The 57,083-nt window shown below is 70.8% G+C and carries 49 protein-coding genes and 2 tRNA genes (2 of these 51 cut by a window edge); 28 read left to right on the top strand and 23 right to left on the bottom strand.

Annotated elements, in window-relative coordinates; translation table 11 throughout:
- The 5 genes from RF645_RS04650 to RF645_RS04630 all read right to left on the bottom strand — a co-directional run.
- Positions 1–1,178: the 5' portion of an NAD(P)/FAD-dependent oxidoreductase gene (locus RF645_RS04650; RefSeq protein WP_058871466.1), read on the bottom strand. 301 nt of this gene lie to the left of the window's left edge; the window shows 1,178 of its 1,479 coding nt (coding positions 1–1,178); it begins with the start codon at positions 1,176–1,178; its stop codon lies off the left edge, out of view.
- A gap of 247 nt (positions 1,179–1,425) precedes the next feature.
- Entirely contained in the window at positions 1,426–2,376 is a 951-nt protein-coding gene (locus RF645_RS04645) for an aldo/keto reductase (RefSeq protein WP_058871465.1), read from the bottom strand.
- A gap of 205 nt (positions 2,377–2,581) precedes the next feature.
- The gene (locus RF645_RS04640) at positions 2,582–4,309 is read right to left on the bottom strand and encodes an FAD-binding oxidoreductase (RefSeq protein WP_058871464.1); all 1,728 of its coding nucleotides are present in this window, start codon (positions 4,307–4,309) and stop codon (positions 2,582–2,584) included.
- A 97-nt stretch (positions 4,310–4,406) separates the two neighbouring features.
- Positions 4,407–5,366, bottom strand: a complete 960-nt coding sequence (locus RF645_RS04635) for a 1-acyl-sn-glycerol-3-phosphate acyltransferase (RefSeq protein ID WP_082676942.1) — start codon at positions 5,364–5,366, stop codon at positions 4,407–4,409.
- Complete coding sequence (locus tag RF645_RS04630) at positions 5,363–6,205, bottom strand: SDR family oxidoreductase (RefSeq protein ID WP_006215609.1); 843 nt, start codon at positions 6,203–6,205, stop codon at positions 5,363–5,365. Before RF645_RS04630 ends, RF645_RS04635 begins: the two co-directional genes overlap by 4 nt.
- A gap of 57 nt (positions 6,206–6,262) precedes the next feature.
- Here RF645_RS04630 and RF645_RS04625 point away from each other — a divergent pair, with 57 nt between their 5' ends.
- The 4 genes from RF645_RS04625 to RF645_RS04610 all read left to right on the top strand — a co-directional run bounded on the left by RF645_RS04625 (position 6,263) and on the right by RF645_RS04610 (position 11,027).
- The gene (locus tag RF645_RS04625; RefSeq protein ID WP_058871463.1) at positions 6,263–7,156 is read left to right on the top strand and encodes a hypothetical protein; all 894 of its coding nucleotides are present in this window, start codon (positions 6,263–6,265) and stop codon (positions 7,154–7,156) included.
- Between the two features lie 175 nt (positions 7,157–7,331).
- Positions 7,332–9,572: an HAD-IB family hydrolase gene (locus RF645_RS04620; RefSeq protein ID WP_058871462.1), complete on the top strand. Its 2,241-nt coding sequence runs from the start codon at positions 7,332–7,334 to the stop codon at positions 9,570–9,572.
- Positions 9,573–9,576: 4 nt separating this feature from the next.
- Positions 9,577–10,422, top strand: a complete 846-nt coding sequence (locus RF645_RS04615; protein ID WP_058871461.1) for a ferritin-like domain-containing protein — start codon at positions 9,577–9,579, stop codon at positions 10,420–10,422.
- Positions 10,419–11,027: a TetR/AcrR family transcriptional regulator gene (locus RF645_RS04610; RefSeq protein ID WP_006215605.1), complete on the top strand. Its 609-nt coding sequence runs from the start codon at positions 10,419–10,421 to the stop codon at positions 11,025–11,027. Before RF645_RS04615 ends, RF645_RS04610 begins: the two co-directional genes overlap by 4 nt.
- A 22-nt stretch (positions 11,028–11,049) precedes the next feature.
- Here RF645_RS04610 and RF645_RS04605 read toward each other — a convergent pair whose 3' ends face one another.
- A complete protein-coding gene (locus RF645_RS04605; RefSeq protein ID WP_368818660.1) occupies positions 11,050–12,435 on the bottom strand; it encodes a DUF4032 domain-containing protein in 1,386 nt (461 codons plus the stop codon).
- 168 nt (positions 12,436–12,603) lie between these two features.
- On the opposite strand from RF645_RS04605, the gene RF645_RS04600 reads away from it, so the two are divergent.
- From RF645_RS04600 to RF645_RS04590, 3 genes are read left to right on the top strand one after another with little or no spacing between them, the layout of a single operon-like run.
- Positions 12,604–13,890, top strand: coding sequence for an extracellular solute-binding protein (locus RF645_RS04600; protein WP_058871459.1), 1,287 nt, complete (start codon positions 12,604–12,606; stop codon positions 13,888–13,890).
- Complete coding sequence (locus RF645_RS04595) at positions 13,890–15,494, top strand: ABC transporter permease subunit (RefSeq protein WP_058871458.1); 1,605 nt, start codon at positions 13,890–13,892, stop codon at positions 15,492–15,494. The genes RF645_RS04600 and RF645_RS04595 overlap by 1 nt, the downstream gene beginning before the upstream one ends.
- 1 nt (position 15,495) lies before the next feature.
- On the top strand, positions 15,496–16,389 hold the full coding sequence (locus tag RF645_RS04590) for a sugar ABC transporter permease (protein WP_006215601.1): 894 nt from the start codon (positions 15,496–15,498) through the stop codon (positions 16,387–16,389).
- A 17-nt stretch (positions 16,390–16,406) separates the two neighbouring features.
- Here RF645_RS04590 and otsB read toward each other — a convergent pair whose 3' ends face one another.
- On the bottom strand, positions 16,407–17,216 hold the full coding sequence (gene otsB, locus RF645_RS04585; RefSeq protein ID WP_024289107.1) for a trehalose-phosphatase: 810 nt from the start codon (positions 17,214–17,216) through the stop codon (positions 16,407–16,409).
- 4 nt (positions 17,217–17,220) lie between these two features.
- Complete coding sequence (locus tag RF645_RS04580; RefSeq protein ID WP_058871457.1) at positions 17,221–18,741, bottom strand: trehalose-6-phosphate synthase; 1,521 nt, start codon at positions 18,739–18,741, stop codon at positions 17,221–17,223.
- Between the two features lie 205 nt (positions 18,742–18,946).
- Between RF645_RS04580 and RF645_RS04575 the strand changes: the two genes are divergently transcribed.
- The 3 genes from RF645_RS04575 (at position 18,947) to RF645_RS04565 (ending at position 21,492) form a co-directional block, all read left to right on the top strand.
- Entirely contained in the window at positions 18,947–19,909 is a 963-nt protein-coding gene (locus RF645_RS04575; protein ID WP_058871456.1) for a thioredoxin domain-containing protein, read from the top strand.
- 113 nt (positions 19,910–20,022) lie between these two features.
- Positions 20,023–20,095 (top strand) — tRNA-Thr (locus RF645_RS04570).
- A gap of 23 nt (positions 20,096–20,118) precedes the next feature.
- Positions 20,119–21,492, top strand: a complete 1,374-nt coding sequence (locus RF645_RS04565; protein WP_368818659.1) for an NtaA/DmoA family FMN-dependent monooxygenase — start codon at positions 20,119–20,121, stop codon at positions 21,490–21,492.
- A gap of 66 nt (positions 21,493–21,558) precedes the next feature.
- Here RF645_RS04565 and RF645_RS04560 read toward each other — a convergent pair whose 3' ends face one another.
- The 6 genes from RF645_RS04560 to RF645_RS04535 all read right to left on the bottom strand — a co-directional run bounded on the left by RF645_RS04560 (position 21,559) and on the right by RF645_RS04535 (position 29,456).
- On the bottom strand, positions 21,559–22,161 hold the full coding sequence (locus RF645_RS04560) for a TIGR03085 family metal-binding protein (protein WP_058871454.1): 603 nt from the start codon (positions 22,159–22,161) through the stop codon (positions 21,559–21,561).
- A gap of 245 nt (positions 22,162–22,406) precedes the next feature.
- Positions 22,407–23,912, bottom strand: coding sequence for a tripartite tricarboxylate transporter permease (locus tag RF645_RS04555; RefSeq protein ID WP_058871453.1), 1,506 nt, complete (start codon positions 23,910–23,912; stop codon positions 22,407–22,409).
- A complete protein-coding gene (locus RF645_RS04550; RefSeq protein WP_058871452.1) occupies positions 23,912–24,490 on the bottom strand; it encodes a tripartite tricarboxylate transporter TctB family protein in 579 nt (192 codons plus the stop codon). Before RF645_RS04550 ends, RF645_RS04555 begins: the two co-directional genes overlap by 1 nt.
- Positions 24,487–25,500, bottom strand: coding sequence for a tripartite tricarboxylate transporter substrate binding protein (locus tag RF645_RS04545; protein ID WP_058871451.1), 1,014 nt, complete (start codon positions 25,498–25,500; stop codon positions 24,487–24,489). Before RF645_RS04545 ends, RF645_RS04550 begins: the two co-directional genes overlap by 4 nt.
- A gap of 138 nt (positions 25,501–25,638) precedes the next feature.
- Positions 25,639–27,615: an ABC transporter ATP-binding protein gene (locus RF645_RS04540; protein WP_235586768.1), complete on the bottom strand. Its 1,977-nt coding sequence runs from the start codon at positions 27,613–27,615 to the stop codon at positions 25,639–25,641.
- 80 nt (positions 27,616–27,695) lie between these two features.
- Positions 27,696–29,456, bottom strand: coding sequence for an ABC transporter ATP-binding protein (locus tag RF645_RS04535; RefSeq protein ID WP_058871449.1), 1,761 nt, complete (start codon positions 29,454–29,456; stop codon positions 27,696–27,698).
- 255 nt (positions 29,457–29,711) lie between these two features.
- On the opposite strand from RF645_RS04535, the gene RF645_RS04530 reads away from it, so the two are divergent.
- The 3 genes from RF645_RS04530 (at position 29,712) to RF645_RS04520 (ending at position 33,853) form a co-directional block, all read left to right on the top strand.
- Positions 29,712–30,500, top strand: a complete 789-nt coding sequence (locus RF645_RS04530; protein ID WP_368818658.1) for a DeoR/GlpR family DNA-binding transcription regulator — start codon at positions 29,712–29,714, stop codon at positions 30,498–30,500.
- A 171-nt stretch (positions 30,501–30,671) separates the two neighbouring features.
- Entirely contained in the window at positions 30,672–31,754 is a 1,083-nt protein-coding gene (locus tag RF645_RS04525; RefSeq protein WP_058871447.1) for a peptidoglycan bridge formation glycyltransferase FemA/FemB family protein, read from the top strand.
- A 110-nt stretch (positions 31,755–31,864) separates the two neighbouring features.
- Positions 31,865–33,853: a threonine/serine exporter ThrE family protein gene (locus tag RF645_RS04520; protein ID WP_235586762.1), complete on the top strand. Its 1,989-nt coding sequence runs from the start codon at positions 31,865–31,867 to the stop codon at positions 33,851–33,853.
- 89 nt (positions 33,854–33,942) lie between these two features.
- Here the strand turns inward: RF645_RS04520 and RF645_RS04515 are convergent, their stop codons facing one another.
- Both RF645_RS04515 and RF645_RS04510 read right to left on the bottom strand, forming a co-directional pair.
- Positions 33,943–34,791 carry a siderophore-interacting protein gene (locus tag RF645_RS04515; protein ID WP_058871512.1) on the bottom strand — a complete coding sequence of 283 codons (849 nt, stop codon included), beginning with the start codon at positions 34,789–34,791 and terminating at the stop codon, positions 33,943–33,945.
- Positions 34,792–34,796: 5 nt separating this feature from the next.
- On the bottom strand, positions 34,797–35,492 hold the full coding sequence (locus tag RF645_RS04510; protein ID WP_368818657.1) for a uracil-DNA glycosylase: 696 nt from the start codon (positions 35,490–35,492) through the stop codon (positions 34,797–34,799).
- An 80-nt stretch (positions 35,493–35,572) separates the two neighbouring features.
- Here RF645_RS04510 and RF645_RS04505 point away from each other — a divergent pair, with 80 nt between their 5' ends.
- The 7 genes from RF645_RS04505 to RF645_RS04475 all read left to right on the top strand — a co-directional run bounded on the left by RF645_RS04505 (position 35,573) and on the right by RF645_RS04475 (position 42,674).
- Positions 35,573–36,280, top strand: coding sequence for an SDR family oxidoreductase (locus tag RF645_RS04505; RefSeq protein ID WP_058871511.1), 708 nt, complete (start codon positions 35,573–35,575; stop codon positions 36,278–36,280).
- On the top strand, positions 36,280–36,504 hold the full coding sequence (locus RF645_RS04500) for a DUF3263 domain-containing protein (RefSeq protein ID WP_058871445.1): 225 nt from the start codon (positions 36,280–36,282) through the stop codon (positions 36,502–36,504). Before RF645_RS04505 ends, RF645_RS04500 begins: the two co-directional genes overlap by 1 nt.
- A gap of 61 nt (positions 36,505–36,565) precedes the next feature.
- On the top strand, positions 36,566–37,273 hold the full coding sequence (locus RF645_RS04495; protein WP_058871444.1) for a LytR C-terminal domain-containing protein: 708 nt from the start codon (positions 36,566–36,568) through the stop codon (positions 37,271–37,273).
- On the top strand, positions 37,270–37,941 hold the full coding sequence (locus RF645_RS04490) for a GNAT family N-acetyltransferase (RefSeq protein ID WP_058871443.1): 672 nt from the start codon (positions 37,270–37,272) through the stop codon (positions 37,939–37,941). Before RF645_RS04495 ends, RF645_RS04490 begins: the two co-directional genes overlap by 4 nt.
- A 242-nt stretch (positions 37,942–38,183) precedes the next feature.
- On the top strand, positions 38,184–39,815 hold the full coding sequence (gene groL / locus RF645_RS04485; protein ID WP_058871442.1) for a chaperonin GroEL: 1,632 nt from the start codon (positions 38,184–38,186) through the stop codon (positions 39,813–39,815).
- Positions 39,816–40,066: 251 nt separating this feature from the next.
- Positions 40,067–41,071 carry a ribonuclease HI gene (locus RF645_RS04480; protein ID WP_058871510.1) on the top strand — a complete coding sequence of 335 codons (1,005 nt, stop codon included), beginning with the start codon at positions 40,067–40,069 and terminating at the stop codon, positions 41,069–41,071.
- A gap of 67 nt (positions 41,072–41,138) precedes the next feature.
- Entirely contained in the window at positions 41,139–42,674 is a 1,536-nt protein-coding gene (locus RF645_RS04475; protein ID WP_058871441.1) for a SulP family inorganic anion transporter, read from the top strand.
- Between the two features lie 123 nt (positions 42,675–42,797).
- On the opposite strand, the gene RF645_RS04470 is transcribed toward RF645_RS04475, so the two are convergent.
- From RF645_RS04470 to RF645_RS04455, 4 genes are all read right to left on the bottom strand, one after another.
- Positions 42,798–44,909, bottom strand: a complete 2,112-nt coding sequence (locus RF645_RS04470) for an ATP-binding protein (RefSeq protein ID WP_368818656.1) — start codon at positions 44,907–44,909, stop codon at positions 42,798–42,800.
- Positions 44,910–45,012: 103 nt separating this feature from the next.
- Entirely contained in the window at positions 45,013–45,726 is a 714-nt protein-coding gene (locus RF645_RS04465) for a response regulator transcription factor (protein ID WP_006215577.1), read from the bottom strand.
- A gap of 84 nt (positions 45,727–45,810) precedes the next feature.
- On the bottom strand, positions 45,811–46,431 hold the full coding sequence (locus tag RF645_RS04460; protein WP_058871440.1) for a thymidine kinase: 621 nt from the start codon (positions 46,429–46,431) through the stop codon (positions 45,811–45,813).
- Between the two features lie 41 nt (positions 46,432–46,472).
- Positions 46,473–46,676: a hypothetical protein gene (locus RF645_RS04455; RefSeq protein WP_006215575.1), complete on the bottom strand. Its 204-nt coding sequence runs from the start codon at positions 46,674–46,676 to the stop codon at positions 46,473–46,475.
- A 325-nt stretch (positions 46,677–47,001) separates the two neighbouring features.
- Here RF645_RS04455 and RF645_RS04450 point away from each other — a divergent pair, with 325 nt between their 5' ends.
- The 3 genes from RF645_RS04450 (at position 47,002) to RF645_RS04440 (ending at position 49,299) form a co-directional block, all read left to right on the top strand.
- Positions 47,002–47,385, top strand: coding sequence for a cold-shock protein (locus RF645_RS04450; RefSeq protein ID WP_053446928.1), 384 nt, complete (start codon positions 47,002–47,004; stop codon positions 47,383–47,385).
- A gap of 82 nt (positions 47,386–47,467) precedes the next feature.
- The gene (locus tag RF645_RS04445; RefSeq protein WP_058871439.1) at positions 47,468–48,073 is read left to right on the top strand and encodes a DUF3027 domain-containing protein; all 606 of its coding nucleotides are present in this window, start codon (positions 47,468–47,470) and stop codon (positions 48,071–48,073) included.
- The gene (locus RF645_RS04440) at positions 48,070–49,299 is read left to right on the top strand and encodes an MFS transporter (protein ID WP_006215572.1); all 1,230 of its coding nucleotides are present in this window, start codon (positions 48,070–48,072) and stop codon (positions 49,297–49,299) included. Before RF645_RS04445 ends, RF645_RS04440 begins: the two co-directional genes overlap by 4 nt.
- 8 nt (positions 49,300–49,307) lie before the next feature.
- Here RF645_RS04440 and serC read toward each other — a convergent pair whose 3' ends face one another.
- Positions 49,308–50,444 (bottom strand): phosphoserine transaminase, encoded by a 1,137-nt coding sequence (gene serC / locus RF645_RS04435; RefSeq protein WP_058871438.1) that lies wholly within the window; start codon positions 50,442–50,444, stop codon positions 49,308–49,310.
- Positions 50,445–50,630: 186 nt separating this feature from the next.
- Between serC and RF645_RS04430 the strand changes: the two genes are divergently transcribed.
- The 3 genes from RF645_RS04430 (at position 50,631) to RF645_RS04420 (ending at position 53,092) form a co-directional block, all read left to right on the top strand.
- Positions 50,631–51,374, top strand: a complete 744-nt coding sequence (locus RF645_RS04430) for a metal-dependent transcriptional regulator (RefSeq protein ID WP_058871437.1) — start codon at positions 50,631–50,633, stop codon at positions 51,372–51,374.
- A gap of 286 nt (positions 51,375–51,660) precedes the next feature.
- Positions 51,661–52,737, top strand: coding sequence for a C40 family peptidase (locus RF645_RS04425; RefSeq protein WP_368818655.1), 1,077 nt, complete (start codon positions 51,661–51,663; stop codon positions 52,735–52,737).
- A 49-nt stretch (positions 52,738–52,786) separates the two neighbouring features.
- Complete coding sequence (locus tag RF645_RS04420; RefSeq protein ID WP_006215568.1) at positions 52,787–53,092, top strand: hypothetical protein; 306 nt, start codon at positions 52,787–52,789, stop codon at positions 53,090–53,092.
- A 36-nt stretch (positions 53,093–53,128) separates the two neighbouring features.
- On the opposite strand, the gene RF645_RS04415 is transcribed toward RF645_RS04420, so the two are convergent.
- Positions 53,129–54,487: a DUF4031 domain-containing protein gene (locus RF645_RS04415; protein WP_368818654.1), complete on the bottom strand. Its 1,359-nt coding sequence runs from the start codon at positions 54,485–54,487 to the stop codon at positions 53,129–53,131.
- Between the two features lie 97 nt (positions 54,488–54,584).
- On the opposite strand from RF645_RS04415, the gene RF645_RS04410 reads away from it, so the two are divergent.
- Positions 54,585–54,657: transfer RNA gene (locus tag RF645_RS04410), tRNA-Arg, on the top strand.
- Between the two features lie 52 nt (positions 54,658–54,709).
- Here the strand turns inward: RF645_RS04410 and RF645_RS04405 are convergent.
- Positions 54,710–55,432, bottom strand: a complete 723-nt coding sequence (locus RF645_RS04405) for a hypothetical protein (RefSeq protein WP_058871436.1) — start codon at positions 55,430–55,432, stop codon at positions 54,710–54,712.
- Positions 55,433–55,513: 81 nt separating this feature from the next.
- Here RF645_RS04405 and pcrA point away from each other — a divergent pair, with 81 nt between their 5' ends.
- Positions 55,514–57,083, top strand: partial view of a DNA helicase PcrA gene (pcrA, locus tag RF645_RS04400; RefSeq protein ID WP_368818677.1) — the 5' portion only. The gene runs 803 nt beyond the window's last position; only the first 1,570 of its 2,373 coding nucleotides appear in the window; it begins with the start codon at positions 55,514–55,516; its stop codon lies beyond the right edge, outside the window.

The raw sequence follows: 57,083 nt of genomic DNA, 5'->3' as shown, positions 1-57,083 counted from the left end.
TCGGCGGCCTCACCGGGGCGCCGCTCCACGTATCCCGCCGGCACATGGGCATAGGCCCACAGGACCACGCGTCCCTCGGCTGGGCCGTGTGCGCGCGACGGATCGGCCGCCTGCTGCTGGCACACCAATACGAACGGTCGTTCTGGTAGCCGTTCCCGGAAGACCTCGGACTCCGCGCGCACCAGCTCTTGAGCGGTGCCCGCGACGTGGACGGTGGTGGCCTCCGCGACGCGCGGATCGCTCCACGGCACTGGGCCGTCGAGGAGGAAGTCGACCTTGTAGGCGGCTGCCCCGTGGCGCCACCGGCCCAGCTGATTCCGCACACGCGGCGGGATCTCCTCGGCACCCGGCCCGCTCAGGCGCAGCACCTGCGAGGGCGTGAGGTTCAGCAGGACGGCATCGGCCTGCGGCAGCTCGCGCAGATCAGTGACCCAGTGACCGGTATGCACGCGGCCGCCGTGCGCTTCCAGAACGCTGAGCAGCGCCGCGACGATCGAGCCGGTGCCTCCGCGTGCCACTGGCCAGCCGCGCGTCATGCCCAGCGCCCCGAACAGGGTCCCGAACGCACCGGTGAGCGGCTGTCCCAGCGGCGTGATCGCATGAGCGGCCGAGCCCAGGAAGAGGGTGCGCGCGGCGTCGTCGCGGAACAGCGCGCGTGCCATCGCAGCGGCAGGGGGCGCAGATCGCAGCCCGAAGCGCGCCATAGCCAGCGGGTGCTTCGGCCAGCGCAGCATGGGCCCCAGGATGTTCTCCAGGTGGGCGTCGAGGCCCTCGACGACGGGGGCGTGCAGAGCGCGCCAGGCGCGGGCGTCGCGTCCCAGGCCCTCAGCCGTGGAGGCGAGGTCCTGGTGGAGCAGCGCGGCCGGAGCGCCTTCAGCCGGATGCGCCATGGGATAGGCGCTGCGGACCCACTGAAGGCCGTGCTGCTCCAGGCGCAGGTCCCGGAACACCGGGCTGGCGACGCCGAAGGGGTGCCCTGCGGCGCCCAGATCAACGATCGTGCCCTCGCCGAGCAGCGGGGCGGAGGCCGCCGCGCCGCCGGGATGCTCGCCGCCCTCGTAGACGTCTACCTCCCAGCCCTGACGGGCGAGCAGTGCAGCGGCCGTGAGGCCGTTGGGCCCCGAGCCCACGACAACGGCGCGGGGCGCAGCGTTGCTGCTGTGCCGACGGGCGGTCATGCCTCTCACCTCCGGTGGCGATCCGCAGGATGCGCGGGACCTGCTGTCCCTGGACCGCGATGTCCCTCGACTATGGCCCACCGGAATGAAAGCCCGATGAGCGCGCAGCGCGAGGGCGAGATGCCGACGGCCGGGTGCCGATCGCTGCCGGTGAGGGCGCGACCGGCACCCGGCCGTCGGTGCGGGGTGCTGGAGCCCCTGACCTGCTCCGATGCCGCGCGGACGAGGAGCGGGTCAGGGGTGGGGATCAGGCGAAGGGCTGGGAGGCCTCGTTCAGCGCCGTGACCTCCGCATCCGTGAGCTCGAGCTCGGCGGCTGCGATCAGCGCCGGGAGCTGCTCGACCCGGGAGGCCGAGGCGATCGGGGCGGTGATGCCGCGGGCCAGCAGCCAGGCCAGGGCCACGGTGGGCATCTCGACGCCGCGATCAGCGGCGATGCGCTCCACGGCCTCGACCACGCGCAGGCCGTCCTCGGAGAAGTAGCCCTCGGCCATCCCGCCGCGCTGGGCACCCTCGAGATCGGCCTTCGTGCGGTACTTGCCGGTGAGGAAGCCTGCGGCCAGGGAGAAGTACGGGAACACGGCCGCGCCGTACTCGCGGGCGATGGGGGAGTAGTCCTGCTCGTATTCCTTGCGGAACACCAGGCTGTACTGCGGCTGGATCGCCACCGGGGCAGTGAGGCCCTCGCGGCGGGCGGTCTCGAAGAACTCGCGCATCCGCTGCGGCGAGTAGTTGGACAGCCCGTAGGTTCGCACCTTCCCGGACTGGACGAGGTCGTGGAACGTGCGGACCTGCTCGGAGATCGCCACGGACTCGTCGTCGTAGTGCGCGTAGTAGAGATCGATCTGATCGGTCTGCAGGCGCTGCAGCGACGCCTCCAGCGAGGCCTTGACGGTCTGATCGGCCAGGCCCTCGAAATCGGGGTGGGCGCCGGTCTTGGTGGCGATCAGCACGTTCTGGCGATTGCCGCGCGCGGCCAGCCAGCGACCCAGCACGGTCTCGGACTCGCCTCCGGTGTGGCCCTCGGCCCACACCGAGTACATGTCTGCGGTGTCGATGAAGCTGCCGCCGGCCGCGACGAAGGAGTCAAGGACCTCGAACGAGCGCTGCTCGTCCGAGGTCCAGCCGAAGGTGTTGCCGCCGAGGTTCAGCGGTAGGAACTGGGCGTCGATGCCGGGGATGCGTGCGGATGCTGCCATGGGATGCTCCTTGATCGATGCGCCGGGCCGCAGGAACTTCGAGGGCCCGGAAGGGATGTCCTCCGCATAACGCCTCATGGCCCGGGGGTTTATTCCGCTCGCTGTCGGGGCGGACCGTCGTCGGGCAGGAGCTGGGTGCCGCAGGGAGGACGCACGACGGCCCCGTCGGAGATCTCCGACGGGGCCGTGGGCGCTGAAGCGGGGCTCAGCCCTGCTGGTCGCGGTGCTGGGCGAGCACCCCGGTCTGCGTGTCAGGGGAGTCGATGATCTTGCCCGGGTTGAAGTTCTCGCTCGGATCAGCCGAGCGGAACAGTCCGCGCAGAAGCTCGACGCCCTCGGGGGAGACGTCCTGGTCCATCCAGGGGCTGTGCTCGGCGCCCACGCCGTGGTGGTGCGACAGGGTGCCGCCGGCGTCGATGAAGGCCTGCTGGATCCGCGTCTTGACCAGGGCGTACTCGTAGTCGACGTTCTCGTCCGTGAAGGGGAACGCGAACGTGAAGTAGAGGCAGGCGCCCGTGTGGTACGAGTGCGACATGTGGCTCATGATCCAGCCCTTGAGCCCGAGCTCCTCGAACGCGGACTCGGCTGCCCGGTAGGCGGCCTTGTGCACGGCGGTCAGCCGGGACCAGGGGGCGGCCGTCTCGGAGACGTCGCCGATGATCTGCTGCTCGAGCAGGAAGTCGCGCAGGTACGGGGTGTCGAACTTCTTCTGGTCATACAGGGCCCCGGGTCCGGAGCCCAGCACGATCGCGCCGTTCGCCTTGGCGATGCCGGTCACTGCCTTGCGATGGCGGGCGACGTCCGCCTTGGTGCCCTCGAAGCAGACGTAGGCGATGCACATGGCCTGGGTGTCCCAGCCGCGCTTGCGCATGAACGCCCACAGAGCCTCCTGGCCCTTGGCCGCGATCTCCGACTTCCGGGAGGTGGGGGCCTTCTGCGTGGCCAGCGAGAACTCCGTCTCGCGGGCATCGGAGATGCGGGCGAAGGTCGTGGGGATCTCCGCCTCCTTGATCTGCCGGATGCCGTCCAGGCCCTGCTCCCAGGTGGGGAACATGTAGGCGATGACCTGGCGCGACGGGGCGATGCGATGGACCTGGACCCACAGCTCGGTGATGATGCCCAGGCGGCCCTCGGAGCCGATGAACATCTCCCGCAGCGACGGCCCCGTGGAAGTGGAGGGCAGCGGACGCAGCTTCACGGTGCCGCCGGGGCGCACCACGTTCATGCCGCGGATGATCTCGGCGATGTCGCCGTACTTGTCCGACTGCATGCCCGACGAGCGCGTGGCCGCCCAGCCGCCGACGGTGGAGTGCGTGAAGGAGTCCGGGAAGTGGCCCAGGGTCCAGCCGCGGGCGTTGAGCTGGTCCTCCATGTCCGGACCCAGCGTGCCTGCCTGGATGCGGGCGATGCAGGAGGTCTCGTCGATCTCGAGCACCTTGTTCATGCGGCCCAGGTCCACGGAGACCACCGTGCGGGTCTCCTCCGGGCGCGGCTGCAGGCTGCGCGAGATGCTCGTGCCGCCGCCGAACGGGATGAGCACGAGATCGCGCTCGACCGCCAGGCGGGTCACCGCGGCGACCTGCTGCTCATCGGCGGGGTAGACGACGACGTCGGGAAGGCGCTCGAAGCGGTTCTGCAGCGTCTTGACGATGTCCATCACGGCCTTGCCAGCCCAGTGCACCACGCGGTCGTGGTCATCGGTCACCGTGTGCTCGGCGCCGAGGATCGCGGTGAGCTCGGAGCGGATCTCCTCCGGCAGGCGGGTCTCGGGGACCTGGGCGGTGGCGAAGTCGACGGTGTCGATCTCGCGGGGGCGCAGATCGACGCCCACCGCCCGGCGCACGATCGGGGCGAAGGCCGGCTTGTTCTGCCAGTTGAAGAAGACGCCCTCTTCTCCCCAGCCCCACCACTTCATGTGCTTGACGTTCGGCATCGCTGCTCGTGCTCCTTCTGCTCGTGTGGTGCCCATCATCCTCCGGCGGCGCTGCCGCGTTCGTCAGGGCCGGGCGCGGCGGACCTTGCTGCCGGGCTCAGGCGGCGTCGGGGTCGTCGATCAGGGGGCGGTTCTGCGCGTACAGCGAGCGGACCGTTGCCTGGATCCGCTCGTTGAACGACGGAACGGACTCGTTCGGGCGGTGCCGCATGGGTTCACCCAGGGCCACGACGACCGGCGGGCGGCCCCAGCGCGGCCACGAGGAGCCCTTGGGCATGGCCTCGTGGGCGCCGATCAGGGCGACCGGCAGGACGGGGACCTCGAGGGACTGGGACAGCGCGGCCGCGCCCATCTTGAAGTCGCGCATGCGCCCGTCCTTGGAGCGGGTGCCCTCGGGGAAGATCAGCACGGGGATCCCGGCGGCGATCAGCTTCTTGGTCAGCCCGCGGTTGGCCCCGCTGCCCTTGCGGTCGACGGGGAAGGCGTTGAAGACCAGCTGCGTGAACAGCCGCTTGTGCCAGGCGGTGAAGAAGTAGTCGGCTGCCACGCCGGTGGCGACCTCGTGGCGCAGGTTGGGCGGCAGCGAGCTCATGATCATGGGGGCGTCGAGGTGGCTCGAGTGGTTGCACACCACCACGCACCCGCCGGAGAGCTGCTCCGCTCCCGGGGCCCGGACGACCCGGCGACGGACCGCGCGGTCGACCAGACCCCGGAAGAAGATGGTCTGCGCGATCGTGCGCGCCCGCCGACGGGACTGCCCGGTGAAGTCGGCGAGGCTGATGTGCGCCGAGGCCGCCGGGGGAGCCACGGGATCGGGGCCGCTGCGCTCCTCGCGCTGACCGTGGGAGTCGATGCTCTCCAGGACCGGCTCGTGCTCCGGATGCGTCCAGCCGTCCAGGCGCTGGCGCAGCTCGCGCGCCTCCCGGCTGGCGCGCTCCTGCGCGGCGCCCCACGGGGTGCTGCGCTGCCCGGCCTCGGCGGGATGCCGCGGCTGCGGCTCGGCCGCCTGGCCTGCCTCGGACTCTGATGCGCGCCGGTCGTGGTCCTGAGTGCTCATGCGTGCTTCCCCTGTCCAGCGCGGCGTCGGGAGGTGGAGCCGGAGGCCGCGGGCTCGGCCAGCGGAGTCTCATTGGCGCGAGAGCCCATCAGCATGCCCGAGCACTTGCGCACCACAGCGCGCGGGGCGAGCTTGGCTCCGAGCATGATCGCCTTGTAGCGCAGCGTGGGGATCGACACCACGCGGCCGCGGGCCAGGTCCTTGAGGGCCTCCTCGACCAGGTCGTCGGCCTGCAGCCAGAGGAAGTCGGGTATGGAGGAGCCGCTGATGCCCGCCCGGGCGTGGAACTCGGTGCGCACCCAGCCGGGCAGCAGCGCCATCACGCGCACGCCCGTGCCCTCCAGCTCCACGGCCAGGGACTCGGTGTAGGTGGTGCACCAGGCCTTGAGCGCGGAGTAGGGGCCCATGGTGACCTCGCCTGAGGTCGAGGAGACGTTGAGGATCCACCCCTCGCCGCGGGCGGTCATGGCGCGGGCGGCGGCCGAGGAGAGATCCAGGACGGCCTTGGCCATGACGTCGATGCCGCGGTGGTGCAGGTCCAGGCCCTCGGCCTGGTAGGTGCGCTTGACCGAGAAGCCGGCGTTGTTGACCAGCATGTCGATCGGTGCGCGCGGGTCCTCGATGCGCTCGGCGACGCGGGCGACGTCGTCGGCGTCGCTGAGATCGGCCTCGAGGGTCTCGACCTCGACCGCGTACTCCGCGCTCAGCCGCGAGGCGGTGGACTCGAGGCGCTCGGCGCCGCGGGCGACCAGGACGAGGCTGAATCCGCGGCGCGCCAGCGCCTCCGCGAACGCGGATCCGATGCCGGAGGTTCCGCCGGTGATCAGAGCAGTCATCATGGTGGACAGGTTACACTACGGTGAGCGTAGCGATTCAGAAGAGACGAGGCAGTCCCCTTGGCAGCAGCCGCAGCCCAGCCCCCGCTCGGATACCTGGCCCAGCACCGTTCCGGCAGGCTCTACAGCACCCCCGGGCAGCAGGGGGTCCTGTCCACGGACTTCTCCGTGCGGGAGTTCTTCCGGCGCGAGCGCGGAGCCTTCTCCTCGGATCTCGGGCTGGAGGAGTTCGAGCAGCGTCGACTGGATGACGACGTCCTGGAAGCCGTGCGCCACCTGTGGGACCTGCAGCGCTCGACCACCGGCCGGCTGCGCGACCTGTTCGCCGGGTGGACCTCCAAGGAGGCTCGGATCGACGCCTTCCTGACCACCTGGGCCTATGAGAAGTTCTGGATCGCCGATGCCCTCAAGCGCGTGCTGCGTGCCCACGGAGCCCCCACTCCGCCCGAGGTCGAGCCGGACGACGATCTCCGCGGCCGCCTGGGTCGGCTCCTGGACCACGTCTATCCGATGACCGACTCCGTGTGGACGAACCTGCGCGGCGAGCGGATCGTGGCAGGGCAGATGGCCCGCGAGCTGTCCCGGGAGTCCACGGCGGCAGCACTGCTGCAGCGCCTGGGCGAGGTGGCCGATCACCCGGTCATCGACCGGCTGTGCCGGGAGTCCCTCGAGCGCACCGACGACTACATCGCGTTCTTCCGCGAGGAGGCCCGGACCCGGCTGCTGGCAGACGCCTCGGCCGCAGCGCCCGCCAGGCGCGCGCTCGGAATCGGCTACTCGCCGCTGGTGGCGCAGCGGATGTCGGCCCGCCGGGCTCGACGCGCCCTCGAGGTCCTGGCCCCGGGGGTGCGCGAGCGCCGGCAGCTGAGCAGCCGGGCCGATGCCCCGGTCCACTCCCTCCCCGGCCTGCGCGGGCCCGAGCCGCTGGCTGCGGCGCTGCGCAGCGGCCTGTGAGCCCTCGGCGGCCTGCGTGCCGAGCTGAGATGCCCATCACGAGGCCCGCGACTGTGCCTGTGACGTCCCCGTCGTCCGGCACACTGGTAGCTCCCAAGCCCCGTCCCTGACATCGCGCGGCAGGCGCCGCGCCCCTCGAGGCGGCCGACAGGCCGCCCCTGCACAAGGAGTCCTCTTGAGCGAGACCACCACCAAGCGCGTGCTGCTGACCGGAGCCACCGGCTTCCTCGGCCAGGCGGTCCTCGAGCGCCTGCTCTCCTCCGGAGCGGACGTGCACATCACCGCCGTCATCCGACCCAAGGGCGAGATCACCGCACAGACCCGGCTCGGGCAGCTCTTCCGCAAGCCCGTCTTCAAGAACTGGCGCGCTGCTGTCGGCGACGACGAGGCCCGTCGGATCTTCGAGGAGCGCACCGATGTGCTCTCCGGCGATCTCTCCGCACTGAGCGAGATCCGCGAGCCGTTCGACGTCGTGATCCACTCGGCCTCGACCGTCTCGTTCGATCCGCCGATCGACGACGCCTTCAAGACCAACGTGGGCGGTGCGCTGAGCCTCTACGAGGCCCTGCGCGCCTCGGGCCAGGACCCCCACGTCATCCACGTCTCGACCTGCTACGTGGGCGGCATCGCCAAGGGCCTGCGCCCGGAGACGGCCGTGGACCACGACGTCGACTGGCGCCTGGAGCTCGACCACGCGATCGCCTCGCGCGCCGAGGCCGAGGCGGCCTCTCGGACCCCGGAGCAGCTGCACGCGTTCGTGGAGTCCGCGACCCGCACCGAGGGCAAGCAGGGCCCCAAGTCGGTGGCCGGCTCGGCGGAGGCCAGCCGCACCGGCTGGATCACCCAGCGCCTGGTGGATCTGGGCCGCACCCGCGCGCAGTCGCTGGGCTGGACCGACGTCTACACCTTCACCAAGGCCATGGGCGAGCGCGTGGCCGAGGACCTGTGGGCCGGTGACGGGCACCGCCTCTCGGTCGTGCGCCCGGCCATCATCGAGTCCTCCCTGCGCCACCCCTTCCCGGGCTGGATCGACGGCTACAAGGTCGCCGATCCGCTGATCATGGCCTACGCCAAGGGCGCGCTGCCCGAGTTCCCGGGCCTGCCGGACTCCGTGCTGGACGTGACCCCGGTGGACTTCGTGGTCAACGCGATCGTGACCCTCGCCCTGCAGGGCCACCGCGGGGAGGCCGAGGGGGAGCGCTCCCGGGCCGGGTACTACCAGATCTGCACGGGGGCCTCGAACCCGCTGCCGTTCCACAAGATGTACGAGTACGTCCGCGAGTACTTCCTCGAGCACCCGGTCGAGGGGCCGGACGGCAAGCCCGTGATCGTCCCCGAGTGGAAGTTCCCGGCCAACAACGGGGTGGAGAGCTCCCTGGCCGTGCGCGAGCGGCTGGTCGATCTGGGCGGGCGGCTCAACGAGCTGCTGCCTTCGACCAAGCGCACCCTGCAGTGGGCGAATCAGCTGCACAAGGCCCAGTCCGGGCTGGGGTCGCTGCGCACCTACGTGGATCTCTACCAGAACTACACGCGCACCGAGATGATCTTCGACGACTCCAGCACGCGTGCGCTCAACGCCCAGCGGCCGGAGGATGCCCCGGAGGACTCGTCCTTCGACCCCCGCGACATCGAGTGGCGCTCCTACTGGCAGCAGATCCACCTGCCTGCCCTCACGGAGATGACCAAGGCGTACTCGCGGGCCTCGGCGGCCCGGCGCAAGCGCACCGAGCGCCCGCGCCGGGAGCTCAAGCCGGGCACCGACGTCCTGGCGCTGTTCGACCTCGAGGGCACCGTGCTCGACTCCACTGTCGTGTCGCAGTACCTCGCCGTGCAGCGCAGGGTCGCGCCGTCGCGCGTCCCGAGCGACATCCTGGGCATGGTGCGCACCGTGCCCACCTACCTCAAGGCCGAGCGGCGCGATCGCGGTGAGTTCCTGCGCTCGTTCCTGCGCCGCTACGAGGGGCTCTCGGAGTCCTCGATCCGCGAGGCCGTCGACGGTCCTCTGGGCGAGCAGATGCTCGAGAAGCTGAACCCGGGGGCGCTGGCTCGCCTCGAGGAGCACCGCGCAGCAGGCCACCGCACCGTGCTGGTCACCGGCAGCCCGGAGCTGCTCGTCTCACCGGTCGCGGATCTGTTCGACGAGGTCGTGGCCTCCCGCATGGGCGTGCGCGACGGCGTGCTGACCGGCTACCTCGACACCCCGCCGCTGGTGGATGAGGCCCGTGCCCAGTGGCTCAAGCGCTACGCGCAGGATCACGGCCTGGACCTGTCCCGCTCCTTCGGCTACGGCGACTCCGTGGCCGATGCGGCGTGGCTCGGTCTGGTCGGGCACCCGGCCGCCGTGAACCCGGACATCCCCCTGTACCGCCTGGCCAAGCGCTCCCACTGGCCGATCGAAGACTGGAAGAGGCACTGATCGCATGGCATTCGACATCGACCGCTTCGCCGAGACCTCCCACCGCGTCGCGTGGGAGGACCTCGACATGGACAGCTTCCGCAGGAACCCCTTGCCGGAGTCGTCGCTGCGGGTGCTGCGCTACATGTGCGATGTCGAGTTCCACACCGTCTGCTACCTGCGCGATCTGCTGATCACCCCGTCGCACCACGACGAGGACGTCTCCGCGTTCATGACCATGTGGAACCGCGAGGAGTTCTGGCACGGCGAGGCGCTGGCGGAGGTGCTGGGGCTGCACGGAATCGTCGTGGACTACGACGAGATCAAGGCCAAGCGCGTGAAGCTGGGCTGGGCGGAGGCGCTCAAGCCGCTGAAGCAGTCGCTGCTGTCCGCGCTGATCGGCCACGACTTCGTGGCCACGCACATGACCTGGGGCGCTGCGAACGAGTATTCGGCGGTGGCGGCCTACAAGCGGATGGCCGCGATCGAGAGTCACCCCGTGCTCTCGGAGCTGCTCGTGCGCATCGCCCGTCAGGAGTCGCGCCACGTGGCCTTCTACTCCACCCAGGCCCGGCAGCGACTGGGGGATTCCGTCAAGGCCCAGCGCATCACCCGGCTCGCGCTGCGCAGCGCCTGGCGCCCGGTGGGCTCCGGCGTGATGAGCGATGAGGAGGTCCGCCACGTGATGGGCCACCTCTTCGCCGGCGAGGAGGGGCGTGCGGAGATGCGCAAGCTCGACGCCAACATCGCCCGCCTGCCGGGCATGGAGGGGCTCACCCTGTTCCAGGATGTCATCGGGCATGCCGAGCCCGCAGATCAGGAGACCGCCGGGCCCGGCGAGGCGGAGTCTGCCCAGCGGCAGGTCGCATGAGCTCGCAGCGGCAGGAAGCCTCGGCAGGGCCGGCGCGGGGGCGCGCTGCCACGACGGATCGCAAGATCGTCGCGGCAGTCCTGTCGCTGCTCGTGCATGAGGGCCCGGGACGGGTCTCCATCGAATCGGTCGCGGCCGAGTCCGGGGTGGCCAAGACCTCGATCTACCGCCGCTACGCCAATACCGAGGCCATGGTCGAGGACGTCCTGGAGCGCAGCGGCGACAGCCTCGCACCGCGGCCCCTGGAGATCCCCCAGGACGGGCAGTGGACCCAGCGGCAGTGGACCGAGGCTCTCGATGCCGCGGTGCGATCGCTGGTCCTCGATCTCGGGACGGGCACGGCAGTCGCACTGCTGTCCCAGCCGACCTCCGAGGTGGCCCGGATCCTGCGATTGCACCTGGTGCGGCCCAGGATCGAGCAGCTGCACCGGCTGCTGCAGCTGCAGGTCGAGGCGGGGCGGCTGCGCTCCGATCTCGATCTGGAGGTCGTGATCGACTTCGTGCTGGGCTCCGCCTATGCGCGTCTGGCGCGGGAAGGGGAGCTCGGCGCCGACTGGGCGCAGCGGGTGCGCGATGCCCTGCTGGGCCAGCTCGGACAGGACTGAGCACCCGCGGATCCGGGAGGCCTCAGAGCCTCATCTGCTCATCGGGCCTGCGCCGCAGCTGGGATTCCAGGTAGTCCTTCGTGGCGACCTCGGTCGGGACGTCGTGCTTCTGCCGCTCGGAGAGGAACCAGCGGTGCTCCAGCACCTCGTGGACGATCTCGGCGGGCTCGCGCTTGGCGCGCAGCTCCGCGGGGACCGCCTGCATCATGGGCGAGAAGACCTCCTGCTTCCACAGGCTGGCGGTCATGTCGTCGGGCAGCCCCGGGTACAGGGCGCGGCCGAACTGGCGGATGTCCGTGAGGATGCGCCGCGCCTGGTTCTCCCGGGCGTGCAGACCGGTCAGGTTCAGCAGCTCCCGGGTGTGGTGCCCCGGCTCGACCACGCGGGGGATCAGGCGCACCACGCCGTCGTCGTCGGTGTCCAGCGAGGCCTCCTCCACATCGAAGCCGAGGTCCTGGAGGCGCTGCACGCGCTCCGCCACGCGCCACTTCTGCTCGTGAGGGAAGCGCTCCTCTCCGGTGAGCTCCTCCCACAGGGAGTCGTAGGTCTCCGAGAGCCGGTTGGCGGTGGCGAACGGGTCCACCGGGGTCGAGGCGGTGGCCTCGGCCGGGAGCACCGGCAGCGCCTGAGTGGCCGCCGCCGGCTCGTAGCCGGGCCCGGAGTGCGTGCCGCGGTCCTCGGGGTCGATCTGATCGTCGCCGCGCAGGTCCTCATGGATGTCTGCGGGGTCCTCGTCCTGCTCGAAGGCCGCCAGCAGGTCCATGAGCTCCCCGGCCACATTGGTCGTGGCCAGGTCCAGGTCGTAACGTCGCTGGCCGTCCGTCAGCCGCGGGTGCAGCTCGCCGGTCTCCGCATCCACCAGGCATGCCGCGAAGGCCCCGGCATCGCGCAGGAACAGGGTGTTCGACAGGGAGGCGTCCCCCCAGTAGAAGCCGGCCAGGTGCAGCTGGACCAGCAGCAGCGCCAGGGCATCCACGAGCTTGTTTGCGATCTCGGGGTCCGGATTGTCCGAGAACAGCACCCGGTAGGGCAGGGAGAAGGCCAGATGCTCCGTGAGCAGCACCGCAGGCAGCTCGGTGCCGTCCGGCGCACGTCGATCGGTGACCACGGCGACCGGCACGACCGACGGCGTGCCCATGTGCCGCAGTTGGCGCAGGACCTCGTACTCCCGCGAGGCATTGCGGGCCGTGGTCTCCTTGGCGGCCAGGACGCGCTCGCCCACCCGGGCGAAGCGCACGACGTGACGGGAGATGCCCCGGGGGTAGGCCACCAGGACGTCCTCGGGCCACTCGGCCAGCGGTACCTGCCACGGCAGATCCAGCAGCTCGGGCTGGGGGAAGCCGGTCTGGATCGACACGCGGCGCGCGGAGCCGTGCGTCTCGGGAGGGGCGGTGGGGGACTCCGACATGGAACAAGATCCTACTGGTCAATCGGCAGCCGTTGAGATGACGCCGGCGCTGCGCACACCACCTGGTCTGCGCGTGTCGCGCGTCACGTAGTGGGCTGAGCATTTAGTCTGAGTCTCCTGCAACCTGGATTCGGGTATGCACCGTCCCAGATCGGACCGGAGATCACTGTGGAGCGAACGCCGTACCCGAGACACCAGGCTGCGACTGGACAGCGTCCTGACCGACGTCTGACGCGCCGGGCCCTGCTGGGCGGAGGCCTGGGTCTGGGTGCTCTCGGGGCGCTGAGCGCCTGCACTGAATCGGGCGCCGGTCTGGGACTCGGTGCAGGAACGCTGAAGATCCAGGCCGGTGACGACGAGATCCCCGGCCTGCGGCGCATCGCCGAGGGATTCACGCAGCAGACGGGCGTGAACGTCGAGTACATCCAGCGTGAGATCAACGCCGACTCGATCTCGGACTTCATCGCGCAGTCGCCCATGGGCCAGGCCCCGGACATCATCATCTCCCCGCATGACAATCTCGGGCAGCTGGCCACGAACGGCGTCGTGGCATCGGTCGAGCTGGGCGACCGGGCGCAGGACTTCACGGACAACGCTCTGACCGCCGTCGTCTTCGACGGGGTGTCCTACGGGGTGCCCTATGCCGTGGAGTGCGTGGCGCTGATCCGCAACGATCAGATCACCGACGCGCAGCCGGAGTCCTTCGACGAGCTGCGGCGGATCGGCCGGCGGCTGATGCAGGAGCAGGGGCTGAGCTATCCGCTGGCGGTCTCCCAATCGCCCACCTCGGGAGATCCGTACCACCTCTACCCGCTGCAGACCTCATTCGGCGCGGAGGTCTTCCACCGGACCGAGGACGGCGAATACCTGCCCGAGCTGACCATGGGCGGCTCGGAGGGCGAGGCCTTCGCCGACTACCTGGCCGAGCTCGGGGAGGCGGGCGATGTGCAGACCTCGATGACTCCCGACATCGCCTCTGAGGCGTTCCTCAACGGAGAGTCGCCCTTCCTGATCGGAGGGCCGTGGGAGCTCGCGGCGATCGAGGCGGCCGGGATGAGGTGCACCGTGCTCCCCGTGCCGCCAGCCGGTGACCAGCCCGCTCGGCCCTTCGCCGGAGTCCAGGCGCTGTTCGTCAACGCCCACGCGGCGAATCCGGTCGCCGCACATGACTTCGTGACCAACTGGCTGCCCACCACCGAGGCGCAGACCGCCCTCTACGAATCCACAGGGCGGCCTCCGGCCTCCGTCTCCGCCGTCGAGGCGATGGACGGCGATCCCCTGCGCACCGAGTACGCCAGGATCGCCGACGAGCTGGCGCTGCCCATGCCGTCGATCCCGGCCATGGGAGCGGTGTGGAGCTTCTGGGGCACCACGGAGAACGCCATCCTGGACGGACGCGCGGAGCCCGGACCCCAGTGGCAGTCCATGATCGAGAGCATCGAGGGGCAGATCTGATGACTGAGCAGGTGAAGGCTCCGGAGACGGGCTCCGAACTGGGTTCGAAGCCCCCGCGACGCTCCCACACCCGGGGCTTCGGCGCCGGATTCCTGGTCAAGCTCGCCCTGATGGGGCTGGTCAACGCGTTCGGCCTCTATGGGATCGTGGCCTCCGCCACGGTCGGCAGCTGGGCGATCTGCCTCTTCCTGGTTCTCGCGCTGGTCATCGCCGACCTGATCTACTTCGTCCCCTCCCGGCGGATGCTCCCGGGCAAGTACCTGTTCCCCGGGCTGCTGATGCTCGTGGTCTTCCAGGTCTTCGTCATCCTCTACACGGGCATGACTGCGTTCACGAACTACGGCGACGGGCACAACGGCTCCAAGGACGAGGCGATCGCCCAGCTGACCCGCACCTACGAGCAGCGCGTGGAGGGCTCGCCCGAACGTGCTGTGACCGTGCTGCGCAGCGACGACGGCGACCTCGCCCTGGCGGTTGTCGAGGACGAGGAGGTGCTGATCGGCACGGCCGATCAGCCGCTGGCTGCTGAGGACTCTGCCCAGACGGACGGGGATCGGGTCACTGCTGCGGATGGCTACGAGGTGCTGGACTACGCGGGCGTCGTCTCGGCCTCGGAGGACCTGGAGCAGCTTCGCGTCCCGGTCTCGGGAGATCCGGATGACGGCTCGCTGCGGACCGAGGACGGGAGGACCGCCTATGCCTGGGAGCCGACGCTGAGCTACGACGAGGACACAGGCTCCATGGTCGCCGAGGACGGCACGGTGTACAGCGACTCCGGTGAGGGCTCGTTCGTCTCGGAGGCGGGCGAGGAGCTGCGTCCGGGGTGGCGGGAGTTCGTGGGATTCGAGAACTTCGCGGCGATCTTCGACCCCGAGATCCTGGGCGGGCCGTTCGTATCCGTGACGCTGTGGACCTTCGCCTTCGCCATCCTGTCGGTCGCGCTCACCTTCTTCCTGGGGCTGCTGCTGGCGATGCTGCTCAACGACCCCCAGCTGCGCGGACGCGGCTTCTACCGGGCGATCCTCTTCCTTCCCTATGCCTTCCCCATGTTCCTCTCGGCGCTGATCTGGGCCGGCCTGCTGAACACCGACTACGGATGGATCAACCAGGTGCTGCTCGGGGGCGCAGGGGTGCCCTGGCTGGAGAACGCCTGGCTGGCGCGAGGCTCGGTCCTGCTGGTGAACCTGTGGCTGGGCTTCCCGTACATGTTCCTGATCTGCTCCGGGGCCCTTCAGGCGATCCCCTCCGAGATCTACGAATCGGCTTCGACCGACGGTGCGGGCCCGGTGCGTCGCTTCCGCTCGATCACGCTGCCGATGCTCATGGTGGCGGTGGGGCCGCTGCTGATCGCCTCCTTCGCCATGAACTTCAACAACTTCAACGTGATCTACCTGCTCACCGGCGGCGGGCCCGTGGACCTCGAATCCACGACGGGGGTCGGCGGGACGGACATCCTGATCACGTTCGTCTACAAGATCGCGTTCGCGGGCGGCACCAATGACTACGGTCTGGCGGCGGCCCTGTCGATCCTGATCTTCCTCATGGTCGCGCTCATCTCGCTGCTGACCTTCCGTCGCTCCCAGGCTCTCGAGGAGATCAACTGACATGGCCAGCACCGCAGGATCTCGCACCCCTCGTCGTCGTCGCAGCGCCCGTGCACGCTCGAATGCCTGGTGGCGCCATCTCGCCGCCGTGGCCATGTGCGTGTTCGCGCTGTTCCCGCTCGTCTACGCCCTGTCGGCCTCGCTGTCGGCTTCGGGGTCGCTGGTGGGCTCGAATCAGCTGTTCGCCACCGTCACCGATGCGAACTACAGGCAGCTGTTCTCCGATCCGCAGAATCCGTTCCCGCGCTGGTTCCTCAATTCCATGATGGTCTCCACGATCACAGCGATCGGCACGGTGCTCATGGGGGCGGCGGCGGCCTATGCGTTCTCCCGGTTCCGCTTCCGGGGCAGACGCCAGGGGCTCATGGCACTGCTGATCATCCAGATGTTCCCCCAGCTGCTGGCCTTCGTGGCGATCTTCCTGCTCCTGTTCGCGATCTCCGAGGTCTATCCGGTCCTGGGACTGAACTCCCGATTCGGTCTGATCGCTGTGTACCTGGGCGGGGCTCTGGGAGCGAACACGTTCCTGATGTTCGGGTTCTTCAACACCATCCCGCGGGACCTCGACGAAGCCGCGACGCTGGATGGGGCGAGCCATGCCCAGATCTACTGGCGGATGATCCTGCCGCTCGTGACGCCGATCATCGTGGTCGTCGGCATGCTCTCCTTCATCGCGTCGTTCTCCGACTTCCTGCTGGCGCAGATCGTCCTGCAGGATCCTCGTCAATACACGCTCGCGGTGGGCCTCTACCAGTTCGTCTCGGTCGAGTTCGGGGCGGACTGGGGAGTCTTCACAGCAGGAGCCGTGCTCTCGGCGCTGCCAGTCGTGCTGCTGTTCCTCTTCCTGCAGCGCTACATCGTGGCCGGACTCACCGGCGGGGCCGTCAAGGGCTGAGCAGATCCCGGATCCGCTCAGCCCAGGGCGTCCGCCCGCAGCTGCGCGAACTGCGTCAGCAGCCGCCCCAGGGCCTCGGGGGAGGCCACGCGGAACGGCGCGACCGTCTCCTTGTCGCCGACCTTCAGGCCGACGTCCTGGGGTCGCAGCGCTCGCATGCCGTCCTCGTCGGTGACGTCGTCGCCCACGAACAGCGCCGCATCCGCGCCGGTGGCCCGGATCAGCGCCTCGACGCCCTCGCCCTTGGTCGCCGAGAGCACCGAGCACTCCATGACCTGCTGGCCCGGGGTGATGCGCAGCCCGTCCAGGGCCTCGAAGCGCCCGAGCATCTCGGCCAGCGCCTGATCCGACAGGGACTGGTCCTCCATGGGACGGGTGTGCAGGCAGACCCCTGCCGGCTTGAGCTCGGCCTTGGCCCCGGGATACCTGTCCACGACCTCGCGCACGGCGTCGACGGCGCGATCGAGCGCCACGAGCTGCTCCCCGGACAGGCGGATGGCCGTGTCGCCGGCGTCGGGCCCGAGCGGATGCAGGTCCAGCTCGGCCCCGTGGGACCCGCTGAGCAGCTTGGTGCGGTCCTTGTCCACGACGGAGCGCAGGAAGCCGAGGTCCCGCCCGGAGATGATGCCCACGTGAGTGCGCTCCATGGCCGCCAGCCGGTCGAGCGCCTCCTGGGACTCGGGCAGCGCCCGGGAGTCCTGCGGGTCCACGGTGAAGGGGGCCAGGGTGCCGTCGAAGTCGAAGGCGGCCAGCAGGACGGGCGCCTTCGCCAGACGCCGCAGGGCCTCGAGCAGCTCAGGAGACAGGGCGTCGTCGGGAGAGGACATGGGCTCAGGACTCCTGGGCATCGCCGTTGCGGCGGCGGAGGGCGGCGAGGTCGTTGAGGAACGCCTCCTGCCAGGCGTCGACGTCGTGGGTCAGCACCTGCCGGCGCATGGCGCGCATGCGCTTGCGGGCCTCGTCGTCCGGCATGGCCTTGGCCGCGAGCATGAGCAGCTTGAGGTCGTCGATGTCGTGCGGGTTGACCAGGATCGCCTGCTTGAGCTGATCCGCGGCCCCCGTGAACTCGGAGAGCACGAGCCGTCCGCTGCCGTCGGCCTTGGCCGCCACGAACTCCTTGGCCACCAGGTTCATCCCATCGCGCAGGGAGGTCACGAGCATGACGTCGGTGGCCAGGTAGAGCGCGACCATCTCCTCGAACGGATAGCCGTGGTGGAGGTAGCGGATCGCGGTGTGGCCCATGGTGTCGTACTGGCCGTTGAGATGCCCGACCATGCCCTCGACCTGCTCGCGCAGCACCTTGTAGGACTCCACGCGCTCGCGCGACGGGGAGGCGACCTGGACGAGGATGTCGTGATCGACATCGAGATCGCCGTCTGCCAGCAGCTCGCCGTAGGCCTTGATCCGATGGCGGATGCCCTTGGTGTAGTCCAGGCGGTCTACGCCCAGGAACACCGTCTCGGGATCGCCGAGCTCGCGGCGGATCTGCCGCGCGCGCTCCTTCGTCTCCTTCCGGGCGGCCATCTCCTTGATGCCGTCGACGTCGATCGAGATCGGGTACGGACCGGCCTTCAGGGTCCACGACGGATCGTCCGCGGCGTCCTCGCCCGTGAAGTCGAAGGCGGTGGAGGTGGTCTGCGCGGTGATCTCGGCCTCGCCGCGGCGGAAAGAGACTCCCAGGAACCGGCGGACGCAGTTCTGGAAGTTCTGGGCGTCGCCGGGGCGCTGGAAGCCGACCAGATCCGCACCGGTGAGGCCCTCGAGCACCGAGCGCCGCCAGGGCAGCTGGGCGAAGATCTCGACCGGCGGGAACGGGATGTGATCGAAGAACCCGATGGTCAGATCGGGACGCATCTGCCGCAGCATCCTGGGCACGAGCTGCAGCTGGTAGTCCTGCACCCACACGGTCGCGCCCTCGGAGGCAGCCGTTGCGGCGGCCTCGGCGAAGCGCCGGTTCACGTCCTTGTACGCGTTCCACCAGGTGCGGTGGTAGCTCGGCGGGGCGATGACGTCGTGGTACAGCGGCCACAGGGTGCCGTTGGAGAAGCCCTCGTAGTAGCGCTCGACCTCCCGGGCGGAGAGCTCGACCGGGACCAGGTGGAAGACGTCGTGGTCGAAGGGCTCGAGCTGCTCGTCCGGGCTGCCGGCCCAGCCGACCCAGGCGCCGTCGTTGCTGGCCATGACCGGGGCGAGCGCGGAGACCAGCCCGCCAGGGGATCGGTGCCAGGAGCTGCTGCCGTTCTCGTCGACGGCGCGGTCCACCGGCAGGCGGTTGGCGACGACGACGAAGTCCCGGCCCTGCCCGTCCCCAGTGGATGTCTGATCGGTGCTCGCGGATGCGGACTGGCTCACGGTGCACTCTCCTCCATCGGGTGATCTGCTGGCTCCAGTCTAGGTCGCCGCGCCTGGCCCGGACCCGGGGCATCTGCACGTCGGCTGGACGGTCCCTGATCGCGGAGGCGGACGCGGTCACCGCTATCCTGGCGCGTGAGACCACTCGAGCCCGCGATACGCCCCCGGGCACCGTCACCCCCGACCTTCACGCAGAAGAGGATCCATGGCCTCCACCCACGACAAGGACGATTTCAGGGCTCAGGCTCGCGGGATCGCCGAGAAGCACGCCCAGGCCGACCAGCGGCAGAAGCGCCTCCTCCAGGGCGGCATCGCGCTGCTCGTGGTCGCGGTCCTGGTCATCGCAGCGCTGGTGTTCTGGCAGGTGCGCTCCCAGCGCATCCCCGATTCCGGGCCCGTTCCCGCCAGCGCCAACCAGTGGGGCGGGATCGAGATGACCGCCGACGGCATCACGAAGGACTCCTCCGATACGGATGAGGTCTCCGCCGATGACGCCGGCGACCCGCCCGAGACCCCGCCGGAGACCCCGGAGGCCGAGGGCATCGTCGAGCCGGGAACGGCCGCCGATTCCGATGAGCCCGTGCAGATCGTGATCTGGCAGGACTTCGACTGCGTGCACTGCGCGGAGTTCGAGGAGACCCACGCCGAGGACCTCGCGAAGCTCGTGGACGCGGGCGAGGCCACCGTCGAGTACCGCACGGTGAATTACCTGGACAGCGCCACGTACTACTCCTCCCGCTCCGCGGCCGCCTTCTACGAGGTCGCGAACCAGGTGGGCACCGACGAGGCGCTCGCCTTCCAGGAGGAGATGTTCACGCACCAGGGCACCGGCGGACTCGACGACGACGAGATCGTCGAGATCGCCTCCAAGCACGGCGCCGACATCGAGCAGGCCATGGACGATCAGGACTGGCGCCCGATGGTCGACTACACCTCCGCCACGGCCCAGGCCGACGGCGTGAACGGCACCCCCACCGTCATGGTCGACGGCGTGGTCTGGGAGCAGGGCTCGAGCCTCTCCGAGGCCGTCAAGGCCGCCGCCGAGGGCAAGGACCCGAACGAGGCCGGCGGCGAGGCCTCGGACTCCGCCTCGGGCGGGGCCACGGAGTCGCCGTCCGCCTCCGCGTCGGGCTCCTCGACCGCCTCGGCGGAGCCCACCGAAGGCTGATTCCCCCTCGGAGCGCGCGACCACGGCGCCCGTCGAGCCCAGGGCTCGACGGGCGCCGTCGTGTCATCCGGGTGCTCCCCGCTAGGATGGCAGGGTCCTTCAGCAGAGGACGCGCCTCCTTAGCTCAGTCGGCAGAGCAGCTGCCTTGTAAACAGCAGGTCGTCGGTTCGATTCCGACAGGGGGCTCCGCTTGTGCCAGCATGTGGCTCATGATCCTGGCAGCGCTGGACATGATGGTCCCCACCCACCAGAGCACGGGGCTGTGGCGCCATCCTCGCGCTCAGCCGGAGCAGTACCGGGACCTGAGGTTCTGGACCGCCCACGCGCAGATGCTCGAGCGCGCCGGCTTCGACGTCCTGTTCCTGGCCGATGCCGCCGGGGTCTACGACGTCTTCGACGGCTCCGGGCGCACCGCCATCCGCTCCGGGATGCAGTACCCGGCGCTGGATCCCCTGACGGCCGTCAGCGCGCTCGCCGCAGCCACCACCAGCCTCGGCTTCGGCGTGACGGCCTCGGTGAGCTACGAGCAGCCGTATCTGCTGGCGCGCCGCTTCGCGAGCCTGGACCACCTCACGGACGGGCGCATCGGCTGGAACATCGTGACCGGCTATCAGGAATCCGCCATGCGCAACCTCGGCGCCGGAGGCCAGCTGCCCCATGACGCCCGCTACGACAGGGCCGATGAGTTCATGGACGTGGTCTGCGCGCTGTGGGAGGGCACGTTCGAACCGGGGGCGCTGCGCGCCGACGCCGAGTCCGGGATCTATCTCGACCCGGACCTCGTCCACGGGGCGGGTCATGAGGGCGAGCACTTCAGCGTCCCCGGACCCGCGCTCGTGGCGCCGGGCCCGCAGCGCACCCCGTACCTCTTCCAGGCGGGCTCCTCGCCGCGCGGGATGGCCTTCGCCGCCCGGCATGCCGAGGCCATGTTCTTCTCCGGGACCTCGACAGCATCCGTCCGTCGGCTCACGGACGCCGCGCGAGCCGGGTTGGAGCGGGAGGGCCGCGGGGCGGATGCTGCGCACATGCTGATGTCGATCACGGTGATCGCCGACAGCACCGACGCGGAGGCGGCCGAGCGCGCGGCTTCCTACGCCCAGTTCGCCGACCGGCAGGCTGCCCTGGCGCTGTTCGCGGGCTGGACCGGGCTCGACCTGGCGCCGTTCGACCCGCAGACCCCCTTGGCGCGGGCAGTCGCGCAGCTGACGGGCGACGGCGCCATCGAGGGCAACCGCTCAGCGCTGCAGTCCTTCCTGGAGCTGGACCCTGACCGGGACTGGACGGTGGGGGAAGTGGCTGCGCACATGTGCCTGGGCGCTCGCGGCCCCGTCGTGATCGGCTCAGGCGCCACGGTCGCTGAGGAGCTCGAGCGCTGGATGGTCGAGGCCGGCGTGGACGGCTTCAACATCGACTACGGCCTGCGCGACGTCGATATGACGGCCTTCGCCGAGCACGTGAGCCCCGAGCTGCGCCGCCGCGGGCACCTGCCCGAGGGCGCCCGGCCCGGCTCGACTCTGCGCGGGAGGCTCACCGGCGCCGATCACCTGCCGAGCACCCACCCCGGGGCGGCGTTCCGGCGCTGAGGTGCCGCACAGCACGGAAGCGGCCCCCGACCATCCGGTCGGGGGCCGCTGGGGATCGAGGCGGGATCACTCGTCGGTGATCGCGACCTCCGCCTGCTCGCGGCGGCCGAAGGCCCACAGCAGCAGCTCGGACGGGGTGCCGCGCACGATGCGCACCGTCGAGGTCTTGGCCTTGCCCCCGGTCACGGAGCCGTAGCCGTTGGCCACCAGCAGGACGGAATCCTGCTCGGGACGCAGCAGAGCCTTGCCCATGAGCTTGAGGGCGGCCCAGAGGTCCCGCTCCTCCTCCTGCAGCAGCTGACGGCGGTGCCAGGTCTCCTGCGCGCGGCGCACGTCCTCGTGGTGGACGAAGAACTCGGCGGTGTTCATGCGCTTGTCCAGCGGGCCCAGTCGGGCCGGGGAGTAGAGGGCAGGCTTCTCGACCTTGGACACCAGCTCGGCCCAGTCCTGGCCGCGCAGCTGGGCGTCGGCCTCCTGCGCCCGCTTGCTCAGCACGGGGATCTTGGGCAGGACGGTGCCCGCGATGAGATCAGGGCGGGAGTCGCGCTCGATCAGGTGGACCGCGAGATCGCGGGTGACCCAGCCCTCGCACAGGGTGGGGGCATCCGGCCCCACGCGGCGCAGCAGGGCTGCCAGGTGACGGCGCTCGACGACGGCGAAATTGGTCACTTCATCTCCTCCCGGCGCGCTCCGGGTCGCCGGAGGCGCTCATGCGATGACTGATGCGATGCCTTCCTCCCCAACGTATCCGCGCACGCCGAGGGGAGGAACCGCACTCGTCGCATCGGCTCGAATGCACAGGACATTCCCACCGGGATCCGCCGCGGGACCGCCGAGCACCTGGCCCGGGCACGACGAAGGCCCTCCTCGATGGGCACTGCGCACCGAGGGGGGCCTTCGCGGCTCGACCCGGCTCAGACGTCCTTGCGGGTGCGGCTGACCACCTTGGCGCGGATGGACAGGAGCAGGATCACGGCGAGCAGCCCGTAGAGCACCCAGGTGATGGGGCCGTCGATCAGCACGGAGGGATCACCGGCGGAGGACACCAGCGCATCCCGCAGGGAGGTCTCGGCCAGCGGCCCGAGGACCATGCCGATGATCAGCGGCGCCATGGGGAAGTCGTTGAGCCGCATGACAAACGCGATCAGTCCGAGCACAAGCAGCAGGCCCAGGTCGAACAGGGCGCTCGACGACGCGTAGATGCCCAGCGCGCAGAAGACCATGATCCCGCCGTAGAGATACGGGGCGGGGATCAGCAGCAGCTTGGCCCAGACCTGTGCGAACGGCAGGTTGATGATCAGCAGGACCACCATGGCCACGAAGAAGCTGGCCAGCAGCGCCCACACCAGGTCCGAGGAGCGCTCGAACAGCAGCGGGCCGGGCTGCAGGCCGTACTGCCGGAAGGCCGCCAGCATGATGGCCGCGGTGGCGGAGACCGGCAGGCCCAGGGCCAGCAGAGCGCCCATGGCCATGCCGGTGGTCGAGTTGCCGGCCGCCTCGGGTGCGGCCAGGCCGCGGATGGCACCCTTGCCGAACTGGGGGTCCTTGCGGCGTCGATCCAGCGATCGCTCGGTGCCATAGGCCAGGAAGGTGGGGATCTCGGCGCCGCCGGCGGGGATCACGCCGAAGGGCAGGCCGATGGCGGTGCCGCGGCCCCAGGCCGGGGCCGCCTCCCGGAACTCCTTGCCCGACAGCCACGGACGGCCCTTGGAGGCGACCATGGTCCCCTGCGGGGTGTGCCGGGTGACGGTGGCGTAGTGGAAGACCTCGCCGAGAGCCAGCACGGCCACGGTGACAGTGACCAGCGAGATGCCGTCGAAGAGGTTCTGCGAATCGGCGGTGAAGCGAGGGATGCCGGTGACGGAGTCGATGCCGATCACCGCGATGCCCAGGCCGAGCAGCAGCGACAGCAGGCCCTTGACCGCCGAGTCGGTGACGACGGAGGACGTGGCCATGAAGGCGAACAGGGCCAGGGCGAAGTACTCGGCCGGTCCGAAGCTGGAGGAGAACCTGGCCAGCCAGGGCGCGACGAACACCAGCAGGACCGAGGCCGTGAAGCCGCCGACGAACGCGCCGATCGCGGCCGTGGCCAGGGCCTGGGGCGCTCTGCCGTCCTTGGCCATGCGATGGCCCTCGAACGTGGAGGCGATCGCCGATCCCTGCCCCGGCGTGTTCATGAGGATGCCCATGGTGGAGTCGCCGAACAGGCCGCCGAAGTAGACGCCCGAGAACATGATGAACGCGGCGGTGGGCTCGAGGGCGAAGGTCACGGGCAGCAGCAGCGCCACGGCCATGGAGGAGCCGAGCCCGGGGATGACGCCCACAGCGGTGCCCAGAAGGCACCCGGCGACGACCCAGAAGAGGTTGCTCAGCGTCAGGGCTCCGGCGAAGCCGTCGGCCAGAAGGGACAGGGATTCCATCAGAACGCACCCCCCAGGATGCCGGAGGGCAGGTTCAGGCCCAGCCCCATGTCGAAGCCGATGTAGGCCAGCGAGCTGACCGTCAGGCCCACCGCGAGCGAGGTCAGCGGGCTGCGGTTGCCGAACCCGCGGGCCACGAACCAGAAGAGCAGCGCCGCGGCCAGGACCCAGCCGAGCAGCCGCAGGGTGAGGATGAACAGGATGAACCCGCCGACGGTCCAGACCAGTGCGGGCCAGTCGAACGGCGCGGCCGACTCGGCGGCCGCGGGGCCGCGACGGGAGCGGTTCCGGGCGATGCTCAGCAGCTCCAGGGCCGTCAGCGCGTAGATCAGCCCGGCGATGATCGCGGGGAAGAACCGGGGGCCCGGGAAGTCGGTGGAGTCCGTGACCTCGATCAGGAACAGGTTCACCGTCAGATAGGTCGCGAACGCGAGCAGGATCAGCGGAGTGAGCAGATCGCGGATCAGCGTGGTGCGCACCTCGGGCTCGGCGGAGGAGGTCGAAGGCGCTGCGGGGTCGCGGGGCTCGTCGGAGCCGTCGGCCCAGGGGGCCTCGGCGGCGGATGCTGAGGTGCTCATGAGCCCATCTCCTCGTACAGGCCGGAGATGCGCTCGCGCTCGGTCTCCAGGAAGTCGGTCAGCTCGTCGCCGAAGATCCGGTTCTCGGACCAGTGGTAGCGCTCCACGGCCTCGGCCCATTCGGGGGCGTCGATGGTCTCGAGGATCACGTCCTCCAGCTCGGCCTTCTCCTCATCCGTGATTCCCGGAGGGGCTGCGAGCAGGCGCCAATTGGTCAGCGAGACGTCGTATCCCTGGTCGACGGCGGTGGGAATGTCGATGCCCTCGACCGGCTCGGGGGCCACCAGCGCCAGCGCGCGCAGGTTCCCGGCCTCGATCTGATCCACGTTGTCCGGGTAGCCGCCCGTGGCCGCCTTGGCGGTGCCGTTGAGCAGCGCCTGGATGGCCTCGCCGCCGCCGTCGGAGGACACGAACTGGAAGTTCGCCAGGTCCACCCCGGCCTTCAGCGCCAGATCGGTGATCACGAGCTCGTCGAACGAGCCGCCGCCGGTCCATGGGAGGGCCCCGGGGTCGTCCTTCCACGCCTTCACGAGGTCGTCGAGGCTCTCGTAGGGGGAGTCTCCGGGCACGACGATCACGCCGTACTCCTCGACCACGACGGCCAGAGGGGTGACGTCGTCGAGGGTCGCCTCCGTCTCGTACTGGATGGTCGCCGCGAGCTGGCCGGTGCCGCCGACCATCAGGGTCTGCGGGTCGCCCTCCATGTTGATGAGGTTGCTCAGCGCGATCGTGCCGCCGGCACCGGGCTGATTGACCACCTGGGTGTTGTTGATGATCTGGTTCTCGCGCTGGACCATCTGCATCTCACGGGCGATGGTGTCCCATCCTCCGCCGGCCGCGGCCGGGGCGATGATCGTGAGGTTCGAGCGCAGATCGGTTCCGGAGGTGCGCGAGGTGATCGAGCCGTAGGCCGCGGTCCCGAACGACCCGAGCGCGACGACCGCGCCCAGTCCCTTCAGAACGGCCCGACGGCCCGGGGGACCTGTCTGCGATGTTTCCTGTGCTTCCACGGGAGGGCTCCTGCTGGTGCGTGGCGCAGCCGCAGGTCAGGGCTGGTGGCATCCCGACCCGCGGCTGATGATGTGCGCCATGCTACATGTGAACTCGCCCACAATCGCATCTGAGCCGAGCCCCCGCAGCGGCCGCGATCACAGCTGATCGAGCGAGCCGGTGAGGGCCTCGGGCTCCTCGGGAGGCTCCTCGCTGAACTGGCTCTCGTAGAGCGCCCGATAGGCCCCGGGGCGGGCCATCAGCTCGTCGTGGGAGCCCTGCTCGATGATCCGGCCGCCGCTCATCACCAGGATCGTGTCCGCGTCGCGGATCGTGGAGAGGCGGTGGGCGATCACGAACGATGTGCGGCCCCGGCGCAGCGCGGCCATGGCCTTCTGCACCGCGAGCTCCGTGCGGGTGTCCACCGACGAGGTCGCCTCGTCCAGGATCAGCAGGGCCGGTGCTGCCAGGAAGGCGCGCGCGATCGTGATCAGCTGGCGCTCGCCGGCGGAGATGCTGCCGCCGTCGTTGTCCAGCACGGTCTCGTAGCCGTCGGGCAGGGAGCGCACGAACCGGTCCACCGAGGTGGCGCGGGCCGCCTCCTCGACCTCCTCGTCGGTGGCCTCGAGGCGCCCGTAGCGGATGTTCTCGCGGATGGTCCCGGTGAACAGCCACGCGTCCTGCAGCACCATGCCCACCTGCGAGCGCAGCTGCGCACGGGTCATCTCCCGGAGGTCGGTGCCGTCCAGGGTGATGCGCCCGGAGTCGATCTCGTAGAAGCGCATCACCAGGTTGACCAGTGTGGTCTTGCCCGCGCCGGTGGGGCCCACGATCGCGACGGTTCGCCCCGGCTCGGCGGTGAAGGAGAGGTCCTCGATCAGCGGCTCGTCGGGCTGGTAGGAGAAGTCCACGTGCTCGAACTGCACGCGGCCCTCGATGCGCTCGGGCATCTGCGCCGGAGCGGACTCGGGCTCCTGCTCCGGGGCGTCCAGCAGTTCGAAGACGCGCTCGGCCGAGGCCACGCCCGACTGGATCTGGGTGGCCATCGAGGCGACCTGGGACAGGGGCTGGTTGAACTCGCGCGAGTACTGGATGAAGGCCGTGGCCGCACCCAGCGTCATGGACCCCGACACCACGCGCATCCCGCCGACCACGGCGATGCCCACGTAGGACAGCCAGGAGACGAACTGCATGATCGGCATGATCGTCCCGGAGACGAACTGGGCGGAGAGGGCCGAGCGGTAGAGGTCGTCGTTGCGGCGATCGAAGTCCCGGGCCATGTCGTCCTCGCGCCCGAAGACGGTCACGAGCTGGTGGCCGGTGAAGTCCTCCTCGATCTGGCCGTTGAGGGCTCCGGTGGCCGCCCACTGCTTCCCGAAGTGCTTCTGGGCACGAGAGCCTACGATCCCGGCCGCGGCGGCGGACAGCGGCAGCGCGATCAGCGCCACGAGCGCCAGCTGCCAGGACAGCACGAACATCATGATCAGGATGCCGAGCACCCGCATGATGTTTTCGAGCAGTGACGAGAAGGTCTGCTGCAGCGCCGTCTGGACGTTGTCGACGTCGTTGGTCACCCGCGACATCACATCCCCGCGGCGGCGGGTGTCGAAGTAGCTCAGCGGGATCCGGTGCAGCTTGTCCTCGACCTGGGCGCGCAGGTCCCGGATGATCCGCACGGAGATCGTGTTGAGGATCCGGCCCTGGGCCCACTGCAGGACCGAGGCCACCAGGTACATGACCAGCACGAGCATGATCAGCTGGCCCAGCCGACCGAAGTCCACTCCGGAGCCTGGGTCCAGCGTCATGGTCGAGAAGACGTCGGCCAGGGAGTCGCGCCCGTCGGCGCGCAGGCCGTCGACGACCTCCTGCTGCGTGGCATCCTGCGGGAGGTCCCGGGACAGCACACCGGCGAAGACGACGTTCGTGGCCTGGCCGAGCAGCATGGGCGCCAGCACAGAGAGCAGGACGGATCCCGTGATGAACACCAGCACCACGGCCAGCCCCGCCTTGAAGTCCATCATGAGGCCGCCGAGCCGGTGCACCGAGGGCCAGAAGCTGCGCGGCTTGCGCGCGGGAGCTCCGCCGCCCCAGCCGTCGTCAGCGGGAGCGTCGTCCAGGTCGATCTCGGGGGAGATCAGGGAATCGTCCTTCAGGGCCTCATCCCCGGCCGCGGCTTCGGCACGGCCGCGGCGATGTGCAGAGGAGGTGCTGGGGCTCAACGGGCGGCCTCCGCTTCCGTGTCGGCCGAGGGATCCTCGGGACTGAGCTGGGAGTCCACGATCTCCCGGTAGGTGGCCGAGGACTCGAGCAGCTCGGCGTGGGTGCCGCGGGCGGTGATCCGGCCGTCGTCGAGCACGAGGATCTGATCGGCATCGAGCACGGTGGCCACGCGCTGGGCGACCACGATCTGGGTGACGTCGCGGGTCACGGGACGCAGCGCCGCCCGCAGCGCGGCATCCGTGGTGACGTCCAGGGCCGAGAACGAGTCGTCGAACAGGTGGACCACGGGATCCGCGATCAGCGCCCGTGCGATGGACAGGCGCTGGCGCTGCCCGCCCGAGACGGTCGTTCCGCCCTGGGACACGTTCGTCTCGAGCTGCTCGGGCATCCGGCGCACGAAATCGGCGGCCTGCGCGGTCTCCAGGGCCTCCCACAGCTGCTCGTCGGTGGCCTCGGGGCGCCCGAAGCGCAGGTTGGAGGCGATCGTCCCGGAGAACAGGTAGGGCTTCTGCGGCACGAGCGCCACGCGGCGCACGATCTCGCTGCGGGCCAGGCGCGAGGTCTCCGCCCCGTCGAGCAGGACCTGCCCGTGCGTGGGGTCGTCCAGGCGCGGGATGAGGTGCAGCAGCGTGGTCTTCCCGGCGCCGGTGGAGCCGATGATCGCGGTGGTGGTGCCCGGGCGGGCCGTGAAGCTGATGCCCTCCAGCACCGGGGCCTCCGCGCCGGGGTAGGAGTAGGAGACGTCCCGGAACTCGACGAGGCCCTCGAGGCGCTGCGGGGCCTGCGGCTGCAGCGGTTCGTGGAGGCTCGTCTCCGTGCGCAGGACCTCTCCGATGCGCTCGGCGCTGACCATGGCCCGGGGGACCATCATCATCATGAACACTCCCATCATCAGGGCCATGAGGATCTGCAGCAGGTACTGCGTGAACGCGGTCATCTGCCCGACCTCGAGCAGCCCCTCATCCACGCGGTGGCCGCCGAACCACAGCACCGCGGCGGTGGCCAGGTGCAGGATCATCATGATCAGGGGGAACATCAGCACGAACAGCTGCCCGATGCGCAGGGAGATCCCGGAGAGCTCGTCGTTCACACCGGCGAAGCGCTGGCGCTCGTGGTCCTCGCGCACGAAGGCCCGCACCACGCGCATGCCGACCACCTGCTCGCGCAGCACGCCGTTGATGTCGTCGATCCGGCCCTGCATGGAGCGGAACAGGGGCATGAGCCTGCGCATGATCAGCAGCAGCAGCACCACGAGCAGCGGGATCGCGACCCAGACCAGCCAGGACAGGCCGGGGTCCGTGCGCAGGGCCATGGCCAGGCCGCCGATGCTCATCAGCGGCGCGGTGATCATCATGGTCAGGCCCATCAGGGTCAGCATCTGGATCTGCTGGACGTCGTTCGTCCCGCGCGTGATCAGCGACGGTGTGCCGAAGCGGTCCATCTCGCGCCCGGAGAAGCGGGCGACCCGGCGCTGGACGGCGTGGCGCAGGTCGCGTCCGGTGCCCATGGCCACGCGCGCGCCGCAGTACACGGCCGCCACGGCAGTCACTGCCTGCAGCAGCGTCACACCGAGCATGACCAGACCCGTGGAGACGATCACCCCTGTGCGGCCCTGGGCCACCCCGCCGTCGATGATGCGCGCGTTGAGCGCGGGCAGCAGGAGGATCGTCAGGGTCGCGGCCAGCTGCAGGACGACCGTTCCCAGGATCCAGCCGGGGTAGCGGCCCGCGTAGTCGCGGATCAGGCGCAGGAGCAAGCGGTGCCTCCAGGGGGGGGCGGACGAGGGGCGCAGGGATGGGTGCGTGCGTCATCGATGACGGGGTGCGCGGAAGGGGCAGGGGCCCGGAAGCCGGGCCCGGCCGGGGACAGGATAGACCTTCGGACAGGGAGGCTCCCGATAGTCTCGGGGGCGACGCCCCGGGTCGCAGCGGCCCTGTCTCGGCTGCCGCGAAAGGACCGCGCACCGAGGAGGGGGCGAGGCACGGACTCGGGTCCCAGGAGGAATCGGCACATGTTCGCACAGGAGCGGCAGGCGGAGATCGCCGAGCTGGTCAGCGCATCCCGTCGGGTCAGCGGCGCCGACCTGTCCCGGCGATTCGACGTGGCCATGGAGACCGTGCGCCGGGATCTGGCCGCGCTCGAGGCCGCGGGCAGGCTGCGTCGAGTGCACGGCGGGGCGGTCTCCCTCGACCGGCCGGCCTCCGTCGAGGCAGCGATCGCAGGGCGCGAGGCGCCGAAGTCACCGGCCAAGCGGCGCATCGCCGCGGCTGCCGTGCGCCTGCTCGAGGATGAGGGCGCGGTCACCGTCGTCCTGGACGCGGGCACCACGGTGGAGGCGGTGGCCGATGAGCTCGCGAACTGGCGGTCCGATGACTCCGAGCAGCCGCTGCAGGTGCTGACCCACGCGCTGCACGTGGCCGGGCGGCTGGCCGATCACCCGGACATCGAGCTCGACATGGTCGGCGGCGCTGTGCGCAAGCTCACCTGGGCGGCCGCCGGAGCCCGCACCGCCGGGCACTACTCCGACCACCGGGTGGACCTGGCGATCCTGGGCTGCTCGGGGGTCTCGGAGGGCTTCGGATTCTCCACGCCGCACGCGCCAGAGGCCGCGGTCAAGGCGGCGATCGCAGGGGCCGCCCGCCGGGTGGTCGTGGTCTGCGACGCCGAGAAGCACGGCCACGAGACGTTCTCGCGCTACGCCCATCTGAGCGAGATCGACGTCATGATCACCGACGCCGAGCCGCCGTCCGGGCTCGCCCGCGCCCTGGAGCGCGCCGGTGTGGAGGTCGTCATCGCCTGAAGGACGCGCAGGGGCGGTGCCGGGGTCCGAGCAGGGATCACCCGGTACGGTGGGAGACCGAGACCCCTGTCCGCGAGCCCGGGCGGCGCGGGCCTGCTGTCGGCCCCCGTCCCGTCCTCGCCGAGACAGCCCCCGAGCGATCGTCCCGGGGCATGACCCGAAAGGAGCACCGTGCGCGCTTTCACCGCACGCTTCGCCACGACCCAGGAGATCGACGCCTGGGATGAGCATGTGCAGTCCAACCCGCGCGGAGGGGACCTGCTGCAGGCGTCCTCGTACGCCGACGTCAAGAAGGATCACGGCTGGCGGCCCGTGCACCTGGTCCACGAGCCGCGCGACGGATCGCAGCCGGTGTTCACGCTCGTGCTGGAGAAGGTCGTTCCGGGGCTGGGCACCCTCTGGTACATGGCCAAGGGCCCGTCGGTCGAGGCCGGCGAGGACCTGGTTGGCTTCGCCGAGGCTACGGAGGAGCTGATCCGCCGCAAGCGCCTGGGCGTCTTCATGGTCAAGATGGAGCCGGTGCTGCTGGATGACCCCGAGCTCACGTCCACCCTGGAGGACGCCGGCCTGGTGCATTCCTTCCCGATCCAGTCCAACGACTCGACCGCGCTGCTGAACACCGACCGCAGCGAGGACGAGGTCTTCAAGGCCCTGCACTCCCGCGGCCGCAACGCGGTGCGCCGCGCGATCCGGGAGGAGGCGCGCGTCGAGCGCGTGCCCGTCACGGAGGAGAACATGCAGGCCATGTTCGGGCTGATGCAGACCATCGGACAGGGCCACGCCAGCGTCATGCTGCGTCCGTACGAGTACTACCAGCGGTTCTGGACGAACTTCGACCAGGCCGGGCAGGGACGCCTGTACTTCGCCTACGAGGACGGCGAGCCCTCCGTCGGCGCCTTCGTGGTGGCCTTCGGGAGGCACGGCTTCTACAAGGACGGCGGGTCGAAGCCCCGGCGCAAGCAGTACGGCGATTCGCACCTGGTGCAGTGGACCGCGCTGACGGATCTCATGAAGGACCACGGGATCATCGACTACGACTTCGTGGGCACCCCGCCCAAGGACCGGGTCAAGGACAAGGAGCACCCGTTCCACGGGCTGGGGCTGTTCAAGACGTCGTTCACCAAGACCGTCATCGACTACACCGGCGTGTGGGATCAGCAGATCTCCCCCTGCCGCGCCCGCCTGTGGAACACCGTGATCGAGAAGGTCATGCGACGGCTGTGGGTCCGCTCCCGCAACGAGGCGTTCTACTGAGCCGACGACCGGCCCCCTGCCCGGCCTGCCCGGGTGCCCGTGCCGGATGACGCCGCACGGCGGCATCCGGCACGATGCATGTCGGAACACACCATGGAGGAGAGTCCGCGGTGCCCCCAGCCACGCTCACCGGTTCCCTGACCAGCCTGACGGACGCATCCGAGCCGTCGGCTCTGCAGCCCTTCGGCCAGGAGGTCCGCCCCGGCTCCTATCCGAGCTCGGGATGGACGGACCTCGAGCAGCTGCCCGCGGATCCCTTCGGGCCGGACGCCCAGCTGAGCCTGCAGCAGTGGCTCAGCGACGACGACCTGGCGCCGATCCGGCCCACCGAGGCCCAGGCCCGACGCGCCCAGGCCCTGGCGGACGGTCAGCTCGGCGATGTGCTGGCACCGCGCGTCGAGGCGCTTCCAGTGCTCACGACCGAGGCCATCGAGCGCGACCGGCTGCAGCGGCAGTCGCCCGCCCAGACCGTCCCGATCGCCACGACGAGCCGTCGGCGCGCCTCACAGGAGTCCACGGGCCCGGTCTCGCGCCCGGACACCTCGATGCTGCCGGCCGTCGAGCCGACGGATCTCGGCAGCCAGCCGACCACGCAGATGCAGACGGCGGCCTACCCGTCGTCGAGCTCCGCAGCGACGGCACCGCAGCCGCGGCGCTCGCGTCGCGTGCTCGAGTCGATCATGAAGCGCGACGCGGGGATGACCGCCGCCATGCCCATGGTCGAGCGGCTCACGGCCAGCCCGTTCGCGGGCCTGCGCCGGTACGCGAGCTCGGATGACCGAGAGGCCCGGCGCACCCTGAATTTCGCCCTGCGCCTGGCGGAGACGATGTTCCACTACGGCGCCGACGCACTGGACGTCGAGAACGCGGTCGTGGCCGTGTGCGCGACCTACGGCGTGGAGAACATCGAGGTCGACATCACCAACCAGTCGGTCACGATCAACTACGTCGCAGACGTCTCCGGCCTCGATGCCTCCGCGACCCGCGAGGACGTGTTCAACCACGCCGACACCACGAGCCACACCGTCATGCGCGTGGTGCGCTCGTCGTCGGACAACTACTCCGGTCTGGCGGACACCCACCGGCTGGTCACGGAGATCAGCCGGGGGAGGATGTCGCGCGAGGAGGCCCGCGGGCGGCTCCAGGCCATCAACTCCCGGCCCAAGCCCTTCCCCAACTGGGTGGTCTCCCTGGCCACCATGGCTGCGGCATTCGCCATCACCCTGGGCATCGGCGGCGGCCTCACGGGCGCCACGATCTCGATGCTCTCGGCCGGCATGGTGGGCAAGATCGGGGCCGTGATGGGCCGACGCCGCGTGCCGGAGTTCTTCACCATGGTGGTCTCGGCCTTCGTCATCACCGTCATGGCGCTGCTGGGCTCCCAGATCGGCATCGAGATGTCGCCCCCGAAGGTGATCGCGGCCGGTCTGATCATGCTGATGCCCACCACCAGGTTCATGTCGACCATGCACGACGCGATCTCGGGCTTCCCCGTCACGGCCGCAGGGCGCGCGCTGTCCACGGGCATGGCCTTCGCAGGGATCGTCGCGGGGATCTACACGGGCATCGCGGTCATGGGGCTGATGGGCCAGGGAGGGCTGGACATCTCCCAGACGCAGTTCGAGCCGGCGGCGCCCTACTTCAACATCATCTGCATGACGCTGGCAGCCGGGCTGATCGCGATCAGCCTGCAGGCCTCGGCGCGGCACCTGCTGCCCGCCATGGTCGCCGGGCTCGGCGGCCTGCTGGCCTATCACCTGGTGGGGTGGGTCGGACTCGACGCGCGCCTGCAGGTGGTCTTCGGGGCCACGATGACGGGCGTGATCGGCGCCTACATCGCCGGGCGGCACCGCATCCCGTCGCTGGTGCTCGCGGTGCCGGGCATGACGTTCCTGCTGCCCGGGCTATCGGTCTTCCGCGGCATGTACGCGGTGACGATCGAGGCCGAGACCACGGGCCACGGCGTCGTGTCGCTGGTGACGGCCATGACCACGATCCTGTCTATGGCCGCCGGGCTGGTCCTGGGCCAGCTGCTGATGCGCCCGTTCGTGCTCTCGGAGGATGCCCGGATCGGCATGCGTCGCAACCGCCGCCGCTGACTGACCGACCCCGCCTGCGCAGACGACGACGGCCGCGCACCCTCGCATGAGCAGGTGCGCGGGCGTCGTGCTGTGCGAGGGGAAGGGGATCAGACCTTGCCGACCGGGGTCTTCTTCTCGGCCTGGAAGGCGTCCTCGTCGCGGCCGCGGGCCCAGTAGCCCGACAGCGAGACCTGCGCCCGGTCCAGGCCGTGCTCCTCGAACAGGACGGGTCGGAGGGCCTTCATGGCCTCGCGCTCGCCGTGGGCGAAGACCTGGATGCCGTCCGTCGTGCCGGGCCACTGCGCCGTGCGCGCGGCCTCGACCAGGGCGGGGAAGCCGGCGGGGGCCTCGGCGCGGTGGATCCACCGCAGGCTCCAGCCCGAGGGCACCTGGATGTCCAGGTGGTGATCGGCGTCCTGGACCTCGAGCAGGATCTCTCCGCGGGCGTCCTCCGGCATGGCCTCGACGTTGGCGAGCACCGCGGGGATCGCGGCCTCGTCGCCGAGCATGAGGCTCCAGGAGGCCTGTGGGTCGGGGATCCACTTGCCGCCGGGACCCACAGCGACGATCGTGTCGCCGGGCTGCGCTCCGGCCGCCCACGGCCCGGCCCAGCCGGAGTCGCCGTGCAGCGCGACGTCGATCCACAGCTGCCCGGCCTCGAGGTCCACGTGGCGCAGCGTCATGTGCCGGGTCGCGGGAAGGTGCTCGCGCGGAAGCGTCTCGCGCAGGCTCCAGTAGTCGGGATGATCTCCCAGGCCCAGCTCGGGATCGAAGAACACGAGCTTGCAGTACTTCTCCGGGGGCTCGATGTCCCGGAAGGAGCTCGGATCGCCGATCGAGGCCACGATGCGCACCATCGACGGGGAGAGCTCCAGGCGCTGCACGACGGTCAGGTCGATCTGCGCCTTCGGCGGCTTTGCGGGAGCGGGCTGGTGCTGGGCGGGGTCGTCACTCATGAGGCTCACCTTACCGACCAGTCGATCGGAGCCGCCCCCTGCTCCTCGAGCAGACGGTTGACCTGGGAGAACGGCCGCGAACCGAAGAAGCCGCGGGAGGCGGACAGGGGAGAGGGGTGCGTGGACTCCACGGTCGGGGTCGGGGCGAGCCAGGGGGCGCACTGGCGTGCGGGGCGTCCCCACAGCAGGCCCACGAGCGGGCCGCCGCGGGCCGCCAGGGCCCGGACCGCGCATTCGGTGACGGCCTCCCACCCCTTGCCGTGGTGGGAGGCAGGCACTCCGTCGCGCACCGTGAGGCACCTGTTGAGCAGCATGACGCCCTGGCGGCTCCATGCGCTGAGGTCCCCGTTCTCGGCCGGGGCGATCCCCAGGTCGTCGTGCAGCTCGCGGTAGATGTTCTGCAGGGACCGCGGCAGGGGGCGGACGTCCGGGCGCACCGAGAACGACAGCCCCATGGCGTGGCCCGGGGTGGGGTACGGGCCCTGGCCCAGGATCAGCACGCGGACCTCGGCCATCGGCTCCTGGAAGGCCCGCAGGATCTCCGGGCCCGGCGGGAAGGTGCGCTGGCCCTGCGCATGCTCCTGGCGCAGGAAGTCGCCCATCCCGTGGATCGCGTCCTCCACGGGGCGCAGGGCCTCGGCCCAGTCCTCGGCCATGATCTCGGCGAGGTCGGGGCGGTCTGCGGAATCGGTGCTGGTCATGCGGACCACTCTAGGGACCGCCGCCCACGACGCCGGGGGCGCCCCGCTGCGCTGTCGTGGCCGCGTTCTACAGTGGCGGCATGAGCGAGTCGAGCATGCCCACCGATCAGCGTCCCGTCGCCCTCGTCACCGGTGCCACCGGCGGCATCGGCCGGGCGGTCGTCGAGTCCCTGGCGGTCGATCACCGGGTCCTGGCCGTGGGCCGCGATGAGCACGCCCTGGCGCAGCTGCCGGAGGGGGCCGAGCCCGTGCGCGCCGAGCTCACGGACTTCCAGGCCCTGCCCGAGCTCGTGGACGGGCTCGAGCGGCTGGATGTCCTGGTCCACTGCGCCGCCCTGGGCCACCGGCTCTCGGTCGAGCACTCCCGCCCCCAGGACTGGCAGGCGCAGCTGGAGCTCAACGTCATGGTCCCCGCCGAGCTGACCCGGCTGGCCCTGCCCGCGCTGCGCCGCGCGCAGGGAACCGTGGTGCTCGTGAACTCCGGCGCCGGCTTCACCGCCAGCGGCGGCAATGCGGTCTATGCGGCCTCCAAGTTCGCGCTGAGGGCGCTGGCGGACTCGCTGCGCCAGGAGCTCGAACCGGACCTCGTGCGGGTGGCCTCGGTGCACCCCGGACCCACGGACACCGAGATGCTGCGGGGGATCCACGATTCGATCGGGAAGCAGCACCGCCCGGAGGAGTACATCCTCCCCGAGTCGGTGGGCCGGGCCGTGCGTGCGGTCGTAGATGCCTCCCCGGATGTGCAGCTCACCTCGGTCTCGGTGCGCCCGCGCCAGGAGCAGCGCTGATGGGCGCGCAGGCGGGGGAGCTGGATGAGCAGCAGCGGGCGATCCTCGACCTGGAGAAGCGGCGCTTCAAGTACCAGGGGGCCAAGGAGCGGGCCATCGGCGCGCAGCTCGGGATGCCCGTGACGGAGTACTACCAGCGGCTCAATGCGCTGCTGGACACGGAGGCCGCCTGGGCCGCCGAGCCCGTCCTGGTGCGGCAGCTGCGCGAGCTGAGGGACTCGTGAGCGCGGTCCCGGCGGCTCGTCGCGGCGCATGAACGGGCTCCCCGATGGAAGGATGGCGCGCATGAGCGAACAGCCCCCGTGGTCCGATCCCGACCTGCATCCCCGCGACGTCTTCGACGACGTCCCGGAGGACGGCCCTCGGCAGGGCGCGCACCGGCCCCGGGAGGCCGCAGCCCCCAAGACCCCCGGGAGCCTGAAGGCCATGGTCATCGTGGGCTCCCTCGGCCTGCTGCTGGGCGCCGGCGCCTACGTCTTCTCCACCGTGAACCAGGACCGCGGCTCGAGCGCCGTCCAGGGCTCCGACGACCAGGTCGCCGAGGATCCGAGCGGGTCGGCCGGGGCGGAGGACGGGGCGAGCGCCTCTGCCGCTCCCGAGGACGCCGAGCAGGTGGGCATCTTCAACGCCACCGACCTCGACGGCGTGGCCGGCGCTGCCAGCGAGGACCTCACGGCGCTGGACTGGGAGGTCATCGCCACCGGCAACTGGGGCATGCCCGTGGACGAGAGCGTGGTCTACTACGCGAGCGACGGCGTCACCGGGGACACCGAGGAGCAGGCCCGGCTCGTGGCCGATGCCCTGGGGATCGAGCAGGTCCAGGCCGACGACGCCATCGCCTATCCGCTGGTGGCAGTGATCGGAGACGACCTCGGCGAGGAGCTGGTGGGCGCAGGCCAGGAGCAGTCCTCCGCGCAGGGCGCCGCCGAGCTCCCGCAGGAAGGCGCCGGCGCCCAGGCACTGGCGGCCGATCCGACGGAGGCCCTCCGATGAGCGCGGCGGGGAACTCGCGCGCTGTCGAGCCGCTGGCCGTCGAGGGCCGGCGCGTGCGCCTGCGCGACTGGCGCGCCGATGACCTCCCCGTCTACGAGCGGTGGATCATGCCCCCGCCCGGCGGCGGCGAGCACGAGTGGCAGCGCACGGACGGGCCCTTCTACCCCAACTTCACCGCAGAAACGGCCCAGCGCTGGCTCGGGAAGCTGACGGAGCGGGTGCGCCAGGGCGACTGGCCCGCAGTGCGCGACACCGCGGTGATCGCCGAGCAGGGCACCGACCGGTTCCTGGGGCAGGTCTCCTGGTATCACGCGGAGGCCCCCACGGAGGATCCGGGTACGGGCACGCATCTGCTGCCGCTGCACTCGATCGGCGTGGCGATCTACCCGCCGGAGTACTGGTCCGGCGGGTACGGCTCGGAGGCCCTGCGCCTGTGGGTCGACCTGCTGTTCCGGACCAGCGGCGCCGACCGCGTCGACCTGGAGACCTGGAGCGGCAATCGCGGCATGTGCCGGGTGGCCCGGAAGCTCGGTTTCACCGAGGAGGCGCGGATCCGCAGGGCTCGTAAGGTGGCGGGGGAGCACTACGACCGGATGATCTACGGCATTCTGCGCGAGGAGTGGGAGCAGGTGCCGTGGCACGGGGCGTCCGCCCTCGGTGAACCCTGAGCCGAACGCGCTCAGGGGTTTGCACTCGCAGGGGCCGAGTGCCAATAATGGACTTGGCACTCAGTCGAGCAGACTGCCAGCCGGCCCCGCTGCGGTCGGCGCAGCCGCTCGACCACGAAGTGGAAGCCACCGCCTCTCTGAGGGGCAGGCTCGGCGGGCAGATCCCGCAGGAGCCGGCGCCCCGTCCGTCGCGGGCAGCGGGTCGGTGGGAGTCAGACTGAACGTCCAGGAGGGACGAACACATGGCAAAGCTCATCGCATTCGACGAGGAGGCCCGCCGCGGTCTCGAGCGCGGCCTCAACACCCTGGCTGACGCCGTCAAGGTCACGCTCGGCCCGCGCGGCCGCAACGTCGTCCTGGAGAAGTCCTGGGGCGCTCCCACGATCACCAACGACGGCGTGTCCATCGCCAAGGAGATCGAGCTCGAGGACCCCTACGAGAAGATCGGCGCCGAGCTCGTCAAGGAGGTCGCCAAGAAGACCGATGATGTCGCCGGCGACGGCACCACCACCGCCACCGTGCTCGCTCAGGCGCTCGTGCGCGAGGGCCTGCGGAACGTGGCCGCCGGTGCTGACCCGCTCTCGCTCAAGCGCGGCATCGAGAAGGCCGTCGAGGCCGTCACCGCCGAGCTGCTCAGCTCCGCCAAGGAGATCGAGACCGAGGAGCAGATCGCGGCCACCGCGTCCATCTCGGCCGCGGATCCGGAGATCGGCCGCCTCATCGCCCAGGCCATGGAGAAGGTCGGCAAGGAGGGCGTGATCACGGTCGAGGAGTCCAACACCTTCGGGCTGGACCTCGAGCTGACCGAGGGCATGCGCTTCGACAAGGGCTACCTCTCCGGCTACTTCGTCACGGACGCCGACCGCCAGGAGGCCGTCCTCGAGGATCCCTACATCCTCATCGTCAACTCGAAGATCTCGGCCGTGAAGGATCTCGTCCCGGTCCTGGAGAAGGTCATCCAGTCGGGCAAGCCGCTGATGATCATCGCCGAGGACGTCGAGGGCGAGGCGCTGGCCATGCTGGTGCTGAACAAGATGCGCGGCTCCGTGAAGTCCGTGGCCGTCAAGGCTCCCGGCTTCGGCGACCGCCGCAAGGCCCAGCTGGCGGACATCGCCATCCTGACCGGCGGCCAGGTCATCACCGAGGAGGTCGGCCTCTCGCTCGAGACCGCCACCCTGGACCTGCTGGGCACCGCCCGCAAGGTCGTCGTGACCAAGGACGAGACCACCATCGTCGACGGCGCCGGCTCCGCCGAGGAGATCGAGGGCCGCGTGGCCCAGATCCGCGCCGAGATCGAGAACTCGGACTCGGACTACGACCGCGAGAAGCTGCAGGAGCGCCTGGCCAAGCTGGCCGGCGGCGTCGCCGTGCTGAAGGCCGGCGCGGCCACCGAGGTCGAGCTCAAGGAGCGCAAGCACCGCATCGAGGACGCTGTGCGCAACGCCAAGGCTGCTGTGGAGGAGGGCATCGTCGCCGGCGGCGGCGTCGCCATGATCCAGGCCGGCGAGACCGCCTTCGGCCAGCTGCAGCTCAGCGGCGACGAGGCCACCGGCGCGAACATCGTGAAGGTCGCCATCGACGCTCCGCTCAAGCAGATCGCCTTCAACGCCGGGCTCGAGCCGGGCGTCGTGGCGGCCAAGGTGCGCGGCCTCGAGAAGGGCTGGGGCCTCAACGCGGCCACCGGCGAGTACGAGGACCTCATGGCCGCGGGCATCAACGACCCGGTCAAGGTCACCCGCTCCGCCCTGCAGAACGCCGGCTCGATCGCCGGGCTGTTCCTGACCACCGAGGCCGTCGTCGCCGACAAGCCGGAGCCGGCCGCGGCCGCCGGCGGCGGCGAGGACCCGATGGGCGGCATGGGCGGCATGATGTGATGACGCCTCGGCGTCATCGCTGAGCGCAGCCCAGCGAGTCCGACGGGCCCCGTCTCCCACCTCGGGAGGCGGGGCCCGTCGTCATGTCCGGGGGGGGGGGTGGACCCGACGAGTGTCTGCGCTGCCGGCCGGTGCCGCAGGCGTCCCAGGGCCCGGTGCGACCGGCCTGCCGACGGGAGCCTGTCGGGACAGCCCGAGCCGCGGCGCCGGGCTGGGCTGTGCTGTCGGTGGGACGTGCCACAGTGTTCGGCATGACGATCATCGCTGCCGCCGACGGCTCCGCCCTGGGCAATCCCGGCCCGGCCGGCTGGGCCTGGTACATCGACGACTCCAACTGGCGCAGCGGGGGCTGGCCGCATGGCACGAACAACATGGGCGAGCTCCAGGCCGTGCTGGACCTGCTCGAGTCCACGCAGGAGCTCGGCGAGCCCCTGCGGGTGCTGTGCGACAGCCAGTACGTCATCAACTCGATCACCAAGTGGATGAAGGGCTGGAAGAAGAAGGGCTGGAAGAAGAGCGACGGCAAGCCGGTGCTCAACGTCGAGCTCATGAAGGCGCTGGACGCCGCCATGCAGGGCCGGGACGTGACCTTCGAATGGGTCAAGGGCCACGCGGGCCACGAGCTGAACGAGGCCGCCGACACCCGAGCCAACGCCGCCGCCAAGGCCTTTCAGGCCGGCCGCGCGCCGGAGGAGGGGCCGGGGCTGGCGCTGGGCTCGGACGCGGCCGCGCCCTCAGCTGCTGCGGCGCCGGCAGGCCATGCGGCTCCTGCCGAGCCCGCGGCCGCCACAGGCGCCGCAGCGGGGGACCAGGCCGGTCCCGCAGGCAGCGGCGCAGCCGATCCCCGTGCGGAGGCAGAGGAGCAGGTGGGGGACCCGGATCCCGATCTGCTCTCGAGCCTGGAGGATCAGTCGGAGGACCTGGCCGCCGCTCCGAGCCCCGCGCAGGAGGTCTTCGGCCTGGAGCGCGGACGCATCCGCGAGGGCATGTCGGCCGCGACCCTCCACCCGGAGGCGGTGCTCATCGACTCGGACGGGCGCCCCGGCGATCCCGCGAGCCTCTCCCGGGGCGACGACTCCGCCGACCTGCATCTGGTGGACCTGCTGGCCCTGAGCGGGCGCGCTGTGCAGACCACGATCCATGTCCTGGGCTCCACGGGCTCGGCGGTGCACACCGCGCTGTGGACGCGCGAGGACTCCCGCAGCGAACTGGGACAATGGCTGCTGCGCCACCTCCAGGTGACGCTCGAGTCCTGAACAGCCCCGCGGCGCACCTGCCGGCGGCGGGGTCCCTGCCCTTCCCCGTCTCAGGAGCCCCGTCCGCATGAGCTCACCGTCCGCCCAGGCCTCGCCCTCGCCGTTGCAGCGCCAGTCCGTGCTGTGGAGCCTGCGCTCGCCGCGAGCCCTGCGCACCGAGCTGCTGGCGGGACTCGTCGTGGGCCTGGCGCTGATCCCGGAGGCGATCGCCTTCTCCGTGATCGCCGGGGTCGATCCGCGGGTGGGGCTCTTCGCCTCCTTCACCATGGCGGTGACCATCTCGATCGTCGGCGGCCGACCCGCCATGATCTCGGCGGCCACCGGTGCCGTCGCCCTGGTCGTCGCGCCCCTGGTGGCCTCCCACGGGGTCGAGCACCTGATCGCATGCGTGATCCTCGCCGGGATCCTGCAGGTGCTCCTGGCGCTGGTCGGACTGCCCAAGCTCATGCGCTTCGTGCCGCGGCAGGTCATGGTGGGCTTCGTCAACGGGCTGGCGATCATCGTCTTCACGTCCCAGCTCCCCGAGCTGCTCGGCGTGCCGTGGATGGTCTACCCGCTCGTGGCCCTGGGCCTGCTGATCACCTTCGGTCTGCCGCGGCTGAGCCGGGCGGTGCCGTCCCCGCTCGCGGCGGTCGTCGTGGTGACCCTCCTGGCGGTGCTGGCCTCGATCGCCGTGCCGACCGTGGGGGACAAGGGCGAGCTGCCGCGCGAGCTGCCGGTACTGGGACTGCCGGAGGTCCCCTGGACGTTCGAGACGCTGCAGGTGATCTTCCCGTACGCCCTGTCCATGGCGGTCGTGGGGCTGCTCGAGTCGCTGCTGACCGCCAAGCTGGTGGACGACATCACCGACACCCCGTCCTCCAAGACCCGCGAGACCTGGGGGCAGGGCGCTGCGAACATCGTGACGGGGCTCTTCGGCGGGATGGGGGGCTGCGCGGTGATCGGGCAGACCATGATGAACGTCAACGCCTCGGGCGCCCGCACGCGGATCTCCACGGCCTCGGCGGGCATCTTCCTGCTGGCGCTCGTGATCGCACTGGGAGACGTCGTGGCCGTGATCCCCATGGCCGCACTCGCCGCGGTGATGATCTACGTGGCGCTGACCTCGTTCGACTGGCACAGCATCCACCCGCGTACCCTTCGCACGCTGCCGCGCAGCGAGGTCGCGGTCATGGTCATCACGACCGTGGTCATCGTGGTCTCGCACAATCTTGCGATCGGCGTGGGCGCCGGAGTGCTGGCTGCCATGGTCCTGTTCAGCCGCCGCGTGGCCCACACCGTGCGCGTCCACCGCTTCCCGGGCCGGGTGGGCGAGGACCTCGTCACCACGGCCCCCAGCGAGGACATGGTCACCTACGTGGTGGACGGCGAGCTGTTCTTCGCCTCCTCGAACGACCTCTACACGCAGTTCGGCTACGCCCGGGACCCGCAGCACGTGCGCATCGACCTGAGCCGGGCGCACATCTGGGATGCCTCCACGGTCGCCGCGCTGGATTCGATCCGGGAGAAGTACGACCGCCACGGCGTGCAGGTGGAGATCGTGGGCCTGGATCGGCTCAGCTCCGGGCTGCACGACCGGCTGACCCGCCGTCCCCGCGGCTGAGCTGACGCCCCCGCGACCGAGCCGTCGTCTCTCTGCCCGGCCGGCGGCCGCGAGGACCTCTCGGGCCATGCTCGCCCTCGGAAGCGGCCTGCGCCGGTCGCTCTGCGAGCCGTGGGCGGACCCTCAGCTGTGCGAGGAGCCGCCGCTGCGGTCGTCGCGCGGTGCCCCGGGATCTGGGCCGGACAGATCCGGCAGCTCGCTGGTCTCGTCGATGATGCTGGGATCGTCGTCGTCGATCTCGGGGATCGGAGGCAGGCCGTCGTCGCCGAACGGGGCGTCGTCTCGGGTCTCGCGTCCAGCAGCGCCTGCTTCGGCATCTGCGGCGCGGGCGGGCTGAGCCTGCTCGGCCGGCGACGCCCCCGCAGCCGTCGACGCGCGAGCGGAATCTCCCGCCTCGAAGCCGTCGGCATCGGACGCGCCGGCACCGGTGGCCTCGGCTGCCGAACCGGCCTCGACCGGGGAGTCTCCGGCCGAGGGCACTGTCGTCTCGCCGCGGCGGGCGGCACGGCGCATCCGACGACCGCTCGAGGCGGAAGCGGGACCGGATTCCTCGGCGGCTTGGCGCTGCCGTTCGAGCTGCTCCTCGGTGGGTGCGCTGCGCCGCCTGGAGGGGGTCCACGCACCGCGCGAGAACCAGGTCCCCGACTCCCCGCGGGAGGCCCTGGGAGCCTCAGCGCCGCTGAAGCGCAGGGCCTGGTCCGCAGGGTCGTCGGCGTCGGCCGCGCGCTCGATCGCGGCCTCGGCGGACTCTCCGCCGGGCAGGGTGACCACGAATGTCGCGCCGCCGCCGGGGGTCTCCTCGAGGGTGACCACTCCGCCGTGCTGGCCCACCACCGAGGCCACGATCGACAGGCCCAGCCCGGTGCCGCCGGTCTCGCGGGTGCGGGAGGTGTCCGCGCGGTAGAAGCGCTCGAAGATCCGGGTGCGGTCGGGGCCCTTGATGCCGGGACCGTGGTCGCGGATCTTCAGCTGCGCCAGCCAGGTCGGCGCGGACTCGTCATCCGGGACGGCGGGCTGCTGCTCCTGCGGCACGGCGTCGAACGAGGGGTTCTCCACGATGATCTCGAGGTCTGTTCCCTGCGGCGTGTAGCGCACGGCGTTGGTCATCAGGTTGACCACGACCTGGCGCAGACGGGCGTCATCGCCGCGGGTCCACACCGGCGCGGCGGCGCTGTCGTCCGGGCCGAGCACCGTGATGCGGCGATCCGGCCAGGCCGCCGCGAAGTCGGCGGCGGCATCGTGGGCCAGGACCAGCAGGTCGACGTCGGTGATCTCGAGGGCTCGGCCGTTGTCCACCCGGGCCAGCGAGAGGAGGTCCTCGACCAGCTGGGTCATGCGCGTGGCCTCGGATTCGATGCGCCCCATGGCCTGAGAGACCTTCTCGTCATCGTCCAGGGCGCCGTGGCGGTAGAGCTCGGAGTATCCGCGGATCGACACGAGGGGAGTGCGCAGCTCGTGGGAGGCATCGGCTACGAACTGGCGCAGCCGGTTCTCGGAGTGGGTCCGGGCGTCGAAGGCGTCCTCGATCTGCCCGAGCATGCGGTTCAGCGACATCGACAGCTGGCCGACCTCGGTCGCGGAGCTGTAGCCGGAGATGCGCTGGGACAGGTCGCCGGCGGCGATCGCGGCAGCGGTGGCCTCGACCCGCTTCAGCGGTGTGAACGCCCGCGTGATGAGGATCCAGCCGACCGTCAGGGCCACCAGGAGGGTGGCCACCCCGTAGCTCAGGGTCAGCAGCGTCACCGCCGAGATCATGCCGTTGGCCCAGCCCAGCGGCTCGGCCGTCACGACGGTGTAGTCCGAATCGGCCTGGGGGGCTGCCACCACGCGCCAGGAGCCGTCCCCGCCGTCGGCGGAGCGCACCGTCATCCCGGACTGCTCCGTCTGCAGGACGACCTCGCGGGTGAAGCTGGAGAGGTCCGGCTCGCCCGGGTCGACCGGGCCGGGGGCGGTGGAGCCCACCTGGGCGACGATCTCGCCGTCGGAGTCGAGCAGGTAGCCCCGCTTGGACACGTTGACGGTGGGCGATCCGATCATGTCCGACATCAGCGCGGTCGACACGGTGCCCAGCGACTCGCGCAGCTCGTTGTCGATCGAGTTGACGAGCGAGTCGCGCACCACGGAGATCGACACGAAGCTCGTCAGCAGGATCGACGGCATCAGCAGCAGGCCGGTGAGGACCATCAGCTGGGTCCGCAGCGACGACGAGCGCCACCGCGCTGTGAGCTTCTCCACGGTTCAGACCTCCGTCGACGGCACGCGGACGACGGTCATCTTGTCAGGACGACGGGCGGCGCCGCCGGAGGCGGACACCACCCGGTGAGGGTTGCAGATGGGCTCAGCCGTTCTTGTGGGCCGTGCGCAGCAGGTATCCGACGCCGCGCTTGGTGTGGATCAGCGGGGGAAGATCCGGATCGTTGTCGATCTTGCGGCGCAGGTAGGAGATGTAGGACTCGACGATCGAGGCGTCTCCGTTGAAGTCGTACTCCCACACGTGATCCAGGATCTGGGCCTTGGACAGCACGCGGTTGGGATTGAGCATCAGATAGCGCAGCAGCTTGAACTCGGTGGGCGACAGATCGATCTCGCGCTCGCCGCGGAAGACCTCGTGGGCGTCGTCGTCGAGGACCAGGTCGTCCACGCGCAGGCGCGAGTCGTCCTCCTCGGCCGGGGCCGAGCGGCGCAGGACGGCGCGGATGCGGGCCACGACCTCGTCCAGGCTGAACGGCTTGGTGACGTAGTCGTCGCCGCCGACGGTCAGGCCCTGGACCTTGTCCTCGGTGTCGTCCTTGGCGGTCAGGAAGACGATGGGGAAGGTGCGGCCCTCGGCGCGCAGCTTCCGCGTGACGGCGAAGCCGTCCAGATCCGGGAGCATGACGTCCAGGACGGCCAGATCAGGGCTCTCCTCCTGGGCGCGGGTGATGGCATCGCGGCCATTGGCGGCGGTGACGACCTCGAAGCCCGCGAACTTCAACGAGGTGGCGAGGAGTTCGAGGATGTTGGGCTCGTCGTCGACGACCAGGAGCTTTGCTTCAGGGTTGCTGTTGTTCACGCGACCCAGTGTCTCGGAGTCTCCTGGACGTCCTCTGGATGCTTTGAGGACGTTTCATGGAAGTCGTGGGCCGTGGGGCAGGGCTCAGCCCAGCTGCCCGCCGCTGCGCTCGAGGTAGCAGGAGGCGCACAGGGACTCGTAGGCCACCTCACCGTCGATCGCGACCTGCTCTCCGTCCAGCACCATGCCGCCGTCCGAGGTGCGGGCGTTGAACATCGCCTTGCGGCCGCAGCGGCAGATGGTCTTGAGCTCCTCGAGCGTGTGCGCGATCTCCATCAGCCTCCCCGAACCGGGGAAGGAGCGGGTGCGGAAGTCGCCGCGGATCCCGTAGGCCAGCACCGGCACGGAATCGAGCACGGCGATGCGCAGCAGGTCGTCCACCTGCCGCGGACTCAGGAACTGGGCCTCGTCCACGAGCAGGCACGCCACGGGCGGGAGCTCGACGGTTGCCAGCAGGGCCTCCGGGTCGCGGCCCGCGGCGGCCTGGCGGAAGCGGGCGCGGACGTCGTCGTGGGGTCCGAGCAGGAGGTCGACGGAGCGGGCGAGGCCCAGCCTGGAGGTGATGGTGGACTCGCCCTTCGTGTCCACGGAGGGCTTGGCCAGCAGCACGCGCTGGTCGCGCTCCTCGTAGTTGAACGCCGCCTGCAGCAGTGCGGTGGACTTGCCGGAGTTCATGGCCCCGTAGCGGAAGTACAGCTTGGCCATCTCAGCTCCGGTGCAGCAGGGTCAGGCTCGTGCTCACGACGTCAGCTGCGGGCACGGCGGATCGCGTTGCGCACCAGCAGCACGAACAGCAGGACGACCGACAGCGGGAAGGCGACCAGCGCGTAGCGGGTGAACCAGGGCCAGATCTCGCCGCCGCCCACGATCCACTTGGTGATCAGCATGGCGGCCATGGCCGCCCCGGAGCTCACCGCCAGCACGACCGTGGCCCAGGCCAGCGCATCCATGCCTCCGGGCTGCCTGCCGGCGGCGGAGGATGCGGTGCCGGAACGGGCAGGGGGAATCGAAGGGGAGGACTCGGCGGGCATGGACCCAGGGTACAGCCGAGCCCGACAGGGGCGCCGAGGCACCGGCTGGAGTACGATGGGACGTTCTGCCGGTCCCCGAGCAGAGCGCGCCCGCAGGGGCTTGAGCCGACTGCTCGAGCAGCGGGCCGCCGCAGGGACCGCGCAGGCGGCGTGCCCTGTCCGGAAGGGATCTCCGCGGCCGAGCACGCACCCGGAACACCCCGCGAGGCCGCTGCCTCGCCACGAGAAGCAGAGGATGTGCACAGTGCCCACCGGCAAGGTGAAGTGGTTCAACCAGGAGAAGGGCTTCGGATTCCTGGCCGACGACAACGGCGGCGAGGTCTTCCTCCACGTCTCGGCGCTGCCCGAGGGCATGGACACCGTCGCGCCCGGGACCCGCATGGAGTTCGGCGTGGCCGAAGGCCGTCGCGGAGCCCAGGCCCTGCAGGCCACCGTGCTGGGCAGGACCCCGTCCGTGGCCCGGAACAATCGCATGCCGGCCGAGCAGATGGCCGAGATCAGCCAGGACCTGGTGACGCTGCTGGACGGGATCTCGGAGGGGCTGCAGCACGGCCGCTACCCGGATCGCGCCCACGGGCAGAAGATCGCCAAGATCCTGCGCACGGTCGCGGATAATCTGGACGCCTGAGACCTCCTGCGGCGGGCCGCTCGCGCCTGGCGCCTGCCCGCCGCAGGAGGCAGCACACGGAACACGACGACTAGGGGCATCGGTGACCGATCAGTCCACCACCACTCACGACCAGGGCCCCGAGCGCAGCCCGGACGTCCAGCTCGCCGCGCGCCGCGATCTCGCCCTGGCGGCTCTGCGCGCGATCGTGCCGGCCGATGAGATCGGCGAGGGCCACCGTGTGCGCGCCGACGGCGAGCTGCTGGTCACGCACCTCTTCCCGGCCACGGCCCGGGGCAGCCGCGGCTGGGAGTGGTACGTCACGCTGACCCGTGTGCCCGGCTCCGAGGAGGCCACGGTCTGCGAATCCGGCATGCTGCCCGGTGAGGACGCCCTCCTGGCCCCGGCCTGGGTCCCCTGGTCAGAGCGCGTGCTCGACAGCGACCACGACGAGGATCGAGAGGGCGAGCCTGGGGCCGAGGCCGACGGCACCGAGGAGCCCGACGAGGCCGAGGAGTCCGACGGGTCGGAGGAGTCCGACACCGATGACGGCTCCGACCAGGAGGAGCCCGAGGGCTCGGAGTCCGAGGACCAGGAGCGCCCCGACCCGCAGGAGCGGGACCCCGATCGCGACGCGGCCCAGGCCGACTCCCGTGGTCACGGGCAGGACGGCTCGGAGCAGAGCCCGGGGATCGATCCCGCTCCGTGAGCGAGGCACCCGCGACCGGCGCGTTCCGGTCCCTGCGCGTGCCCAACTACCGCCGCTGGTACGCGGGCTCCCTGCTGTCGAACACCGGCACGTGGATGCAGCGCACGGCGCAGTCCTGGCTCGTGTTCGACGAGCTGACCGACCATGACGCGAGAGCCATGGGGCTGGTGCTCGCCCTGCAGTTCCTGCCGCAGCTGCTGATCTCGCCGTGGGCCGGGCTGCACGCCGACCGCGCGGACAGCCGCCGGGTCCTGCTGGTCACGCAGACGCTGATGGGCGTCCTGGCGCTGGGCCTGGGAGCGCTGGTGCTCTCCGGCGCGGTCACGCTGAGCTGGGTGATGGCCTTCGCCCTGGCCCTGGGCGTCACCACGACCTTCAGCGCCCCGGTGCGCCAGACCTTCGTGGCCAGCCTGGTCGGGGACCGCGACCTGTCCAATGCGGTGGCGCTGAACTCGACGGCCTTCAACGCGGCCCGTCTGCTCGGTCCGGCCGCCGCCGGGGTGCTCATCGCGCAGGTGGGCACGGGATGGGTCTTCCTGCTCAACAGCCTGACCTTCGCCGCCATGATCACCGCCATCCTTCGCCTGGATCGGGATCGGCTGCATCCACGGGAGCGCACGCCCAAGGGCCCCGGACAGATCCGGGAGGGCTTCCGCTACGTCCGGCAGCGCCCGGATCTGCTGGCCGTGCTGCTCACCGTCTTCCTGCTGGGCACGCTCGGGCTGAACTACGCGATCTTCCTGGCCGCCATGACCGGCACGGTCTTCGGGCTCGGGTCCCAGGCGTTCGGCCTCCTGAACTCCGTGCTCGCGGTGGGGACCCTGCTGGGGGCTCTGCTGGCGGCGCGCCGTCCCCGCGCCAGGCTGAGGACGCTTTATGCCGGTGCGGCGATATTCGCGCTGAGCTCGCTGCTGGCCGCGCTGGCACCCACGCCGCTGCTGTTCGGCCTGTGCCTGATCCCGCTGGGCATGGCGTCGCTGACCATGACGACGACGGCCAACGCCTATGTCCAGACCATGACGGAGCCGCGCTTCCGCGGGCGGGTCATGAGCCTGTACACGGCGATCCTCATGGGCGGCACCCCGATCGGAGCGCCGCTGATCGGGTGGGTCATCGACACGGCCGGCCCGCGTTGGGGGCTGGGCGCCGCCGTCCTGGCAGGGGCTGCCGGGGCCTGCGTGGGCCTGCTCCACCGGCGGCGCCTGCGCGCCGAGCCGGGCGGCTGATCAGGGACTCAGAGCTGTTCGATCAGCGCGTCCAGGCAGGCCAGCAGCTTCTGGACGTCCGAGGGCTCGACCGCGGTGAAGGTGGCGATCCGCAGCTGGTTGCGGCCCAGCTTCCGGTACGGCTCCACGTCCACGACGCCGTGGGCGCGCAGCGCCGAGCTGAGCACCGAGGCGTCGATGCTGTCGTCGAAATCCACGGTCACGACTACGGGGGAGCGGCCCTCGACGGCTGCGGCGAAGGGCGCGGCATGGGGGTGCGCCTCGGCCCAGTCGTAGATCAGCCCGGAGCTGCGCGCCGTGCGCTCGGCGGCCCAGTCCATGCCGCCCTGGTCGTTGAGCCAGCGCACCTGCTCGTCGAGCATCACGAGCGTGGCAAGGGCCGGGGTGTTGTACGTCTGGTCCTTGCGCGAGTTCTCCAGGGTCGCCCCCAGGGACAGGAAGGCCGGTATCCAGCGCTCGGAGGCGGCCACGGACTCGATCCGCTCGATCGCCGCCGGCGAGAACGCGCCGAACCACAGCCCGCCGTCCGAGGCGAAGTTCTTCTGCGGCGAGAAGTAGTAGACGTCCGTCTCGGAGAGATCCACGGCCATGCCCCCGGCGGCCGAGGTGGCATCGACCACGACCAGCGGATCCGCCGCGCTGCGTGCCGGGGCCAGGCCCTCGGGGCGCACGACGGGGGCGGCCACGCCCGTGGAGGTCTCGTTCTGCGGCCAGGCGTAGACGTCGATCCCGTCCTCGAGCTGCACGGAGGTGCGCGTGCCGGGCTCCGCACGGCGGATCGACGACGGCTGCAGGAACGGGGCGCCGTCGGTGACCTCGGCGAACTTGGCGCCGAACTCCCCGAAGGCCGCGTGCTGTGCGCGCTCGCGCACCAGGCCCAGGGCCGCGGCATCCCAGAAGGCGGAGGCTCCGCCCATGCCCAGCAGGATCTCGTAGCCGTCAGGGACACGGAGGAACTCGCCCAGGCCCTCGCGCAGGCCGCCCACCAGGCCGCGCACCGGGGCCTGCCGGTGGGATGTGCCCATGAGCTGACGATGGGCTCGGGCGACCGCTCCCATCTGCTCCTCGCGGACCTTGGAGGGTCCGGCGCCGAAGCGCCCGTCGACGGGCAGCAGGCTGTCGGGGATCGTGAGGCGGTCGGTCACGGGCGGTGCTCCTGGGACGAGGGATCGGGCGGAGGACCGGCAGGACCCTCCGTCCGGCCATTGTGCCGCACGGAGCCGATGCGCTGTCGGGGGATCTGCGTAGACTCCTGCGATGAACCGGCATGCGCCGCCCAGCCGCGGCCACGTCCCCAGATGTCTGCTCGCCCCCTGCTCAGGAGCTGTCACATGACCGAACTGATCGACACCACGGAGATGTACCTGCGCACGGTCCTCGAGCTCGAGGAGGAGGGGATCCCTCCCATGCGCGCCCGTATCGTGGAGCGCCTCGATCACTCCGGGCCCACCGTCTCCCAGACCGTCTCCCGCATGGAGCGCGACGGCCTGCTGACCGTGCAGCCGGATCGCCGGCTGGCCCTCACGGAGGCGGGGCGGGAGACCGCGGTCAAGGTCATGCGCAAGCACCGCCTGGCCGAGCGCCTGCTCGCCGACGTCATCGGCCTGGACCTCTCGGTCGTCCATGACGAGGCCTGCCGCTGGGAGCACGTCATGAGCGAGGCTGTGGAGGAGCGACTCGTGGATCTGCTGCACAACCCGCAGATCTCGCCCTACGGCATGCCGATCCCGGGCCTGGCGGGTCTGGGCGCGGCCTCGGAGGAGGCCGCTCACCAGGCTCTGCTTCAGCCGCTGCAGTCCCTTCCCGGCACCGACCAGATCCTCTCGGAGGCCGCCCCGAGCGAGCTCGGCGGGCGCTTCGTGCTCAGGGGCATCCCGGAGGTCGTGCAGACGCATCCGGAGGTGCTGAGCCTCCTGGGTCGCTGCGGGCTGCTGGCCGGTGGACCGTTCGCGGCGCGCAAGGAGGACAGCGGTGAGGTCGTCGTGCGGGCTCTGGAGCCTGCCGAGGGCGTGGAGGCGGAGGACATCCGCATCCCGGAGGCCTCCGCCCACTCCATCGTGGTGGGGCAGGGCTGAGCCGCCCGCTGCTGAAGCGCTTCTGACGGCACCGCCGGCGACACGATCGCCGGCGGTGCCGTCGTCTGCGCGGGTCGATTGCGCACCCGCGGCTCCACAGGCGCAGCCCCCAGCGGATCATGTCGCGGCAGAGGAGCGGTCCCCGCTGCTCAGGGCTCTCGGGGGTCTCAATGCGGCGAAGGGCAGCAGGCGCGCGGCGGCACGGGGCATAGCGTGCGCGGGCATCGCCGTCGTCGATGCCTGCCGCCGCGGCGGCCGCCGCACGCTTCCCGTGAGAGGTTCCGCCATGAACGCCATCCCCCTCCGATCCGCCGATCCCGTCCGGGAGACATGGGCCTTCGACGCCCGTGACCTCGCAGGCCTGCGATCCGCTCCCGCTCTGCGACCCCTGGCAGGTCAGATCGAGCCCATGCTCTCGGCCCGGGCCATGCGCCCTTCAGGCGGAGCCGCGAGCCGGGGCCTCAGCGGTGGCCGCCGCACGGTTCGGGCTCCCGCGCCGCTGGCGGGTGCTGCGGGGCTCGGGCTCGTGGGGGCGGCGCTTCTGGGAGCAGCCCCGGCGCAGGCCGCTGCGATCGAGTTCCCCGCCTGGGTCACGGTCACCGGGACCGTCCCCGACGACGCCGGGCTGGATCGCGCGGCCGCCGAGGCCAATGACTGGACCTTCTCCTGGTCCACGGACGCCGACGGCGTGGTGAGCTTCGCCTACGCCGACGGCAGCCGCTCCACCTCGCTGGACCCCACGGCCCGCCATGCGGCCCAGCCCGCGGCAGCAGACACCGCCGTCGGTGATCAGCTGGGCGTCCAGAGCCTCCAGGACACTCTGTGGGAGTCGGACCCCGCCCAGCCGGCGGCGGATCCCGGGCTCGACGACCTGGCCTCAGCGGCCACGGCCCCGTTCGAGCGCAGTCCGGGCGCCGAGACGCTCTCGGCAGGACCTCAGGCAGCCCTTGCGGCCCCTGCCGCTCCTGCTCATGCGCCGACGACCGAGCAGGCCACGACCAGCGCCGCGGACACAGGCGGCGGGGTCTCGGACGAGGAGATCCTGGCCACCGCTCGGCTCGGGCTCGGCGGGCAGTACGTCTGGGGCGGCACCGATTTCAAGGCCTGGGACTGCTCCGCGTTCGTGCAGTGGGTCTACGCGCAGCACGGCCTCGAGCTGCCGCGGGTCACGTGGGAGCAGTTCGCCGCCGCCGAGCCCACGGCGGACCCCCACCCGGGCGACCTCGTCTCGCAGAACGGAGGATCGCACGTGGGGATCTACCTGGGCGGTGATCGGATGATCTCCGCGCTGAACCCCCAGCAGGGCACGATCGAGCACTCGGTGCACGACATGGCCCTGGACGGCTTCTACACCGTGCGCTGAGGCCACCGGCCGCGACGGCCCACCGCCTCGGCGCGGATAGGCTGGAGCCATGGCACAGGACCCTCGAGGACAGCAGCGACCCCCGGCGGACTACAGCGCGGCCGCGCGCACCGGCAGCGACCAGGAGTACACCTACCTGGCCGTGGGCATGGTGGCCGGAGCGGTCCCCGGAGTCATCGCGGGGCTGCTGGTGTCGCTGGCGATCGGGCACGCGGCCATGTGGGTCTCGGTCATCGGCGGCGTGGGCATCATCATCGGGCTCGTGACGGCCAGCATCCTGTGGCGCCGGCGCCGGACCCGTCTGCAGGCCGAGCAGGCAGGGCAGGCCCAGGGGCAGCAGCCTCCCAGGAGCTGAGCGCCGTCGCGCCGCGCAGTGTCGCCGAGCGGTTGTTCACCGCGGACCGGCGCTGAAGAACCGCGGATCCCGGCGGCGCAGCAGCGGGATGACCTGGCGGCGCACCAGCGGGGCCAGGGACGGCTCGGCCTCGGCGACCGCCTCCGGTCGCAGGTCCAGCGGACGCAGCTCCTCGATCTCCGCCTGCGGACGGGGCTGCTGCGCCTGCTCGTCCAGATCGACCGTGAAGACGGTCGAGGAGACCCAGGTGTCCGCCTCGTTGGCCGCCGGCGAGTGGAAGCGGCCCAGCAGCTGCAGGTCCTCCGCGCTGATCACGGCCCCGACCTCCTCGGAGACCTCGCGCTCAGCGGCCTGCTCGGCCGTCTCACCGGGCTCGAGCTTGCCGCCGACCAGCATGAACTTCTGCGTGCCGCGCTTGCGGACGGTCAGCAGACGACCCTCGCGCAGGAAGCACACGCCCACGATCGTGAGCACGTCCAGGCCCTCCGGCACCTGGATCTCCCGCAGGGACTCCAGGCGCAGGTCGTCGATCTCGACGGCGAGGTTCTCCGCCGCCTGCTTGGCCCACAGCTGCTGCCCCTTGGGCGTGCGGTAGAGCTCGGCCGCGGAGAGCTGCTCCAGGATCTGCAGCCGCCCCCGCACGAAGTCCGGCCGCGGCACCGAGGCGTACTCCTCGGACACCCTGCGGACGTAGTCGGCGTACACGGCCGGGGCGCCGCCCAGCACCGCCAGATCGGCATCGCACAGCAGCTGCCCCGCGTCGTCGTCGGGCCGGGGACGGTGGGAGGCGGTGAGGCGGACCAGGCGGGCGACTTCGGCGACCTCCGAGGCCTGGAAGCCGGCCTCCGGCAGCAGACGCTCGGCCAGCTCGGCGGAGGCCTCCTCATCGGCGCCGGGGCGGCCGTCGTAGACGGCGTCGTGGAACCAGGCGGCCAGCACGACGGACCGCGGCGGGGCATCGTCGGTGAGCAGATCCAGCGCCCTCAGCATGTCCAGCAGGTGGGTGCGGTCGTGGTAGCGGCGGTGGGGCTCGCCCCAGCGCTCGAGCAGCTCGGCGCGCAGGCCGCGCAGCTCGGGGCCGATCCCGATGCCGCTGTCCCAGCGCGAGCGCAGCGCGTACTCGGCACGCTCGCTGCGACGCGCAGCCGGGATCCTCAGCCCGGACTGCACCAGGCGCCGGGCCAGCTCCTTGCCGTCGACCTCGATCGCGCCTTCGGCCACGGCCTTGTCGTAGTGGGCCACTGCGACGTCGTAGTGATCGCCGTCGAAGGCCCGGGGGCTCACGCCGATCCGCCGAGCCATCTCGTGCAGCTCGTCCAGGGAGCTGTCGGAGACCAGGTGCGAGAAGACGGTGCCATGGGCAGGCCAGCGCGCGGGATCGATGTAGACAGCCATGCGCGTCAATCTATCGCCCGCACCGACCCCGCCCGGCACTCGCGCTGCCGCCCGCTGTTCGGAGCGGCAGGCTGCGGGCCCTATGATGGTCGCCGTCGCCCCCGTAGCTCAGGGGATAGAGCACGGCTCTCCTAAAGCCGGTGTCGCGCGTTCGAATCGCGCCGGGGGCACCCCTTCTTCCTTCTTCCGCGCTCGCACGCGGTCCTGCACCGGGCAGCCGGCTCAGGCCTGCTGGTCCTGGCGCCCGCGCTGCGCCATCTCGCCGGCGATCCGACGCACCGAGCGCAGCATGGCCCACACCAGCAGTGCGACCATGCCCAGCAGCAGCGCCCCGCGCAGGTTCATCAGCAGCGAGGCCATGCCCACCAGGGTCTCGTCCTGCGGATCGGCCACGGCGCGGTCCAGGACCGAGCTGCCGAGCAGGTAGACGATCGCGAACAGCGCCACCACGCCCAGGCCGGCCCAGCGGAACAGCGCCGCGCCCCTGGACTGCAGGAGCACGAAGGCCGCCCAGCCCACGGTCATGCCCAGCGGGGCGATCAGCGCCGTGGAGCGGTGGATGGAGCGGTAGGCCTCGGCGGCGCCGTCGTCCATGGCGTCCGTGAAGCTCCGGAACCACTCGGCGTCGAATCCCAGCAGGCGCAGCTCGGGGACGCCGTGGCCGCCGGCCATGGCCGAGGCGAAGCCCGGCAGGATCACCAGGTTCACGTAGAGCAGGAACAGCGCTGCGACCGCCATGAGCACGCCCACCAGCATCATGGGGCTCGACGGCGAGCTCTCCGGCTCCGGGCGCAGCTGCTCGCGACGCTGAGCCGCGGCTGTGATCGTCGAGGCCCCGGTGCTCCGGGCCGCCGGGCGCGATCGGGCGGCAGTGGTGCGGCCGGTCGGTGCCTGCGCAGCGCTGTCGCCGTGCTTCTTGATCTTCTGCGCCCGCGAGAGTCCCATGCCTGCAGGCTATCGGCCATGCGGCACCGGAACACGACGCCCGCTGTGCTGTCCGGCGGCTCTTCTAGACTCGAGCCCATCATGGACTTCCTCTCGGACAACCCCCTGCTCTCCTCCCCGCCGGCCTCGGGCGCAGCCAGCGCCATGGAGTCGGCTCCGGGGCGGCGCAGCCCGGAATCCCTCCTGGAGGGGCTCAACGGGCCGCAGCGCCAGGCTGTCGAGCACGCCGGCTCGCCGCTGCTGATCGTGGCCGGGGCGGGCTCGGGCAAGACCCGCGTGCTGACCCACCGCATCGCCTATCTGCTGGGCACGGGGCGGGCGCATCCGGGGGAGATCCTGGCGATCACCTTCACCAACAAGGCCGCCACGGAGATGCGCGAGCGCGTGGTCGAGCTCGTGGGGCCGTCTGCGCGGACCATGTCCCTGTCGACGTTCCACTCCTTCTGCGTGCGCGTGCTGCGGCGGGAGGCCACCGCGATCGGGCTGAAGTCCACGTTCTCGATCTACGACTCCGCCGATTCGCTGCGAGTGATCACCGCAGTGGCCAAGCAGCACGAGCTGGACCCCAAGCGCTTCGCCCCCAAGGCGCTGCAGCACGCGATCTCCTCGCTGAAGAACGAGCTGATCGACGATGAGACCTATCTCTCCCGGGCCACCGGGTCGGATCCGTGGGAGCAGGCGGTCGCGCAGACCTACCGCGGCTACACGCAGCGGCTGCGTGCGGCCAACGCCCTGGACTTCGACGACCTCATCTCGCAGACGGTGCACATGCTGCGGGCCTTCCCCCAGATCGCGGAGTACTACCGCCGCCGCTACCGGCACGTCCTGGTCGACGAGTACCAGGACACCAACCACGCCCAGTACTCCCTGATCCGGGAGATCGTGGGGCATCAGGGTGATCCCACGGGCCTGCCGCCTGCGGAGCTGACGGTCGTGGGCGACTCCGACCAGTCCATCTACGCCTTCCGCGGGGCGGACATCCGCAACATCACCGAGTTCGAGAAGGACTATCCCTCCGCCCGGACCGTGCTGCTGGAGCAGAACTACCGCTCGACCCAGACCATCCTCTCCGCGGCCAACGCCGTGATCTCCCGCAATGCCGGGCGCCAGGACAAGAGGCTGTGGACCGCCGAGGGCGATGGCACCGAGATCGTGGGCTATACGGCCGAGTCCGCCCACGAGGAGGCGCGCTGGATCGCTGAGGAGATCGACCGCCTCCAGGATGCCGAGGGCATCCGTCCGGCGGACGTGGCGATCTTCTACCGCACCAACGCGCAGTCCCGCTCGCTCGAGGAGATCCTCATGCGCGTGGGCCTGCCCTACAAGGTCGTGGGCGGCACCCGGTTCTACGAGCGCAAGGAGATCAAGGACGCCCTGGCCTACATGCGCGCGCTGCTGAACCCGGATGACGAGGTCACGGTCCGGCGCATCATCAACGAGCCCAAGCGCGGGATCGGCGACCGAGCCCAGGGCGCTCTGGCCGCCCTGGCCGAGCGCGACGGACTGTCCTTCATGGACGCCGCCCGCCGGGCCGAGGAGGCCCCGGGCATGGCCTCGCGCTCCCTCAACGCGGTGAAGGCCTTCGTGCAGCTCATGGACGACCTCTCGACCGTCGCGGAGGGCAACAGCCCGGCCTCGGTGGTGGAGGCCG

It is taken from the genome of Kocuria sp. CPCC 205260, assembly GCF_040981045.1.
GTDB classification, from domain to species: Bacteria; Actinomycetota; Actinomycetes; order Actinomycetales; family Micrococcaceae; genus Kocuria; species Kocuria palustris.
This window is presented reverse-complemented; position numbering and strand designations above follow the sequence as displayed.

Bases quoted from the DNA above. Each gene is read 5' to 3' on its own strand.
- RF645_RS04645 (WP_058871465.1), bottom strand. From the start codon at position 2,376: ATGGCAGCATCCGCACGCATCCCCGGCATCGACGCCCAGTTCCTACCG.
- RF645_RS04640 (WP_058871464.1), bottom strand. From the start codon at position 4,309: ATGCCGAACGTCAAGCACATGAAGTGGTGGGGCTGGGGAGAAGAGGGC.
- RF645_RS04635 (WP_082676942.1), bottom strand. From the start codon at position 5,366: ATGAGCACTCAGGACCACGACCGGCGCGCATCAGAGTCCGAGGCAGGC.
- RF645_RS04630 (WP_006215609.1), bottom strand. From the start codon at position 6,205: ATGATGACTGCTCTGATCACCGGCGGAACCTCCGGCATCGGATCCGCG.
- RF645_RS04615 (WP_058871461.1), top strand. From the start codon at position 9,577: ATGGCATTCGACATCGACCGCTTCGCCGAGACCTCCCACCGCGTCGCG.
- RF645_RS04610 (WP_006215605.1), top strand. From the start codon at position 10,419: ATGAGCTCGCAGCGGCAGGAAGCCTCGGCAGGGCCGGCGCGGGGGCGC.
- RF645_RS04605 (WP_368818660.1), bottom strand. From the start codon at position 12,435: ATGTCGGAGTCCCCCACCGCCCCTCCCGAGACGCACGGCTCCGCGCGC.
- RF645_RS04595 (WP_058871458.1), top strand. From the start codon at position 13,890: ATGACTGAGCAGGTGAAGGCTCCGGAGACGGGCTCCGAACTGGGTTCG.
- RF645_RS04590 (WP_006215601.1), top strand. From the start codon at position 15,496: ATGGCCAGCACCGCAGGATCTCGCACCCCTCGTCGTCGTCGCAGCGCC.
- otsB (WP_024289107.1), bottom strand. From the start codon at position 17,216: ATGTCCTCTCCCGACGACGCCCTGTCTCCTGAGCTGCTCGAGGCCCTG.
- RF645_RS04575 (WP_058871456.1), top strand. From the start codon at position 18,947: ATGGCCTCCACCCACGACAAGGACGATTTCAGGGCTCAGGCTCGCGGG.
- RF645_RS04565 (WP_368818659.1), top strand. From the start codon at position 20,119: ATGATCCTGGCAGCGCTGGACATGATGGTCCCCACCCACCAGAGCACG.
- RF645_RS04555 (WP_058871453.1), bottom strand. From the start codon at position 23,912: ATGGAATCCCTGTCCCTTCTGGCCGACGGCTTCGCCGGAGCCCTGACG.
- RF645_RS04550 (WP_058871452.1), bottom strand. From the start codon at position 24,490: ATGAGCACCTCAGCATCCGCCGCCGAGGCCCCCTGGGCCGACGGCTCC.
- RF645_RS04530 (WP_368818658.1), top strand. From the start codon at position 29,712: ATGTTCGCACAGGAGCGGCAGGCGGAGATCGCCGAGCTGGTCAGCGCA.
- RF645_RS04515 (WP_058871512.1), bottom strand. From the start codon at position 34,791: ATGAGTGACGACCCCGCCCAGCACCAGCCCGCTCCCGCAAAGCCGCCG.
- RF645_RS04510 (WP_368818657.1), bottom strand. From the start codon at position 35,492: ATGACCAGCACCGATTCCGCAGACCGCCCCGACCTCGCCGAGATCATG.
- RF645_RS04505 (WP_058871511.1), top strand. From the start codon at position 35,573: ATGAGCGAGTCGAGCATGCCCACCGATCAGCGTCCCGTCGCCCTCGTC.
- RF645_RS04500 (WP_058871445.1), top strand. From the start codon at position 36,280: ATGGGCGCGCAGGCGGGGGAGCTGGATGAGCAGCAGCGGGCGATCCTC.
- RF645_RS04495 (WP_058871444.1), top strand. From the start codon at position 36,566: ATGAGCGAACAGCCCCCGTGGTCCGATCCCGACCTGCATCCCCGCGAC.
- RF645_RS04490 (WP_058871443.1), top strand. From the start codon at position 37,270: ATGAGCGCGGCGGGGAACTCGCGCGCTGTCGAGCCGCTGGCCGTCGAG.
- groL (WP_058871442.1), top strand. From the start codon at position 38,184: ATGGCAAAGCTCATCGCATTCGACGAGGAGGCCCGCCGCGGTCTCGAG.
- RF645_RS04480 (WP_058871510.1), top strand. From the start codon at position 40,067: ATGACGATCATCGCTGCCGCCGACGGCTCCGCCCTGGGCAATCCCGGC.
- RF645_RS04475 (WP_058871441.1), top strand. From the start codon at position 41,139: ATGAGCTCACCGTCCGCCCAGGCCTCGCCCTCGCCGTTGCAGCGCCAG.
- RF645_RS04460 (WP_058871440.1), bottom strand. From the start codon at position 46,431: ATGGCCAAGCTGTACTTCCGCTACGGGGCCATGAACTCCGGCAAGTCC.
- RF645_RS04455 (WP_006215575.1), bottom strand. From the start codon at position 46,676: ATGGATGCGCTGGCCTGGGCCACGGTCGTGCTGGCGGTGAGCTCCGGG.
- RF645_RS04430 (WP_058871437.1), top strand. From the start codon at position 50,631: ATGACCGAACTGATCGACACCACGGAGATGTACCTGCGCACGGTCCTC.
- RF645_RS04425 (WP_368818655.1), top strand. From the start codon at position 51,661: ATGAACGCCATCCCCCTCCGATCCGCCGATCCCGTCCGGGAGACATGG.
- RF645_RS04420 (WP_006215568.1), top strand. From the start codon at position 52,787: ATGGCACAGGACCCTCGAGGACAGCAGCGACCCCCGGCGGACTACAGC.
- RF645_RS04415 (WP_368818654.1), bottom strand. From the start codon at position 54,487: ATGGCTGTCTACATCGATCCCGCGCGCTGGCCTGCCCATGGCACCGTC.
- RF645_RS04405 (WP_058871436.1), bottom strand. From the start codon at position 55,432: ATGGGACTCTCGCGGGCGCAGAAGATCAAGAAGCACGGCGACAGCGCT.